The organism is Paenibacillus sp. HGF5 (assembly GCF_000204455.1).
In the GTDB taxonomy this organism is placed as follows: Bacteria; Bacillota; Bacilli; order Paenibacillales; family Paenibacillaceae; genus Paenibacillus_AQ; species Paenibacillus_AQ lautus_A.
In genome coordinates this window covers 1-50,250 of the sequence record NZ_AEXS01000036.1, presented here as the reverse complement: position 1 = coordinate 50,250, position 50,250 = coordinate 1, and the positions used below count along the sequence as shown (strand labels likewise).

39 protein-coding genes are annotated in these 50,250 nt (G+C 49.5%); 34 read left to right on the top strand and 5 right to left on the bottom strand.

What is annotated here, in order from left to right; genetic code table 11:
- The 7 genes from HMPREF9412_RS06560 to cntE all read left to right on the top strand — a co-directional run.
- Positions 1 to 825: opine metallophore biosynthesis dehydrogenase (locus HMPREF9412_RS06560; protein ID WP_009590592.1), on the top strand; the 825-nt coding region annotated here is incomplete at its 5' end.
- Between the two features lie 37 nt (positions 826 to 862).
- On the top strand, positions 863 to 2,467 hold the full coding sequence (cntA, locus tag HMPREF9412_RS06555; protein ID WP_009590606.1) for a staphylopine-dependent metal ABC transporter substrate-binding lipoprotein: 1,605 nt from the start codon (positions 863 to 865) through the stop codon (positions 2,465 to 2,467).
- 32 nt (positions 2,468 to 2,499) lie between these two features.
- Positions 2,500 to 3,432 carry a nickel/cobalt ABC transporter permease gene (gene opp1B, locus HMPREF9412_RS06550; protein WP_009590595.1) on the top strand — a complete coding sequence of 311 codons (933 nt, stop codon included), beginning with the start codon at positions 2,500 to 2,502 and terminating at the stop codon, positions 3,430 to 3,432.
- The gene (cntC, locus tag HMPREF9412_RS06545; RefSeq protein ID WP_009590604.1) at positions 3,432 to 4,319 is read left to right on the top strand and encodes a staphylopine uptake ABC transporter permease subunit CntC; all 888 of its coding nucleotides are present in this window, start codon (positions 3,432 to 3,434) and stop codon (positions 4,317 to 4,319) included. The genes opp1B and cntC overlap by 1 nt, the downstream gene beginning before the upstream one ends.
- On the top strand, positions 4,297 to 5,106 hold the full coding sequence (cntD, locus tag HMPREF9412_RS06540; RefSeq protein WP_009590607.1) for a staphylopine uptake ABC transporter ATP-binding protein CntD: 810 nt from the start codon (positions 4,297 to 4,299) through the stop codon (positions 5,104 to 5,106). The genes cntC and cntD overlap by 23 nt, the downstream gene beginning before the upstream one ends.
- Position 5,107: 1 nt before the next feature.
- Entirely contained in the window at positions 5,108 to 5,854 is a 747-nt protein-coding gene (locus HMPREF9412_RS06535; protein ID WP_009590589.1) for an ABC transporter ATP-binding protein, read from the top strand.
- A 30-nt stretch (positions 5,855 to 5,884) separates the two neighbouring features.
- The gene (cntE, locus tag HMPREF9412_RS06530) at positions 5,885 to 7,099 is read left to right on the top strand and encodes a staphylopine family metallophore export MFS transporter CntE (protein WP_009590591.1); all 1,215 of its coding nucleotides are present in this window, start codon (positions 5,885 to 5,887) and stop codon (positions 7,097 to 7,099) included.
- Between the two features lie 148 nt (positions 7,100 to 7,247).
- On the opposite strand, the gene HMPREF9412_RS06525 is transcribed toward cntE, so the two are convergent.
- Positions 7,248 to 7,940, bottom strand: coding sequence for a hypothetical protein (locus HMPREF9412_RS06525; protein WP_009590602.1), 693 nt, complete (start codon positions 7,938 to 7,940; stop codon positions 7,248 to 7,250).
- Between the two features lie 172 nt (positions 7,941 to 8,112).
- Between HMPREF9412_RS06525 and HMPREF9412_RS06520 the strand changes: the two genes are divergently transcribed.
- From HMPREF9412_RS06520 to bahA, 3 genes are all read left to right on the top strand, one after another.
- Positions 8,113 to 8,826 carry a response regulator transcription factor gene (locus tag HMPREF9412_RS06520; RefSeq protein WP_009590582.1) on the top strand — a complete coding sequence of 238 codons (714 nt, stop codon included), beginning with the start codon at positions 8,113 to 8,115 and terminating at the stop codon, positions 8,824 to 8,826.
- On the top strand, positions 8,823 to 9,980 hold the full coding sequence (locus HMPREF9412_RS06515; RefSeq protein ID WP_009590603.1) for a sensor histidine kinase: 1,158 nt from the start codon (positions 8,823 to 8,825) through the stop codon (positions 9,978 to 9,980). Before HMPREF9412_RS06520 ends, HMPREF9412_RS06515 begins: the two co-directional genes overlap by 4 nt.
- Positions 9,981 to 10,077: 97 nt before the next feature.
- Positions 10,078 to 12,336, top strand: coding sequence for a bacitracin amidohydrolase BahA (gene bahA / locus HMPREF9412_RS06510; protein WP_009590574.1), 2,259 nt, complete (start codon positions 10,078 to 10,080; stop codon positions 12,334 to 12,336).
- Between the two features lie 131 nt (positions 12,337 to 12,467).
- Here the strand turns inward: bahA and HMPREF9412_RS06505 are convergent, their stop codons facing one another.
- Both HMPREF9412_RS06505 and HMPREF9412_RS06500 read right to left on the bottom strand, forming a co-directional pair.
- On the bottom strand, positions 12,468 to 13,493 hold the full coding sequence (locus HMPREF9412_RS06505) for a sensor histidine kinase (protein WP_009590587.1): 1,026 nt from the start codon (positions 13,491 to 13,493) through the stop codon (positions 12,468 to 12,470).
- Entirely contained in the window at positions 13,490 to 14,161 is a 672-nt protein-coding gene (locus tag HMPREF9412_RS06500; RefSeq protein WP_009590577.1) for a response regulator transcription factor, read from the bottom strand. The genes HMPREF9412_RS06505 and HMPREF9412_RS06500 overlap by 4 nt, the downstream gene beginning before the upstream one ends.
- 240 nt (positions 14,162 to 14,401) lie before the next feature.
- Between HMPREF9412_RS06500 and HMPREF9412_RS06495 the strand changes: the two genes are divergently transcribed.
- The 9 genes from HMPREF9412_RS06495 (at position 14,402) to HMPREF9412_RS06455 (ending at position 29,690) form a co-directional block, all read left to right on the top strand.
- A complete protein-coding gene (locus tag HMPREF9412_RS06495) occupies positions 14,402 to 15,169 on the top strand; it encodes an ABC transporter ATP-binding protein (protein ID WP_009590569.1) in 768 nt (255 codons plus the stop codon).
- A complete protein-coding gene (locus HMPREF9412_RS06490) occupies positions 15,156 to 18,344 on the top strand; it encodes an FtsX-like permease family protein (RefSeq protein WP_009590576.1) in 3,189 nt (1,062 codons plus the stop codon). Before HMPREF9412_RS06495 ends, HMPREF9412_RS06490 begins: the two co-directional genes overlap by 14 nt.
- A 382-nt stretch (positions 18,345 to 18,726) precedes the next feature.
- Positions 18,727 to 19,776 (top strand): ABC transporter substrate-binding protein, encoded by a 1,050-nt coding sequence (locus tag HMPREF9412_RS06485; protein ID WP_009590578.1) that lies wholly within the window; start codon positions 18,727 to 18,729, stop codon positions 19,774 to 19,776.
- The gene (locus tag HMPREF9412_RS06480) at positions 19,766 to 20,755 is read left to right on the top strand and encodes a FecCD family ABC transporter permease (protein WP_009590593.1); all 990 of its coding nucleotides are present in this window, start codon (positions 19,766 to 19,768) and stop codon (positions 20,753 to 20,755) included. The genes HMPREF9412_RS06485 and HMPREF9412_RS06480 overlap by 11 nt, the downstream gene beginning before the upstream one ends.
- Positions 20,752 to 21,537, top strand: coding sequence for an ABC transporter ATP-binding protein (locus HMPREF9412_RS06475; RefSeq protein ID WP_009590612.1), 786 nt, complete (start codon positions 20,752 to 20,754; stop codon positions 21,535 to 21,537). Before HMPREF9412_RS06480 ends, HMPREF9412_RS06475 begins: the two co-directional genes overlap by 4 nt.
- Before the next feature lie 13 nt (positions 21,538 to 21,550).
- Complete coding sequence (locus HMPREF9412_RS06470; protein ID WP_009590598.1) at positions 21,551 to 22,480, top strand: ATP-binding protein; 930 nt, start codon at positions 21,551 to 21,553, stop codon at positions 22,478 to 22,480.
- Positions 22,477 to 24,441, top strand: coding sequence for a VWA domain-containing protein (locus HMPREF9412_RS06465; protein WP_009590600.1), 1,965 nt, complete (start codon positions 22,477 to 22,479; stop codon positions 24,439 to 24,441). The genes HMPREF9412_RS06470 and HMPREF9412_RS06465 overlap by 4 nt, the downstream gene beginning before the upstream one ends.
- Before the next feature lie 34 nt (positions 24,442 to 24,475).
- Positions 24,476 to 28,186 (top strand): cobaltochelatase subunit CobN, encoded by a 3,711-nt coding sequence (locus tag HMPREF9412_RS06460; RefSeq protein ID WP_009590605.1) that lies wholly within the window; start codon positions 24,476 to 24,478, stop codon positions 28,184 to 28,186.
- 211 nt (positions 28,187 to 28,397) lie between these two features.
- Positions 28,398 to 29,690, top strand: a complete 1,293-nt coding sequence (locus HMPREF9412_RS06455; protein ID WP_036671496.1) for a class II aldolase/adducin family protein — start codon at positions 28,398 to 28,400, stop codon at positions 29,688 to 29,690.
- Positions 29,691 to 29,812: 122 nt separating this feature from the next.
- Here the strand turns inward: HMPREF9412_RS06455 and HMPREF9412_RS06450 are convergent, their stop codons facing one another.
- Together HMPREF9412_RS06450 and HMPREF9412_RS06445 are read right to left on the bottom strand one after the other, a co-directional pair.
- The gene (locus HMPREF9412_RS06450; RefSeq protein WP_009590584.1) at positions 29,813 to 31,801 is read right to left on the bottom strand and encodes a DUF4832 domain-containing protein; all 1,989 of its coding nucleotides are present in this window, start codon (positions 31,799 to 31,801) and stop codon (positions 29,813 to 29,815) included.
- Between the two features lie 96 nt (positions 31,802 to 31,897).
- Entirely contained in the window at positions 31,898 to 32,920 is a 1,023-nt protein-coding gene (locus HMPREF9412_RS06445; RefSeq protein ID WP_009590609.1) for a LacI family DNA-binding transcriptional regulator, read from the bottom strand.
- A 351-nt stretch (positions 32,921 to 33,271) separates the two neighbouring features.
- On the opposite strand from HMPREF9412_RS06445, the gene HMPREF9412_RS06440 reads away from it, so the two are divergent.
- The 15 genes from HMPREF9412_RS06440 to HMPREF9412_RS06370 form a co-directional block, all read left to right on the top strand.
- Positions 33,272 to 34,636 carry a DUF4832 domain-containing protein gene (locus tag HMPREF9412_RS06440; protein ID WP_009590568.1) on the top strand — a complete coding sequence of 455 codons (1,365 nt, stop codon included), beginning with the start codon at positions 33,272 to 33,274 and terminating at the stop codon, positions 34,634 to 34,636.
- On the top strand, positions 34,614 to 35,939 hold the full coding sequence (locus tag HMPREF9412_RS06435) for an acyltransferase domain-containing protein (RefSeq protein WP_009590575.1): 1,326 nt from the start codon (positions 34,614 to 34,616) through the stop codon (positions 35,937 to 35,939). Before HMPREF9412_RS06440 ends, HMPREF9412_RS06435 begins: the two co-directional genes overlap by 23 nt.
- Positions 35,920 to 37,011: a DUF4832 domain-containing protein gene (locus HMPREF9412_RS06430; RefSeq protein WP_009590581.1), complete on the top strand. Its 1,092-nt coding sequence runs from the start codon at positions 35,920 to 35,922 to the stop codon at positions 37,009 to 37,011. The genes HMPREF9412_RS06435 and HMPREF9412_RS06430 overlap by 20 nt, the downstream gene beginning before the upstream one ends.
- A gap of 33 nt (positions 37,012 to 37,044) precedes the next feature.
- Positions 37,045 to 38,310, top strand: a complete 1,266-nt coding sequence (locus tag HMPREF9412_RS06425) for a Gfo/Idh/MocA family protein (RefSeq protein ID WP_254664011.1) — start codon at positions 37,045 to 37,047, stop codon at positions 38,308 to 38,310.
- Between the two features lie 30 nt (positions 38,311 to 38,340).
- On the top strand, positions 38,341 to 39,267 hold the full coding sequence (locus HMPREF9412_RS06420) for an ABC transporter permease (protein WP_009590570.1): 927 nt from the start codon (positions 38,341 to 38,343) through the stop codon (positions 39,265 to 39,267).
- A complete protein-coding gene (locus HMPREF9412_RS06415; protein ID WP_009590583.1) occupies positions 39,267 to 40,163 on the top strand; it encodes a carbohydrate ABC transporter permease in 897 nt (298 codons plus the stop codon). The genes HMPREF9412_RS06420 and HMPREF9412_RS06415 overlap by 1 nt, the downstream gene beginning before the upstream one ends.
- Before the next feature lie 69 nt (positions 40,164 to 40,232).
- Positions 40,233 to 41,690: an ABC transporter substrate-binding protein gene (locus tag HMPREF9412_RS06410; RefSeq protein WP_009590580.1), complete on the top strand. Its 1,458-nt coding sequence runs from the start codon at positions 40,233 to 40,235 to the stop codon at positions 41,688 to 41,690.
- Positions 41,691 to 42,023: 333 nt separating this feature from the next.
- Entirely contained in the window at positions 42,024 to 42,506 is a 483-nt protein-coding gene (locus HMPREF9412_RS06405; RefSeq protein ID WP_009590597.1) for a DUF6530 family protein, read from the top strand.
- A 78-nt stretch (positions 42,507 to 42,584) separates the two neighbouring features.
- A complete protein-coding gene (locus tag HMPREF9412_RS06400; RefSeq protein ID WP_009590608.1) occupies positions 42,585 to 44,804 on the top strand; it encodes an AAA family ATPase in 2,220 nt (739 codons plus the stop codon).
- A 261-nt stretch (positions 44,805 to 45,065) separates the two neighbouring features.
- Positions 45,066 to 46,205, top strand: a complete 1,140-nt coding sequence (locus HMPREF9412_RS06395; protein WP_009590611.1) for an AI-2E family transporter — start codon at positions 45,066 to 45,068, stop codon at positions 46,203 to 46,205.
- A gap of 256 nt (positions 46,206 to 46,461) precedes the next feature.
- Entirely contained in the window at positions 46,462 to 46,947 is a 486-nt protein-coding gene (locus tag HMPREF9412_RS06390) for an RrF2 family transcriptional regulator (RefSeq protein WP_036671489.1), read from the top strand.
- A gap of 166 nt (positions 46,948 to 47,113) precedes the next feature.
- Positions 47,114 to 48,025: a DUF1835 domain-containing protein gene (locus HMPREF9412_RS06385; protein ID WP_254664010.1), complete on the top strand. Its 912-nt coding sequence runs from the start codon at positions 47,114 to 47,116 to the stop codon at positions 48,023 to 48,025.
- Positions 48,026 to 48,171: 146 nt separating this feature from the next.
- The gene (locus tag HMPREF9412_RS06380) at positions 48,172 to 48,408 is read left to right on the top strand and encodes a DUF896 domain-containing protein (protein ID WP_009590590.1); all 237 of its coding nucleotides are present in this window, start codon (positions 48,172 to 48,174) and stop codon (positions 48,406 to 48,408) included.
- A gap of 156 nt (positions 48,409 to 48,564) precedes the next feature.
- A complete protein-coding gene (locus HMPREF9412_RS06375; protein ID WP_036671485.1) occupies positions 48,565 to 49,167 on the top strand; it encodes a sigma-70 family RNA polymerase sigma factor in 603 nt (200 codons plus the stop codon).
- Positions 49,094 to 50,250 (top strand): DUF4179 domain-containing protein (locus tag HMPREF9412_RS06370; RefSeq protein ID WP_009590586.1); only part of this gene is annotated, 1,157 nt, incomplete at its 3' end. The genes HMPREF9412_RS06375 and HMPREF9412_RS06370, both read left to right, overlap by 74 nt.

Sequence of the window (50,250 nt, the reverse complement as noted above, 5' to 3'; positions counted from 1 at the left end):
GACCGGGTTTCCAATCATGTCATGACGACGGGGGTCAAGAAAAAAGTCTATATCGGCTCGACGCGGGGCCGCTCAGATTTTGTCGACAGGCTGTGCGGTCTGTACAAGCTATCGGACATTGAAGTGGAATTCATGAGGACGCCCCTGGAGGCAGAAGCGCGAAATATTTCGTTATATGTCCATCCCGCTTTGTTCATGAATGACTTCTCATTACACGCCATTTTTGACGAATCGGGTTCTCGCAAGTATGTCTATAAGCTTTTCCCTGAAGGTCCCATTACGCAGGATCTGATCCGCAATATGTTAGCCCAGTGGAAAGAAATAATGAACATCTTGGATCGATTAGGGATGAGACGCATCAATTTGCTGAAGTTTATGACGGATGATAACTATCCGGTGAGAAATGAGAGTTTATCACGCCGGGATATCGACAGCTTCGAACACTTGGAAAGCATTCATCAAGAGTATTTATTGTATATCCGTTACGCCTCATTGTTAATCGATCCCTTCTCTCAGCCGGATCCCGATGGTAAGTACTTCGATTTCTCGGCGGTGCCGATCCGGCGTTTGTTCATCAATCTGGAAGGCTGCCTGGATATCCCGAGAATGCCCAAGGAGGACTATTATCGGATCAAGATTATACAAGGCATCGCCAGCTTCTTAAAGGTGGATTGTCCAACCATCGATCGGTTCATTTCAGCATATGAAGCCAAAATCTTCAGCGTGGCACTTGCTCATATGGACCGGCCGTTGTCCGGTGCCTTCGCGGTTCAGAGCTTCGGAGAAGATCTGGCCTTGATATGCAAGGACATAACAAATACATGAACGTTAACCTAATCAAGTGGGTAGCAGGAGGAAAACCGTGAAAAGAAAAACCGTAATCATATGGATGATTTTGTGCACGATGGCGCTATTGGCAGCCTGCGGAGAGACGAAACAGGAAAACAAAGCCGCATCGGCTGTCCGGGATGAATTAATCTATGCGACAGCAAAAGATATTCATGATATGAACCCGCATTTGTACACGGGGTCTATGCCGGCTCAGGGCATGGTATACGAGTCGCTGGTGGAGAACACGAAGGAGGGCATCAAGCCGCTGCTTGCGGAATCTTGGGACCTTTCGGAAGACGGCCGGACCTATACCTTTCATTTAAGAAAAGACGTGAAGTTCCATGACGGAGAACCGTTTAATGCCGAAGCCGTCAAATTAAACATCGACGCCGTGCAGCAAAATGCCGAAAAACATGCCTGGATTAAGCTGTCGAGCAAAATCAAAAACGTGAAGGTCGTGGATGAATACACTGTCCAATTGATCTTAAGCGAAGCTTATTACCCAACGCTGGTCGAATTGTCCATGACGCGGCCGTATGTATTCCTATCGCCGAAGGACTTCGTTCAAGGGGAAACGAAGGATGGCGTTAACGGCCATAACGGTACAGGTCCTTACAAGTTCACGGAGCATAAAATCGATGAGTACGCCGTCTTTACCGCCAATGAAGAATACTGGAACGGTGCGCCGAAAATCAAGAAAATTACGGCCAAGGTGCTGCCTGCCGGCGAGACGACGTTTCTGGCCATGCAGAAAGGAGAGGTGAACTTCGTATTCACCGATGATCGGGGGGCAGACAGCATTGACGTGCAAGCGATGAATCAACTGGTTGACGCCGGAACCTATCAGCTTGTACGCAGCGAAGCCATGAATACGAAAATGATTGTCGCCAACAGCAGCAAATCGGACAGCCCGGTAAGCGAAACCGCGGTGCGTGAGGCAATCTGGTATGCAATCGATCGCGAAACGATCAGCAAGGACATATTCGAAGGAACCGAAGCCGAGGCGAACAGGCTGTTCTCGTCCAATGTGAACTATGCGGATGTCGAATTGAAGGAACGCGGCTATGATCCGGGAGCGGCCGAGTTAATCTTGGAACAAGCCGGATGGAAAAAAGGCAGCGGCGCTGAGGCCAGGACGAAGTCCGGACGGCAGCTGGCCATGAACTTATATTATGACAGCAATTCATCGTCGCAAAAAACACAGGCGGAATTCATTCAGCATGCGCTAATGCAGATCGGGATCAAGCTGGATATCATCGGCGAAGAATCGAGTTCGATCGCGAATCGAAGGTCTACGGGCGATTACGAGTTATTGTTTAATCAGACCTGGGGATTGGCGTATGACCCCCAAAGCACCATCGCTGCGTTCACTTCCGAAGCTTCTTATCTGCATACGACCAAAGGGGTCGCCGAAGCGGATCATCTCTATGACCGGATACAGCAGGTTATGGTGTCGACTGACGAGGAAGCCAGAAAGGCGTTGTATGCCGAGATCATGCGGACGGTTCACGATGAAGCTGTGTTTATCCCGATTTCGAGCGGGAGCGTCACGGTTCTCGCACCGAAGGACTTGAAAGGCATTACGTTCAAGCAAACCCAATTTGAGCTGCCTTTTGAACAAATGTATTTCGAATAGGGCGAGTACTCATCAATCGATAAGGAGCCATTATGGGAAGTTATATAGCTAAACGATTATTGCTGTCCGTTCCGATTCTGCTTATGATTTCATTCTTGACCTTTCTATTGATCAACCTGTCGCCCATGGATCCTGCCGAAGTGGTGCTCCGCGCCCAGGAAGTTCCCGAAATCACGGAGGAACTGATCGCTAAGACGCGTGAAGAGCTGGGACTGAATCAACCCTTCCTGAAACAATATGCCGACTGGGTGATGGCCTGTCTTCAATTGGACTTCGGGGAGTCCTACGTCACGGGACAATCCGTGTGGTCCTTGATAAGTCCGGCGTTTCTCAACACGTTAAAGCTAACGCTGGTTTCGTCGATCATCATTATCGTCATGTCCGTCATCTTGGGGGTTATCTGCGCATTAAACGAAGGCAAAATGCTGGATCGAACGGTAAGAGGCGCCTCTTTCTTTCTGACGGCGATGCCTTCTTATTGGCTGGCTTCGATCATGATCTGGTATTTCTCCGTCCGGCTGGACCTGCTGCCGACCAGCGGCATGGACTCCTATCAAAGCTATATTCTTCCCGTAACGGTCATATCGGTGAGTTATGTCGGCAATTACTTCAGAAACGTAAGAAGCTCCATGCTGGGCCACTTGCATGAAGACTATGTGGTTTATGGGAGAGCTTGCGGTTTGCCCGAGAGGAAGATTACGAAACATATTCTCAGAAATTCGCTGCAAGTCGCCGTATCCATCTTTTGCATGGCGATCCCTATTATACTGGGCAGTACCGTAGTCATTGAAAATGTATTTGCATGGCCGGGACTTGGGCGACTGAGCGTGAAATCCATCTTGAGCAGGGACTTTCCGGTCATTCAGGCCTATGTCCTGATCCTGGCTGTAGCCTTTGTCTTATTCAACACCTTGTCGGACATGATCAATGCTGCGTTCAATCCGAAATTAAGGAAGGAAATCTGATGAGAGCACTGAAAAATCTGAGCAGAGACAAGCTGGCCAGCCTGTCACTGCTCCTTATTGCCGCAATCGTAATCTTGGGGCTGTTCGCCCCTGTATTCGCGCCGCACGATCCGAACCATGTCGATATGAAGCTGCGCTATGCCGGCTCGACCTGGGCGTATTGGTTCGGCAACGACCATTTGGGGAGATGTATCCTGTCCCGGCTGATTTATGGCATACGTCCCAGTATTTTATGGGTTCTGGCCGCATTGTTGGCATCGGTAGGCGTAGGTGCGGCCGTTGGATTCCTGGCAGGCTACTTCAAAGGTAAAACGGACGCGATTCTGATGAGAATTTGCGATATTATGCTTTCTTTTCCCGGGTATGTCATGACGCTCGCGGTAGTCGGCATTCTGGGTGCAGGCCTTGAGAACATCCTGATTGCCTTTGTTGCTATGAAATGGGCGTGGTTTGCCCGCGTCATCCGAACGTCGGTCCAGCAGTATGCCGAAATGGATTATGTGAAGTTTTCAAAAGCAGCCGGCATCAGCAATCGTAGAATCATTATGAAGCATATCGTTCCCGTAACATTCTCGGATATTGCCGTCATTGCCAGTGGTTCGATGTGTTCCATGATATTGCAAATCTCCGGATTATCCTTCCTGGGGCTGGGCATCAAGGCCCCTCACGCCGAATGGGGGATGATGCTGAATGAAGCAAGAGAGGTTATGTTTTCACATCCCGAGCTGATGTTGGCGCCCGGCTTGGCGATCGTCATTGCCGTATCGGCATTTAATTTTCTGGCGGATGGGCTTCAGGTCGCGCTGGATCCCAAACGAATGAACTCCGGCAAGCAGTCGCGAGTTGCAGAGGTGGAGAAACCGAATGTTGAATATGCTAGAGGTTAACCATTTGAGGGTATGGGACGCGAATGAGGGCAAAGAGATCATCCGTGACAGCTCTTTTCAGTTAAAGCCCCAAACCTGCCTGGCCATCGTAGGGGAAAGCGGGAGCGGAAAATCCCTTACGTGCAGATCGATCATCCGATTGCATAAGCCCTGGATTCGTCAATCCGGGGAGATTCTGTTCAAAGGCGAGAATTTGAATCAACTTTCGGATAAAGAAATGAGAAGAAGAAGGGGTAAACAGATTGGGATGATCATGCAGAACGGTATGGGAGCGTTTGATCCATCTTCCGTAGTCGGCGTTCATTTCCAAGAGACGTTGAAGGCGCATTTCGGCTGGAGCAAGAGCCAAGTCGAAACCACGATGAAAAAAGCGATGGAGAGCGTCATGCTCAATCATCCGATCGAAACCATGAACAAGTACCCTTACCAACTATCGGGCGGCATGCTGCAGCGCTTGATGATTGCGCTCACGCTGGTTCTTTCGCCCGACATCGTGATCGCCGATGAGCCGACAACGGCACTCGATACCATCTCGCAGTACGAGGTCGTTGAACAATTCATCCAGCTCCGCGAGCGAATGGGAGGCTCCATGATTTTTGTGTCCCACGACTTGGGGGTCGTGAAGAAGATTGCCGATGAAGTAATGGTCATGAGAAACGGCGTTATTGTAGAAAGCGGGAGCGTTGAAGAGGTATTATCGGCACCGCGGCATCCCTATACGCAGTACCTGGTTTCTACCCGTCTTGAGTTGAGCAACCATTTCAACGAGATTATGAGGGGGGAGTAGCGTGCTGAAGGTAGAGAACGTACATAAATCTTACCGGGTAGGCGGCCTGTTCTCGAGGAAAAAGCAGCAAATTCTGCACGAGGTAAGCTTCGAATGCGGAAGCGGCGAGTGCCTTGGCATCATCGGCGAGAGCGGAAGCGGAAAATCTACCCTTGGACGATTGATTTTGGGTATTGAACAACCGGACCAAGGGGCCGTCTTATTCGAAGGAAACGATGTGAGGAATCGTCATGTGCGTTCCGGCAATATGAGTGCGGTTTTTCAGGATTATACGTCTTCGATCAACCCGTTCTATACCGTGAAGGAAGCCGTCATGGAGCCCTTAACGGCGCAGGGTCCGGTACGCTCCGACCAAGACGCCCGAGTCGATCGTTTGCTGCATCAGGTCGGGTTGGACGCTTCCTACAAAACGAAATATGCGCATGAGTTATCCGGCGGAGAGGCGCAGAGAGTCTGCATTGCCAGAGCGATTGCCACGGAGCCCAAGTGCATCGTGCTCGACGAGGCGATCAGTTCTTTGGACGAATCCGTACAGATACAGGTCCTCCGCTTATTGAAGGAGCTTAAAGACATCTATCAGATGAGTTACGTCTTCATCACGCACGACATTCAAGCTGCCGCTTATATTTGCGATAGGGTTCTTATTTTCAGAAGCGGCAAGGTGGAGGAGACGATCGACGTCAAGCAATTAAAGCATGTTCAGTCGGATTATGCCAAAAAATTAATGGAGCATTTGATTACGTTCTAACGTTTACACGCAAGCAGGAGGAGAAATATAGTGAGTGGAGCGATGTCTTGGCCGTTTTTGCGTTTATATATGCTGGCCCTGCTTTATTTCAGCGCCAATGCCTTACTCAACGTCATCATTCCGCTTCAAGGAGCCGCATGGGGAGCCAGCAGCACAACCATCGGTCTCGTCATGGGGGCTTACATGCTGACAACGATGTTCTTTCGGCCCTGGGCCGGGCATTTGATCCAAAAGCATGGGCCCGTTAAGGTGCTGCGCCTGGTTCTGTTGGTAAACGGCACTGCCCTGATTCTGTACACTTGTACCGGGTTAGGGGGATACCTCATGGCTCGAATTTTGCAAGGCATTTGTACGGCTTTTTTTTCGATGGCATTACAGATCGGCATCATGGATGCGCTGCCTGAGAAGGAGCGTTCGCAAGGCATTTCATTTTATTCATTGTTCACTTATATCCCGGGCGTGATCGGTCCGGTTCTCGCATTAGGCCTCTGGCAGACGGGCGGCATGGATTCATTCACGCTTATTTTTGTTGCGATCGCCATTTGTACAGGTTTGTTCGGGTACAGCGTCAAGATGGACGAAGAAAAGGCTCCATCGGAACAAGCGACAAGCCGTTCGGGCGTGTTCCAGTCCTTCGGGCAAATCGTTAAGAATCGGTTCCTGTTCCGATGCAGTGTCTTGATGCTGTCGGCATCCATCGTATTCGGAGCGGTCACCACGTTTATGCCTTTATACGGCGAGCAGCTGAACAGCGGCAGCGCCGGCATTTACTTGATGCTCCAGGCTGCGGTCGTTGTCGCTTCGCGATTTGTCCTGAGAAAACGAATTCCGTCCGATGGCAGATGGCATTCATGGTTTATCATGGGTACCATGCTTCTTGTAACCCTGGCTTCGGCATGCATCAGCCTGTCTTTAGAGTTGGGGAGCATGCTGCTGTACGCAGGCGCCATTCTTATGGGCATGGCCCAGGCGCTGCTGTACCCTACGTTAACGACTTATTTGTCATTTGTATTGCCCTCGTCCAATCGCAACGTGTTAATCGGTTTGTTTATTGCGATGGCCGATTTAGGCGTATCCTTGGGCGGGGTCGCGATGGGACCGATCGCTGATTATTTGTCCTACTCCACCATGTACATGATCTGTGCAATTTTAAGCATGATGATGGTTATTTTCGCGTACGAGCGAAAAGGAGGCTTGGCTGCTTCAAACTCCAGCCATATCAGGGAGAGAGAAGGGGATGTTTAGCAATGTGCTGTACTTTTCTCCCGATTCCCCAATAATCACATTCCGCCTGATAGTTCATGAATCTCTGCTCGCTGGTTGAGCAGAGATTCTTTTTTGATTTACTCAAAAGCTTCTTATATTGGCTACGTGATCGATCCATAGCCATCAACTATGAGCTCTGCCGCTCAAGCGGGAAATATTGTTGAAGCTCATCCCAATGCGGCGTCGCCATATTCGCGCTTTTCTTTAAATCGGCAAAAGCTTGCTGCAGCGCTGTTATCTCGTTGGCCGACACCGCCTTATCACTTAACAGAATTCTGCTGATCGGGATAGACAGCATCATCTTCAATAGAATGTATAAGAGCCTTCTGTTTTTGCGGGCGAACTGCTTTTGAGCGGCAGGCGTAACCGTGACCCCGTTTTTCTCCAATACTTGATGCCCCTCATCCATAGCATGGATGACAAGATGAAGAAGCTTCCTGTCTTTGGCGGCTCTGCGCAAATTCCCGTTATATGTAGAAGCAATGGAATTCAAAGCCAAGATCATGACATAATGACTCTTCAGCCACTCATTCATATTGTTTTGGTAGGTCCATGCATATTTGGTGTTTGCCAAAGCCTGATCGATGAACGGCCGCCAAGACAGATCCTCGCCTAATCCTCCGATATTGATTTTGGTTCTTGTTCCGCGCACGCTAATGACAAGGCTGTTCTCTCTCCAGCCAGCGATCGATTGAAAAGCGAAGGGCACATGTTTCGTTACGGGGCTATGGGCTTGCAAGTAGGTTTGCATATCCTGAGGGCTTGCATTGTTGCCCATGATCACGACATGGCGGCTGTGATTCGCAGCCAGTGCAGGCAATACGGCCTCGAAATCCTTGGTTTTATCGGACGCTAATGAATCAATAACAGAATGACCTCCGCCGAATCCGGTGCGAGGTTATTTCTGTTTAATAATGCTGACAAAGACAACGCAAAAAAGGAAATTAGCCTTCCAAGGAGAACCATATACTACTTGAAGGAGGATGCTTTATATGCCCAGAAACATACTTGTGGTCGATGATGATCCGGATATCGTAGACATGCTGAAACTCTATTTAGACGCAGAAGGATATGCGACTTTGGCAGCCTTCGACGGGCTTGCAGCGCTTGAGCATCTCCGAAGCCAACGCGTCGATCTCGCTCTGTTCGATATCATGATGCCGGTCATCGACGGATTCCAGCTGCTCCGCACGATTAGACAGGATTATAAAATCCCGGTCATTCTCGTATCGGCCAAAAATCAGGAGCTCGATAAAATCACGGGTCTCAAGCTCGGAGCAGACGATTATGTTTCCAAACCGTTTAGCCCGATGGAAGTAATGGCAAGAATTCAGGCCCAGTTAAGACGGTCCTATGAATTCAATGAGCCGTCGGAGCCTGACCCGGTTTCCGTCACCCGCATCGGTGATTTGGTGCTGGATCATCGCGAATACATGCTGTATATCAAAGGAAAGCCCATTTCGCTCAGCGCGATCGAATATAAATTGTTAAACCTGTTTATGGGAGAACCGGGGCGCGTATTTACGAAACGTCAAATGTTTGAGCATGCCTGGGATGAGTTGTACCTGGCCGACGATAACGCCGTAATGGTGCAGATTAGCAGGCTGCGGGACAAAATCGAGAACAATCCGAGAAACCCTGTTTATATCAAAACTATCCGCGGCCTCGGCTACCGGTTTGCCAAGAAAGATGAGTTAGACACATGAAAACGCCTAATCGTTTACAGCGTTCGCTGATCGGACAATACTTGTATTTCTTTGTTATGATTGCCATCATTGCGGCGTTATCGTTGTTTCTATTGAATGCGCAAATCATGAATTATTTTCTCGATTCAACCGGGCAGATAAAGGTGGAGGAGACTCAGAAGGGCCATTCGCCCGCTACGCCAGAGGAGAGCTACAGCGGTCAACAAGAGCGCGTATTTTATAAAATGGCTCTTCAGACCCTGCTTCTGTTTCTCGTTTTGTTTGCGATCACCGTGTATGCGTTCGGAAGAAGGACCGCTTCGAGGCTCACGACTCCGCTCAGCTCCATAGCCGACGGCATTCGAAACATTGCCCAAGGTCAATACCGCAAAAGGTTAAACTTCAAAGCAAGCTATGAGCTCGCGCAGATCCAGGACGATTTCAATGATATGGCAGAGCGTCTCGAGCGGATGGAGCGGGAAAAGCAGGAGCTGGAAGAAAGCAAGCAGCGCATGCTGATCGACATCTCCCATGACTTGAAGACACCGTTGACTACCATACGGGGCTATATCGAAGCGCTGGAGGCGGGACTCGTGGATACGGAAGAGAGAAGACGCCAGGTGTTGCGTTTGATATCCGACAAAGCCAGTCTGATGTCGGAGCTGATTGACGGCATCTTTGAACTGTCCAAGCTGGACAGTGCCGATGTTCCTTTTTCCGTTGAATTCTCCGACATTACGGAATTTACGAGGGAAATCGCGGCCGAATATTATGAGGTTTTCGAAGATAAACAGCTTGTTTTCCGTTACGATATTCCCGATCGGGAAATGAAGGTCCCGTTCAACGCGATCTGGTTATATCGGGCGGTTTCCAATATGCTGTCCAATGCATGGAAATACACCCCTCCCGGCACAACCGTGGAATTGAAATTGGTAATCGCAGAGAACGGGGTTGAGATTCACGTTGCGGATGATGGCGCCGGTATCCCGGAAGCCCTAAAGGATAGGGTGTTCGAAGCTTTCGTTCGCGGAGACAGGGCACGGACAAGCGATGGCGGCACGGGACTCGGTCTGGCGATTGCCAAACAAGTGGCAGAGAAACATGGAGGAAAGATCAGGCTTACCACAACAAACGGGCAAACGACATTCGTTCTGTTTCTGCCGAGCAATATGTAAGATTTCTGAAAGAATTGAGAAAGTGCACAGAAAGAGTGATCCGGTATCCTCAGATGTAGAACGATCTACTAAATAGAGTGCAGGAGGACTGGGAAGAGTGGAAATACAAAAAGAGAAAGAGAACGAGAAGGGCATTGCCATTATACAAAGAATCGTTGCAAACCGGAAACGTATGCAGCCTTTAACTCCTGGATGGAAGGGAGCGTCGCTTGGACTAGGAGGCACCGCCTTCATTCTAATCCTGATCCAGGCCGATTATTTATTGACGGGGCACGGTTTCATAAAATATATCGCGGGCACGTTTTTGTTTGTCTTAGCGATTGCAATGATAAGCGGCTTGACGGCGTTGCTGCTGCACGGGGTCAAGAAACTGCCAAGCCGTTATATTTGGACGTTGACAGGCTCACTGACCTTGCTTGTATTCTGCTTCATCGTGCCGCCGAAAGTATCGGCCGTGTTCATTGCATGTTTGGCCTTAGTTTTTTCTTTATTTGGGGCATTGCTTTATAAAATTGCAGCCGGAAGCTACAGGCAAGTCTCAAAAGCAAGGAGAATCGGCGCCATGGTCTGCTTGTCCTTGATCGCCATCGTGATCGGAGCGGGCAGCTTCTGGCTGATTCGGGAGGGAGATGAAGCCGCTCCGAGCGTCACGTTACAACAGCTGAAAACCTCAAGCCGGTATGAAGACTCGACGATGAACAATCCGGCAGAACAAGGCACCTATCCCGTCCAAAGCCTGTTATACGGCAGTCCTGACAACTACCGGAAAGAGTTTAATCAAAGCGGTTCGCTGACGACCAAAACGGTGGATGCGACCGAGTTTGTCGATAAATGGTCCTCAGGGCGAACGAAGTCGCTTGGATTCGGACCGGATGCCCTGCCGTTAAACGGAAAAGTATGGTATCCCGAAGGGGAGGGCATATTTCCGCTGGTCCTGATTGTGCATGGAAACCACTTAATGAACGATTATTCCGATCCCGGTTACGAATACCTCGGCAAATTGCTCGCGAGCAAAGGGTATATTTTCGTCTCCGTGGATGAAAATTTCCTGAATGCCGCTCCATACGAGGACCTTTTTCTGGTTAGCGCCCTCCAACGTGAAAATCCGGCAAGAGGTCTGCTGCTGCTGGAGCATTTGAAGACCTGGAAGGGCTGGAACAGCGCTCCGGACAACCCGTTTTATCAAAAGGTCGATATGGAACGAATCGCCCTCATCGGTCATTCCAGGGGAGGCGAAGCCGTCGCGATTGCGGCTGCCTTCAACAAACTCGGCAATCACCCGGATCACGGCCATATCAAGTTTGACTATAACTTCTCGATCCGCTCTCTCATTTCCATTGCGGGAACGGACGGGCAATATCAGCCGCAAGGCAAACCGCTGCCGCTGCAGGACGTGAATTATCTCTCTTTGCATGGAGCTCATGATATGGACGTCAACAGCCTGGACGCTGCCAAACAATATCATCGGATTCGTTATACCGAAGGCAAAGATTACATGAAGTCGATGATTTATGTCTATGGGGCCAACCATGGCCAGTTCAACGGAGGCTGGAACAGAGGGGATGGGGCAGGTCTTGCGAATCGTCTCTTTAACCTTCGTCAAATCATGCCGCGGGAAGAGCAGGAAACGATTGCCAAGGTGTTTATTTCCGGTTTTCTCGATGCAACGCTTAAGGACCAACGTCAATATCGGGAGATGTTCACGGATTTGGGTTACGCCAAGGAATGGATTCCCGACAACCTGTACGTGGGCAATGTTTACGATTCGGGGACGACCATGATTGCCGAATTTCAAGAAGACATCGATCTGCAGAGCACGACGCTGCCTGGCGGCAGCCTGATGGGCGAACATCTCCGGGTATGGAAGGAGGAGAAGGTAAGGACCAAGCATGGCTTGGCCGATTACAGCGCGGTTCGCTTAGGCTGGGACACGAGAGGAGAATCCGAACCTGCATCCTTCACGGTCACGCTGCCGGAACGCGGCATGGAAACGGGAACGGAAAGCTCTGTCGTATTTTCGATGGCGGACGCCCGTGGAAAAGACACGAGCGGCGACCCGAATGAACTGATCAATGCAACGGTTTCCGTTGAAGACAAGAAAGGCAATCAGGCAAGTCTTCCCCTCAGCCACATATCCAAACTGCCGCCTGTTATAGAAGGTAAACTTCTCAAATGGCCGTTTTCGAATTCCGGGAACATTTCGGAGCCCGTATTTCAAAGCTATGACTTCCCGTTAAGCGATTTTGAACAATTGAATCCGGACTTCAACCCGCAGCAGCTAAGCAAGGTCCGTATTCAATTCAACCTGACCAAGCGGGGAACCGTGCTGTTGAGTGACATAGGGATCCGATCCTAACATGTTTGATATGGTCTGATAGGATGGCAATGATGACTGCCAGCAGCCAAGAACTCTATACGCTAAAGAGGCCGCCATTTTGGCGGCTTCTTTAGCTTTAGATTGAGCAGCGGGCTCCAGCCCGTTATCGATTATAAGCGGTAGTACGTATCCGTTTTCGGAAAATGAATCGTGACTATTGTATGCCTTCCAGCCTCCGATCGGATAGACAAATGATGTCCCAGCTTATGCGCCAATTGTTTTGCAAGATAAAGTCCCATGCCGGTCGATTTGGGATGGCTTCTTCCGATAGATCCGGTAAATCCTTTCTCAAATACTCGATGAAGGTCCTCCGGCTGGATCCCGATCCCCGAATCTACAATATTCAACCGCTTTTCTTTACGGTCTTCTTCCACCGTAAATGCAATGTTCCCGCCTTCGTCCGTATATTTCAACGCATTTCCAACGATTTGATCAAGGATAAATCCAAGCCATTTGCGGTCGGTATGGATGGTTTGCCGAATGTCCTCCATATGTAACCGAATCTGTTTATTGATAAACGTCTTGGCGAATTTTTTCGCACAGGTTTTAATGATCGCTTCCAACGGTTCTTCCGTGATGAAATAATCCTTGGAAAAAGAATCGATTCGAGAGTAGTACAGTGCCTGCTCCACGTAATTTTCTATTTTATCCAGTTCATCCTCAAGTTTATCGGCCAGGGAATCTGCCGTTTCCCCCATGCTGTTGTCCATGAGCAGACGACTTGCTGCAATCGGAAGCTTTACCTCATGAATCCAGGACATGATAAATTCCTGGTGATCTATTTTTTCTTCATTAAGTTTCCGGAGTTCTCCTTCATGATGCCGGTGCAATTTGGCAAAAAGCTCGAGATACAGCCGCTGCTGCGAATTTTGTGGTTCAGGGGCAGCGACAGGCCAATCTTCCCGGTCAAGATCGATCAGCTCCTGCAGCTTGCGGTAATAGGATCCGCGATAAACATAGCCAATCAGTAAGTAGGCTGCGGTGAAGGCAAAACAAACGATTTGAATATAAAGAATGCTGTCTAAGGCGTGACCTCGGCTGACGGATAGGGCAATGATCATCGAAATGAAGCCCATCATCCCCGCGTACAGCAACAAAAAATAACGTTTGTCCTTTATGTATTGTAAAAAACTCATGGGATCATATAACCTTGCCCTTTCTTGGTTACAATCCAGTTTTCCTTGCCGACGCCGGCCAGTTTTTTGCGCAAGCGGACGATGTTGACGGTTAACGTGTTTTCGTCCACGAAGCTTTCATCCTGCCAAAGATGACGCATGATTTTCTTGCGGTCTACAACGGTTCCCTTCTGCTGCATCAGGATCTTCAATATACTGACTTCGGTTTTGGTAAGCTCCGCTTGTTCGGTTTCATAAGTGATCGTCCCTTTGTCCGGAAGGAACACGACCCCCTCATGCTCGAACACGTTGGATTGCATGTCCGAATAGGAATACGTTCGGCGCAGCAGCGCATTGACTTTAGCGGTCAAAACATCCATATGGAACGGCTTCTGAATATAATCGTCCCCGCCCATATTCACCGACATGACAACATCCATGGGCGAATCGCGGGAAGAAAGAAAGAGCACCGGCACATTGGAGATTTCCCTAATCTTTTGACACCAGTAAAATCCATCATACGACGGCAAGTTGATATCCATGATCACAAGATGAGGCTGTTCATGAATAAAGCATTGCGCGACCTGGTCAAAGTTATCGACGCTGACCGATTCCAGGCTCCATTTGGTTAAAGCTAACTGGATCATCCCGCGAATGGTCGGGTCATCCTCTACGATCATGATTTTCATAAACGATCCTCCCGGGCGTTACTAGCGGCAAATTAAACACATTGTATACGATCTTCCCGCGGCAGACAAGCAAGTTTCCGGGGCTGCTACCTTTGTCTAATGTGACAGGAATGTAAGGTTGAGGGGGAAGTTGTAAGCCAAAGTAAAGGTGACCTGTATTAAGATCAGGATAAGAAATACATGATTTCGAAATCGTGCTGACATTGTTTCTATATTGATAACCAGGAAGGAAAGATCAACATGAAAATGGTAGTGAACGCGGCTCAGGTTCGAAAGGTTTATGGCGTAAAAGGAAATGTCTATACCGCCTTGGATGATATCGATTTGTCCGTGCAGGAGGGAGAGTTCGTAGGGATCATGGGGCCGTCGGGCGCAGGCAAATCGACGTTGCTCCATGTGCTGGCGACGATCGATCAGCCTACCTCCGGAGACGTTGTGATTGACGGGATGGACGTGCTGAAGATGGATGAGGAACAGCTATCCGCTTTTCGCCGGGATAAACTGGGATTCATTTTTCAAGATTACAATTTGCTGGACACGTTAACCGTGAAGGAGAACATCCTGCTGCCCTTGGCGCTGGCCAAGATGAATGTCAAAGAACTGGAGTTTAGAGTGGGGGAGATCGCGGACAAATTCGGCATCACCCCGATTCTGGACAAATACCCGTATCAGATTTCCGGAGGGCAAAAACAGCGGACTGCGGCTTCACGCGCCATGATTTCCGGCCCCAGCCTGCTGCTGGCCGATGAGCCGACCGGCGCTCTGGATTCGAAATCGGCGACCGACCTGCTGGAGAGCCTGAAGGACTTGAATGAATATGATCAGGCAACGATTCTGATGGTCACCCATGACACGTTTGCGGCAAGTTACTGCAAGCGGGTGCTGTTTATTAAGGACGGTCGCATTTTCACGGAACTGACGAAAGGCGAGGCATCCCGCAAACACTTTTTCAAAAAAATACTGGATGTATTGACCGTACTGGGGGGAAATGCAAGTGACCTTGTTTGACATCGTGAAAAAGAACATGAAAGGGAACTTCAAAAACTACGCCATCTATTTCATTTCCATCCTGTTCAGCGTCATCATCTATTATACGTTTCTTTCTTTGCAGTACAGCCAAGAAATTACGAGTTCAATCGAATCGTCACAGAGCATGCAATCCGTTTTTATGATGGCGTCCATCCTATTGATTGTGTTTGTTGCCGTCTTTATCATGTACTCCAACCGTTTTTTTTCGAGACAGCGTAAAAAGGAAGCAGGCTTATACGCGCTGCTTGGTTTGCCCAAAAAAAAGATCGGGAAAATGCTGTTTTATGAAAACCTGATCATTGGGGTGACGGTTTTAATCATAGGAATCATGATCGGCACATTGTTGTCCAAGCTGTTCGCCATGATATTAATCAAGCTGCTGGGGACGACGGTACAGGTAGGCATGGCTTTCTCCCTTCGCGCGCTGGTTCATACGCTTATCGTGTTCATGGTGATTATTTTGGCGACGTCGATCCAAGGCTATCGATTGATCTACAGCTTTAAACTCATTGAATTGTTTCGCGCGGAGCAGAAAGGGGAGCAGGAACCGAAAGCGTCGTTTCTATCGGCGGTGGGTGCAGTTCTCTGCCTGGCTGCTGGATATGGATTCGCCTTCCGCGATTTTTCCGTCAACGAAGAAATTCTTGTCAATCTGAGCGTGATGACCGTCGGTATTATCGCCGGAACGCTTCTGCTCTTTTCCTCCTTGGTCATTGTCTTGTTGAGAACGGCCAAGGAGAGAAAGCGAAGTTACTATAAAGGCATGAATCTGGTCATCACCTCTAATTTGGTGTACCGGATTAAAGGAAACGCTCGTTTGTTAAGCGTCATTTCCCTGTTATCCGCAGCAGCTCTGTGCGCTTTCAGTGTCGGATTAGGTGCGTATTTCACTTTTGACAAAACATCGAAGCTCACGGCTCCGTTTAGCTACATGTATGTTGCTCAGGACCATGCGTTTAATCAGAAGGTAGACGATATCATACGCGGGGATGAAGCGCATCCGATTATAGCGCAAATGACGATTCCGGTGCTGGAGACTAAAGGGGAGGCTTCCGATCCGGAGATCCTTCCGGAGAGAATGATCGAAGCAGACAAAACCCCGCTAAAAGTGGTTTCGATCGATCAATACAACCAAGTGGCAAAGGCGTTGCGATTCCCTGCTCTTGATCCGATCGAACAGGATGAAGCCGTTGCGATCCGGCCTATGTATACGGACTATGAATGGTCCGATTACGAAGGCGAAACGGTCGGCATCGAATTGCCTGATCAACGGCTAACCCTTGCTTTTGCAGGGATGACCGTAGAACGAATCATCAATTGGAGTTATCCGGATGTAATGATTGTTGTAAGTAACGGCACCTATGACAATATCGAGGCGCAAGTTTCGCCGACCCGCTATGTCGGGTATGCCGTGCAGGAACAGAAGACGACGAAGCACACGGCCGATGCGCTGGCGGCGCTGAAGACGCCGGAATCGAACTTGTCTTCGTTTTATTCTGAATACCGGCTTGGAATCGAAGAAGCGGCCTTTAATGTGTTTATATTAGGATTTCTTGGACTTGTTTTCGTCATGGCGACAGGAAGCATGATCTATTTCAAACAATTGACAGAAGCGGCAACAGACAAACCTCGGTTCGATATTCTTAAAAAAATCGGCGTAAGCGGAAAAGAAATCAGTATGGCCATCATCAAGCAGAACGCCTTCATTTTTGCTTTGCCGCTCGCGATTGGGCTTGCCCACTACATGGTCATCCTGCAATTGTTGAAAAGGTTATTCAGCAATATGGCAGGCGCCAGTCTCTTGCTGCCCATCCTGATCTGCGTCGCTGTGTTTATCCTGATCTATACGGTTTATTATGTGCTCACGGTCAACTCCATCAGCAGGATCGTCCATGGAAAGGCTGCCCCCGTGGCAAGAATTGCAGCTATAGCCATTACTTTCTGTCTTCTTGTACTGATTGGCATATTCTTCGGCACGGAAACCCCAGCAACGCAGGATGAAAGGGGCCCGGCAGAGAAAATCCAGTTACAGCTTCCAAAGCCTACTGGAAAATACGCTGTGGGTACGATGGAAATGCACTTCAAGGATGACAACCGGGTGGACCCATGGAAACAGGACAGAGACAGGGAGCTGATGGTCAGCATATGGTACCCGGCCACGGGGAAAAGCGAGCAGAAGGCTTTGTACATGCAGCCCGAAGCAGCAAAGTATTACGATGAAAACACGATCTCCACGATCGGGTTGGATCCCGGCAGAGTCGATCTATCCGGTATCGGCACACACTCTTGGGTGAATGCACCTCCAGTGAGCAACGCCGATAGGTGGCCGATCCTCATCTACACACCCGGCGGGTCTGTTCCAAGAAACTTCGGGACGGCTGTAGTCGAAGACTTGGCCAGCAGAGGTTATGTGGTGGTTGCAGTCGATCATACGTATGAAGCCTCTGCGGTCCAGTTTCCCGATGGACGTGTGGCCACGGAGTCATTACCGTCTTTCAGTGCAGAAACGGTTCTGAAAATGCTAAAGGTAAGAGTGGATGATATCCAATATGTATTGGATCAACTCGAACTCATAAAGGAAGGCCGTCATCCAGGCGATCAGCCTTTACCCGCGGGACTTCAAGAAACATGGGACCTGTCAAAGATCGGAATATTCGGACATTCCGCAGGCGGGGCTACCGCTGCTCAGGTGATGTATGAGGATGACCGGGTTGACGCCGGCATCGATATGGATGGAACGATGGGGCATATGCCCGATAACCCGCTCCCGGTGGCGCAGCACGGTTTGGATCGTCCTTTCATGCTCATGAATTCAGGCTACAATAAGGAGGGCGAGGTTGATTCCCATCTAACCGCGATGGACCGTCAATCGTTCTGGCAGCATTCGACCGGCTGGAAGCTCGATTTAAGCATACCTGAGGGAGCACATTATACATTTACAGATTATCAGTCGCTCCTTCCACAGCTTCAAGAGAAGCTGAGCCTTTCGCCGCGAGTTGTCCAGCAATTTATCGGGACAGCTGAACCCGAACGGACGAACGCCGCCCATAGAGAGTATGTCGCTGCCTTTTTCGATTATCATCTAAAGGGTGCATCACAGCCGCTGCTGAACTCCCCATCTGCAGACTATCCTATGGTTGATTTTATTAAATAATGTCGAGCCTGAAGCGCCGTGGCGCTGCTGGCCGCACAAATTAAACACACTTGCGAAGTCGCCATTTTGGCGGCTTTTTTTATGAGATAAGAAAGTATAACTTCGGGGGTGTAACCATCCTTAACTCGCAAGAAAAGCTTCAGCTAAACGCGGTCTGTCTACTTAGAATGTACGTCGATAGACGTTTTTCTTCTCGATATCAGTTCATGACCTAAACTAATAAGAATGATTACGATTTTCTGAAAATGATTGACATCAACGTATAATCGGGATAGAGTATATTTTGTTAATCGTAATAATTACGAATAATATTACCTCTGAAGACCAAACGCAAGATTGGTAGCTTAGAGACAAACTTATCATCGGGAGGGGAAGTAAATCCATGTACTTCAGATTCAACCAACGCAAGAAAACAGCTTATGTCGTAGCTGTCAGTTCATTTCTCTTATTCTTCACATTCATCATGTCAGCTTGTGGGGGGAATGAGACTTCCGGCAGTCCGGAAACCAAGCCGAGTGACAATGCATCGCTACCGGTACAGTCCGATACTGATACTTCCGCAGGTCAGGAAGATTACATAACATTCCAGGATGCGACGGATCGCACTATTACGCTTCAGCAGCAGCCCGAGCGCATCGTCGTGCTATCTCCTGAATTCCTTGATCTATTATACGAAGTCGGCGGAGAGGCAGTAGGACGGATGGAAGCGGCCGGCGTTTCCATTCCCGAACAGGCTGAAGCGATATCGTCTGTCGGCAGCGTCAGCCAGATCAACCTGGAACAGGTTGTAGCGCTCAGACCCGATCTGGTTATCGGGCAGGCGCGGTTTCATAAAGAGCTTGTGCAATCGCTGGAGAGCAGCGGGATTCCTGTTGCCTTGATGAGTCTGTCAAGCTACGAGGATATGAAAACCAAAGCCGGATGGATGGCGAAGATAGCGGGTACGGAAGCGCAGCTCCCGGAAAAGCTTGAAGCTCTGGAGGTTCGAGTAAACGAAATCGTGGAAAAATTACCGGATGAGGAACGTACCTTTATCAACATGAACGTCACGCCGGGCGGAATCTCGATACAAAAGAACGGCACATCGGGTCTAGAAATAGCGAAGATGTTGGGTCTGACCAACGCTGCCGAGAATCTGGAATCGTCGCCTAACAGTCCAACCACGACGCCGTACAGCATGGAGACGCTTGTGAAACAGGATCCGGATTACATCTTTTTGATTATCCACGGACAAAAGACCGTTGGCGAGAAGAAGATTAAAGAGGAGCTTGAGAACAATCCGGCATGGGCCTCCATCGGGGCCGTCAAGGAACACCACGTCATTGTCGTACCATCCGATCTGTTTCTTACCAACCCGGGGCTTCACTATGATGAATCCCTGGCGTATTTAGCCAAGCTGGTGTATCCGGAGATCTATGGTGATGTTGAATAGGTCGGTCCGTCATGCATCCCTGATCATTATTTTCACGATCGCCGCAGCTTCGGCGTGCTTGATCAGTATAGCTACCGGTGCCGTCATGATTCCGCTTCGGGACATTGTCACGGGTATCCTGCATCATGAGCTGCCTGGGATGAACCGGGATATTATCTGGAATATCCGGCTTCCGCGGACGCTTGTCGCGATGCTTGTAGGCGCGAACCTCGCGGTTTCCGGTGCGCTTTTGCAAGGCGTCATGCGCAATCCGCTCGCTGACCCCCACATTATCGGAGTCTCCAGCGGCGCCGGACTATTCGGGATTTTCCTGCTGGTGGTTGTACCGCAATATGATTACTTACTGACGCCCGCAGCATTTCTCGGAGCGACTCTCGCCGCGTTCATTATCTATCTTTTGTCTTGGAAGGATGGCGTTAGCCCTCTGCGGATCGTTCTGTCCGGCGTCGCTGTCTCCGCATTCTTGGGGTCCGGGATATCGGCGATGCTTACCTTTTACAGCGACCGCGTGCATGGCGCTTTAATCTTCATGGTCGGCGGGCTTGCAGCGAAAAGCTGGCCGGATCTCTCGACCATACTGCCTTACTCGCTTATCGGTCTTCTTCTGGCGATGATCTACTCCAAGCAGATGAATATTATGATGCTGGGTGACGTCAATGCACGGAATTTGGGGACGCGGGTTGAGCTGTCCCGTTTAATGATAACCGCAATCGCCACGCTGCTCGCAGCCAGCGCCGTCAGCATCGCGGGTTTGCTGGGGTTCGTCGGTCTGATCGTTCCCCACATCGCCAAGCTGCTTGTTGGCGGAGATTACCGGATTCTCATTCCGTCCTCTGCATTGCTGGGCGCTGCCGTTCTGACGTTCTGCGACACGCTGGCTAGAATGATGTTTACACCGATTGAGCTTCCGGTCGGAATCATCATGGGGGTATTGGGAGCACCCTTTTTCCTTTATCTGTTAAGGAGGAGGAAAGCATGACACGTTTGGAGACTCGCGATCTTTCGCTGAAATACCAGGATAAGTTTGTGATTCAACATCTGGGTATCTCCTTCGAGAAAGGATCCGTGTACAGCATTATCGGTCCGAACGGCTGCGGGAAGAGCACGTTGCTTAAAGCGCTTGCGCGCCAGTTAAAGCCCGCAGGAGGACAGGTTCTGCTTGACAGCAAGCCGTTATCCGATTTAAACGGGAAGGACGTGGCCCGGCAGCTGTCCTATATGGCCCAATCGCAAGAGTCCATAGAAATCACGGTGAAGGAATTGGTCGGATATGGAAGAACGCCTCATCAGCCTTACTGGAATCATGTCAGCGTCAAGGACCGCGAGATCACGGAATGGGCATTAGAGGCAACCGCTCTTACGCCTTATGAGGATAGACTTCTGCATACGCTGTCTGGCGGGGAAAGACAGAGAGCGTGGATTGCTATGGCTCTGGCTCAGCAGCCCGGCGTGCTGCTCCTGGACGAACCGACCACATACCTGGACATTGCCCATCAGCTGGAGGTTTTGGAGCTGGTTCGGGGATTGAATCAACAATTAAATATGACCGTTATCATGGTTCTGCATGATATTAACCACGCTTCAATCTATTCCGACTATATCCTGGCGATGAAATCAGGGAAGGTGGAAGGCTATGGCTCACCATCCGAGGTTTTGACGCCGGATCTGCTGGGCAGGGTGTTTGGTGTTGAAGCTTCCGTGGAAACCGATCCGGTTCGCGACAAGCCGATTTGCCGGATTACCGGTTTAATCAAGAAATAAGGAGTCGAACGCATTGGAACATATAGATCATCAATATCCTTTTACAGCCATTGTCGGTCAATCCCGAATGAAGTTGGCTCTCATTCTGAATGTCGTGAATCCGAAGCTCGGGGGCGTTCTGATACGAGGGGAAAAAGGAACGGCGAAATCAACGACAGTTCGTGCCTTATCGGGGCTTGTGCCTGATCTGAACGTTGTTAATTTGCCGGTTAGTGCGACGGAAGACCGGGTTGTCGGTGCTTTAGACATCGAGCATGCAATCAAGAAAGGAGAAAAGAAATTCGAACCCGGATTGCTGGCTGCGGCTCACGGCCATATCTTATACGTCGATGAGATTAATCTGTTAGATGATCATATCGTGGATGTGCTTCTGGATGCGGCTGCGATGGGGGTTAATACCGTTGAGAGAGAAGGCATTTCCTATTCCCATCCGTCACGGTTCCTTTTGGTAGGGACGATGAACCCCGAAGAAGGGGACCTGCGACCGCAGCTATTGGACCGGTTTGCGCTGTCGGTGGAGATCGGCGGGGAAAGGGACGTTCAAGAGCGCACGCTTGTCATCCGCAGACGATTGGAATATGAACGGGACCCTGCTTCATTTGCTGCGCGATATGAGACGGAGCAGAAGAAAGTATTGAACCAGATTCTGCAGGCGCGAGACCGTCTGGGCCATATCCCCATCTCGGACGATATGCTTGAGCTGGCAGCGAAAATCGGCATTGCACTGGAGGTGGAGGGACACCGTTCCGATATCACCCTCATCAAAACGGCGGTTGCCCTGGCTGCCTGGCAAGGGAAGGAAACTGTAAGCCTAGATCATATGCAAGAAGCGGCGCACTTGGTTTTGCCTCATCGCATGAGACGGCAGCCGTTTGAAGATACCGGCGGCATTGAGCAGCGATTACAGACGATACTGACTTCAGTAGAATGGGTACCGTCATGATAACGGAAGAAAGGAAGAGCGCTGCCCCGGTGTATCCATTCAGTGCCATTCTGGGCCAAGAGAAGGCCAAACGAGCGGTGCTGCTCTATCTTGTCAATCCAGCGATCGGAGGCATACTTGTTAACGGCCATCCCGGGTCAGGTAAAAGCGTCCTGCTGCATGCGGCCTCTTCTTTGGTCAAGCCGCGCCGAATCCTATCCGTTCCCGTCAACGTTACGGCTGACCGGCTGCTCGGCGCTTTGGATTTGGCAGCCGCCATGAAAAGCGGTAAGCTAGCGCTTGCTCCGGGATTGCTGGAAGAAGCCGATGGACAGCTCCTGCTTGTAGACCATATGAATCTACTGTCTGAAGCGATCTTGAAGGAGATCGTCAGCACGCTGTCTACGGGCTCGATCTCTGTGCAAAGAGAGGGAATATCCATGGTTCGGAGTAGCCGTTTTATGCTGCTTGCAGCAATGGATCCCAATGAAGGCCGGGTATCGCCTCCCCTTCTGGACCATTTTGGTTACTGCGTTACGTTGGACGATATTCACGATTCCATAGCAAGAGCAGAAATTATTCAGCGCAATCTGCAGTTTGAGCATGATCCGTTCGCATTCCGGAACCGATATCGGCCACAGGACGAAACGCTGCGTCTTCGCGTCGAAGCCTCCGCACAAGCACTTCCCCAAGTTCAGGTGAGCGCGGACATGATTCAATTGTCAGCCTCCATCGCCAGAGAAGCGGGAATCAGCAGCTCCAGGGGCGATCTCAGTCTGATTGAAGGGGCCAAAGCTGCCGCGGCTTGGGATGGGCGTTCCGCGGTTACCGCCGCCGACATCCGGGAGATAGCTGAATTTGTGCTTCCCCACAGAATGACACATGTAATGGAGAAGCCCCGTGCTTATAGCAGCGGCTCACCTGAACAGAATAACAGTAAACAGCCGGAACATTCGCTTGAGGATCATGCCCGCTCCTCTCCAATGCCTCCACAGAAAAGTCACGAACCGAAACGGAATCCCCATCATCCGGGCAACGCTTCTTCTGATAAACAAGATGTGGCCAGCCGTACGGTAGAGCAGCATGCGGATGATCGACAGCACGTATCAGAAGGTTTGGAGGAACGGGTGCTGCTGCCAGACGAAACGTTTACAATGAAGCCGTTGCAGCTCGAGGGGAAGCGCAAGATTGAACACGAGGGATCGGGAAAACGAAATAAATCTCGGGCCAACCAGAAGAAAGGGAGAGCTATGGGGTATATGTACCCGGGCAGGAACCTGCGAACCGACGTGGCTTTGGATGCCACGATCCGCGCAGCGGCTCCCTATCAAGCAATCAGAACAAAAAAAGACGAGGTGGCATTTGCCATTGAGTTGGATGATTTGCGTCAAAAGAAAAGAGAGAACCGGGTAGGGGCAACCTTGCTGTTCGTCGTTGACGCCAGCGGGTCTATGGCGGCTCGAAAGCGAATGACCGCCGTCAAAGGCGCTATTCTGTCACTGCTGCAGGATGCTTATGAGAAAAGAGACCGAATCGGTATGATCGCCTTCAGAAACAACGAAGCCGAGCTGATCCTTCCGGTGACGCGCAGCATCGAAGCCGCGTCTAAGCAGCTTCGGAGCATTCCCACAGGGGGAAAGACGCCTCTGGCAGACGGGCTTGCCCAAGCGTACAAGGTGCTTCATTCGGAGAAACGCAGAAATAACGATACGCTCCCGGTCATGATCATCGTAACGGATGGCCGTGCCAATGAAAGCTCCATCGGATTAACCGTGTATGCTGACATTTGGAACGAATGTCTGGAAGCGGCTAAGCTGATCCGCGCTGCCGGGATTCGTTCCCTGGTGTTAGATACGGAGCAGGGATTTGTCAAATTGGGACGTTCGAGGGAACTGGCTGACGCTTTAGGCGCTGAGTACAGATTACTTGACCGCGTAGATGTCGAAGGTATTGCGCGGGCTGTCCGCACCACCATGAAATGACCAATCACATGATTATAGAGGGGAGGCGACAAGAGTGAAAATCGCCGTTCTGACGACATCGCATGCAGCGATGAGGGATTTGTCGCAGCTATACAAGAAATGGGACGCATCTTTTCGCAGTCGTCTAGCGTTATCCGTGTTTAATCTAGAAGGAACTTTGTCGGATGAAGAATGGAAGCGGCTGAAAGCAAAGGTAAAGGAAGCGGAGTTTATTATTCATGATCCGCACGGTACGCCGGCTCAAACCCTTTCCCGCATTCATGATCTTTGTGAAGGTCTTGAGGCGCAGCAGGTGATTTTAGGAGGGAATGCGGATGGGATTCAAGATTTGTTCCGATTGGGCTCGCTGCGTTATGAAGATATTGCCGGCAGCGGTCAACGGGGGGATCCGTCGGCTTCTTCCGCTCGGATTGATATAAATCAAGATCTAGAGCATTATCGAACCTTACTTGATTACTGGAGACATTCAAGTATCGACAATTTGGAGCATATGCTGGGCTATATCGCTACAACATTTGGCCAAATAACGGATTGGCCGCCGGTGGAACCGCCTTCTGTTCTAGAGACGTTGGGTATATACGACCCGTTATTGAAGCGACCGTATGAATCTTTAAAGGCTTATCAGAGCTTGACGCCCGTTCGGACCCATTTGCCGACGGTAGCCGTGCTATTTATGGGGTACAGCTATCCGCTTCATACCGGTGAAATCGTAGGCGGTATCATTCAAGACCTTCGGAAATTTGCGAATGTCCTACCCATCGCACTCACTTCCTTGGTACGCGTCGATCCACAAAGGCTGCGAAGTTTGCTGATGCAAGGAGGCTCCCAGGGCGGGAAGATCGATCTGATCGTAAATTTTGTTCCGTTCCGGCTCGGCGCGGGGCCAACCGGAGGGAAAAGCGATGAGATCCTATCCTTATTAAAGGAAGTTGAAGCGCCGATGTTCCATCCGTTCTTCTTAACGCGAAGGGAACGGGAAGAATGGGAAGGATCGTTGCAAGGTTTATCGCCGTCCGAATTTTTGGTCCAAATGATGCTGCCCGAACTCGACGGGAGCATCGACATGCTTCCGATTGCCGCCTTATCCGGACGTGAATACGATGAGGAAATGCAGCTTCATACGAAGGAACTGCGGATCATTGAGGAGCGGGCGCAGCGATTGATCAGCAGGGTTCGGCGGTATTTGGACCTTCGAACCAAGCTGCCGTCGGAAAAGCGTATCGCCATCATCGGCTATAACTATCCTCCCGGAGAGGGGCATTTATTTCAGGCATCGTTTCTGGATACGTTCGAATCCATATCCCGAATCGCGACAGCGATGAAAGATCACGGCTACACGACAGAGGTTTTTACCGGAGCTGAATTAAGGGAACGCTTCCTTCGGGAAGGATTGGTCAATTCCGGAGTCTGGACGGACGAGCGTTGGTCCGTTGAGCTTCCAACGTACGACAATAAGGCTTATGAGCAAAAAAATAAAGTGTTTGCCAATCGCAAGGATGAGCTTATTCAGGAGTGGGGAGAGGCGCCTGGCGATATCATGACGACGGAGGAGGGAGCATTCAAAATCCCCGGCTTGCTCAATGATAACCTGTTTATCGGGGTCCAGCCCAGCCGGGGCGTTCACGAGCATCCCGAGGCTGCTTACCATGACAAGAGCCTTCTTCCGCACCATCAATATCTGGCATTCTATCAATACATTCGGGACGAATTTAAGGCGGATGCCATCCTGCATGTAGGAACCCACGGAACCCTTGAGTTTCTGGAGGGGAAAGAGAGCGGAATGTCCGGTGATTGTTTGCCGGATGCCCTGATCCAAGATCTTCCGCATTTCTATATGTATTACGTTGGAAATCCGTCCGAGGCAATGATCGCGAAGCGAAGGTCGCATGCTGCCTTGATCGGTTACCAATCCCCGCCCTTCGCGACAAGCGGATTATATGGTGAATATGCCGGGCTTGAAGCGATGCTGCACGAGTACCGGGAAACGGAACGGCTGAATCCAACGCGTGTTCCCGACATAAAGAAGAGGATATGGGACCAGGCGGCATCGCTTTCTATGGAAACGGACGATTTGGAAGAGCTCGAAATCGAGCTGTATCGGATTCGAAGATCCGTGATCCCGAACGGTTTGCATGTCGTCGGCGAGGGCTACAACCATGAAGAAGCGGCAGGGCATATGAAAATGATTTTGAGCCATGAGCAGGGCATGCTTGGATCGCTGCAAAGAGTATTTGCAACATCCATGGCTTGGGATTATGACAGCCTGCTGGAAAACCGGGACATTGAAAGACTGCAACTGCTGGATGAGTGTGTAGGAAATGCCGTGTTATCCTTCATTCATAATGAAACCATCCCTGAGCCTCCACAGTTGCCGGATGAAATGAAGGCACGCTGGAACGACATCTGGAATCACGGGTTAACGGCATATCACTCCACCAAAGCGGATATGGAGCTTAAGAACCTGCTGCGGGCGCTGGATGGGGCGTATTTGCCGGTTAGCCTAGCCGGGGACAGCGTTCGTAATCCGGAGGTTTTGCCGTCCGGAAATAACCTGGTTCAGTTCGATCCGCGATCCATTCCAAGCCGGACGGCAGCTGCGACCGGGTTGAAAATTGCCGAGAATACCTTGAAGCTGTACTACGAGGCCTATCAAAAATATCCTGAAACGACGGCACTCGTGATGTGGGGGCTGGAAACTTCGCGAACCCAGGGAGAGACGTTAGGCCAGATTCTGGCTTATCTGGGCGTCAGGATCAAAGAACGGGGACATTCCATGCATATGGGATATGAAATCATTCCACTTTCCGAACTGAACCGACCGCGAATCAATGTCGTCGTGCATATCTGCGGATTTTTCCGCGATATGTTTCCGGAACAGCTATTCATGCTTCATCGCATTTTTAAAGAAGTATCCGAGCTGGATGAGCCGATGGATCAAAATGGGTTCAAACAGCACTCGGAGCTGCTGTACCGACAGCTGCGCAATGCCGGCGCCGGGCACGACGAGGCTTGGGATTTGGCGTGCGCCCGCATTTACGGTCCTGCCGAAGGAGAATATGGAACGTCCATAACCAAGCTGATCGAGACCAAACAGTGGGAAGAGGAAAGCCAAATAGGCGCATCATTTATGAGCAGCCTGAAGCATGTATATAGCTCCAACTACAGAGGCAAGGAAATGCTTGAGCTGTATAAGGCCAACTTGGCGGCCGTGGATATCGTTTCGCAAATTCGGAGCAATCATGAGCACGAAATTACGGATTTGGACCATTATTACGAATTTTTCGGAGGGTTGGCGAAATCGGTAGAAATCGTTAAGGGCAGTCGGGCGGAAATGTATATCACCGATACCACGCGCGAGCAGGCATTAACGGAAGAAGTACGCAAATCGATTCAGCGAGGCGTTCGAACCCGCTTGCTTAATCCCAAGTGGATGGACGGATTGCTGAAGCATGACTATCACGGTGCACAGAACATAGCCGACCGAACGGAAAATTTGCTTGGTCTGGCAGCGACAACGAACCAGGTGGATTCCTGGATCTTCTCTTCGGTTCACAAGGAATATGTTGCGGACGAACAGCGCAGCAAGCAAATGCGGGACAATAACCGTTCTGCATATCACAGTATGCTGGAAACTCTGCTGGAGAGTCATCAACGGAATTATTGGAACGCGTCGGAGGATGAATTGGGAATGTTGCGTGATCGCTATTTGGAGCTTGAAGGGGATCTGGAAGGCCGTAATACCTAGGTCTTAAAGTGAAGATCCACTATGCCAAAACGGGATAACAGGGATGATATCATCCCTGTTTTTTTACGTTCCGGTTCAGGATCATCATCAATATTATTTAAGGCTATTGTTATTGTTTTTGCCACATTTCTCCTCGAAAATCGACAGAAAAAACAGTATAATAAAAACAAACAAAACTAAACAAAAACATTCGGATAGGGCGGTGGCAGGAATGAATCAGGAATTTGTGCATCCGGCAGATCAGCTTCTTCTCTTTATCAATCGCATTTACAACCATGGGATGACAACCACGTCGGGAGGCAATTTGTCGATCAGGGACCATAACGGGGATATATGGATTACGCCAGCGGGAGTGGACAAAGGGTCGCTTAACCGATCGGATATGGTATGCGTGAAGGAGGACGGCAGGGTAGAGGGAATTCACAAGCCTTCCAGCGAATTTCCCTTTCACCGGCTCATCTATCAAGCCCGCCCGGATTTGAAGTCGATCATTCATGCCCATCCGCCTGCACTGGTATCGTTCAGCATTGTAAGGCGCATTCCGGATACAAGGCTGCTTCCGAACGAAAGGCAAATCTGCGGCGAGATCGGAATCGCGCCTTATGCGCTTCCCGGAAGCGAGCAGCTCGGGGAGAACATTGCAGCCGTCTTCAAGCAAGGGATCGACACCGTTATGCTGGAGAATCACGGGGTCGTGGTCGGGGGAGAGGATCTTTTTCAAGCGTTTCGTCGGTTCGAAACCCTCGACTTCTGTGCACGCCTAGAGATTGAGGCGCGTCGAATCGGTAAACCGGTCCTGCTTACCGATGAGGATTACGAAACCGTGCGCAACAAAAGCACGCTGCAGATGGATACGTTCATCCGCGATTCCTGCACGTCGGAAGAAAAAGAGCTGCGCCGCGATTTGTGCGGATTGATGAAACGCGCGTATAAACAGGGATTGTTCACGAGCACGCAGGGCACCTTCTCCCATCGATTGCAAGGAAACGATTTTGTCATCACGCCATATGGCAAAGACCGCAATCATCTGGAACCGGAGGACCTCGTCCGCATCGAGAACGGCAAGTCGGAAGCGGGCAAACAGCCGAGCAAATCCGTTTTCCTCCATGAAGCGATCTATAACACGCAGCCGCATGTCCATTCGGTCATCATCGCGCATCCTCCCAACATTATGGCATTTGCGGTCACCGACACGGCCTTCGATTCGAGGACGATTCCGGAAAGCTATATATTGCTTCGCGGAACGCCGAAGCTCCCCTTTCATGCGGTGTATAATGAGCCTGAGCGTACCGCTTCGCTGTTTAAAGCCAATACGCCGATTGCCATTGTGAACAATAACTGCGTAATCGTTGCCGGTCAAAGCCTGCTCAACGCTTTTGACCGATTGGAAGTTGCGGAGTACAGCGCGAAGTCCATTTTGTCGGCAAGAACGTTAGGCGATGTTATCCACATCGATGATGAACGGATCCGCGAGCTTGAAGCAGCATTTCATCTGGAATCATGAGTAAGAACCTGGCGTTCATGATCTATAGCCTTTAAATGAAGTAAGAGCAGCAGAGTTGCCGTGAATGATACGCGGCCATCTGCTGCTCTTTTTATTATGATAGTTGAAATCCGGTTATCATGCTATTTGGTCCATGAACCGATCTTATATGCTCCGTCTGAAAGCCGGTTTGTGTTAGCGAAATCAACGGCCGGCTGGTTCGTCGATGGATCGAGAATCGCTATGGCTAATTCATAAGTACCGCTCGGCAGTGTATTCGTAGGAAGAGAGCCTGTGACCGTGTGCTGCCCTGTTCTCCAGGTCGTTAAGTCCGCCGATGTGGTTTGGCGTGCCACGATCTGGCCGCCGCTGCGCAGCTGGATTTCAAGAGGCCAATTGAACGGGAAGTGTTGAACCCCCTTATTCTCCACCGTGACGGATACCTCGAGCGTGCTTCCGCTATTTTCTTGCGGGTATCCAGCCTTGTTCACGACAAAGTGATAACCCATTCGTTTCTTGAGCGTATCGATGTTGCCTTGCAATGGATTCCCCACCGCCAGGGAAGCCGGAGAATTCGGTCCCAGCCAGCTTGGCTTGCTGAGCTCGGTTTGCCGAAGGGTCTCATTGAAGCCGCTGCCTGACGTAAGCGCAGCATTCATGCCATAAGCACCGCCATAGAATTCGCCGCCGGAGACGCGCGTATCCCAAAAGTTTGCATGTGCGGGTTGCTGCTGGCCGATGTCATCCCAATATCCGTTCTGGGTGCCTGTATACCAGCCCCAATCGGAATCGAAGCTCGGCTGATCGCCGAAGACGTCATTGTACATTCCCAGAATCAAACCCTTGTTGTTATTCTTGGCCAGCTCTACGCTGCGTCTAATCAATAGCTGCGTGTAATCCTCCTGATCGGCAAAGGCATCGATATAATGCTGGATATATTGGTTGGATATGCTGTTCGGAGGGAATGCCCCCGTATAGTTGCTTTCCCCGTTCGGTCCGACATAAGGCCAGGTATGGAATTCCGCCCAATGTCCGAGCGAACCGATTTGCACAAAAGCGATCGGGCTATCCGGGGAGTCGTAATGGTCCGCAATCGCCTCGATTGCAAGTTTGTGCCTGGCGATCAGATAGTCGGAACTGTAATTAGGAGAGAAGCCCGTGTTGTTGCCGGCTCCCATGCCTCCAGTATCGTCGCGATAGGCCTTGCCCGGCGATTGTCCCAGGCTTGCCATGTCGTTGTACAGCCAATCCGGGATATCCCGGTGAGCCACGCCGGAAGGACTGTCCAGAATAAAGCGAAGGATTACCTTGACGCCGCGGCTTTTCCAATAGTCGAAATGATTGGAGGCTTCAATCGCGCTGAAATCATAATTGCCCTTCGTCGGCTCAAACTCCTTCCAAGTCACGCCGGCATATACCAGTCGGTGAGGTTGAGGGTAATTGGTAGATTTTGCGGATGGAGCCCAGCCTTTAAACGGGTTATTCAGCGGATCATTCAGCTCGGTTGGATAGAATTCGATCATTTGGCCTCCCGGATCATGTGCTTGTAAGGTATAGACCGGAAGCGGCTGGTTCTGTGCCGGCAGGCGGTGCATATCCGAATTGTTATCCAGATAGCCGATGCTCACGCTGCTGCCTGCGCCAAGTCCAAGCGTAGAAAGAGGGATCGCTGCTTCAATCACAGATGAGGAACGTACGTATTGAGAAGAAGTCAGAGACGATGAGAAATTCCAGCTCCAACTGCTTCCATTGCCTGAGTAGCGGTATAAGGATTGGTTCTCGAGAAGCCACTCAACGCCTGTCGTGCCCCAGCCAAAAGCTTGATATCCGGTAGAAGCATTCCCGTCCGTATTCAACCAGAAGCTTCCCATCGTAGTGCTAATGCCGGAGCCTTGAACAAGCAGATAGAGATTCTTGTCGTCATGGGAAGCCTTTAAGATTTGAGCCGTTCCCGTATTCGTGGATAGGGCCGGAATGCCCTCCCAGTCGCTCGGATCGCCGTCAACAACGATAGAGGCAGAGGCAGCTTCTGCAGACCAAGTAAGGCGGGGAAAAGGGAATAAGGCAAGTAGAATGGCCGTCATGGTAATTAGGGCAAACGGCTGCTTCCAATGGATACCCCGTGCTTTCATGTCAAACCTCCTCACAGAATTGTTCTTTTACTCTCAAAAAATCGAATCCTTCACCTCCTTTCCGAGCAGGCAATTAACAATTCGTGATTAAGCCGTTTAAGTTGAGCTGCGTGCCACCAAGCGGGTAGGCAAAATCACCTTTTTGGGCAGCAGCTTGTTTCCGTTGATTCGGTCGATTAAGTTATCGACAGCTACCATGCCGATTTCTTTCATCGGCACATCGATCGTAGACAGCGGCGGATTGGAATACTTGGATACCTCAATGTTGGATAGCCCAATAACCGCTACTTCGTCAGGAACGGAAATACCGTTGTTATACAGGCCGTTGAGGGCGGCCATAGCCATTAAATCGCTGCCGGCAAAGAAGGCAGTCGGGAAATTTCGGGTTGTACATAGATGATTGATTTTTTCGATGCAGACCGCCTCATCCCACATGCAATCAATCACCCAATCGGGATTGACCGACAATCCGGCAGCATGCATGGTTGCGTAGTAGCCCCGATAACGGCGGCTGTCTTTGAGATTGCTCGATAATCCGCTTCCCCCGATATATCCGATTCGGGTATGGCCTTTTTCAATGAGATGGCTGACGGCCATCGAAGCGACATTGTAATGATCGTAGCCGACATTGTCGATATCCCCGCGTTCCGTATCGATACCTACGATGTACGGGACCTGCTTGCGAATATATTCGTAGGTCTCATGATCGAGCGATTCCATGAGAATGAGGCCGGTAATCGGTTCGCTAAATGTATTAAACAGGATCTTGCTGTCGTTCAATTCAATTCCCGTCCGGATAAAGGACATGTTGTAACCGGCACCAAGCAAGCGTTCTTCCACGCCGGATAAGATCGACATGAAGTAGGGATCGTTGTATTTATCCTTGGTGACGCTTAAGACGCATCCGATTTTGATATGCGATTTGCTTTCGGCCGGATCCTGAGCAGAAACCTTGCGCTTGGGCCCTGATGCGATTTTATAGTTGAGCTGCGTAACGGCTTGCCAAACCCTTTCCCGGGTTTCGTCCGTGATTTTATACTTCGTATCATTGTTTAACACTCTGGACACGGTGGCTGTGGATACATTTGCAAGTTTAGCAACATCCCGAATCGTACTCATGTATAAACACATTCTCCTTTTAAGTTACTAATAATCGCCATTTTAGAGTTTATAGGAATGTTACATTGTAAACAATGATTTGCTTTTATTATAGACTTCGTTACGTTGTTTGTTGCGTAATATCGTTACGTTACTTCATTTTACATTCCTCCTTAATCAAAATCAAGAGTGACATGTATATTCCACGCGTTGTCACTAGAAATTTCGTAGTATTTCAAAATTGATATTGCCAGATAACATGCGAATGATATAACATGAAATCACTAAACAAATTGTGTAATGAAACAGAAATAACGTAACAAATAACGTAACAAACAGAGGGTTCTGTTTAGTGCATGGGGGAGTTGGGATATGAACAAGAGAGTAACGGTTTACCCAATGATATCGGATGAAATGTTGACCAATCCGGGCATCGGCTTTACCACGGCGCCGGGCTTGATGGGAGATCCGGAACGGATTGTTGATAACCGGGGGGAAGCGCAGCGCAAGTATAAGTTTGCGGAAGACAGCAGGACGTACAATCATCCGGACAGCAAAGTATTTTTCTGCAGCGTTCGTTGGCGTGACATCGAAACGGATAAAGGGAGTTACGACTGGAGCGTACTGGAGGAAAAGCTGGATTACGCCAAATCATTAGGCTGTACTGCCGTGGTGCGCTGTTCGCCGTACGCATTAAGCGAAGAGGATGATATCCCGTCTTGGTTCCGGGCCGAATATCCGGAGGAGCCCGAGTTTCCGTTCTGGAGAGTAGACCCTCTGACTACACCCTATGCCGAGCATTGGTCTGATTTCATCAAGGCGTTTGCCGCCCGCTTTGACGGCCATCCGCTTATCAGCTCGGTCGATTTGACCATAGTCGGAGCCTGGGGGGAAGGCGGCGGAACCGAATTTCTGACGACTGACGCGATTAAGCAGATAACGGATGCTTACTTGGACGGTTTTAAAATAACGCCTCTCCAGGCACTGCTGCATGATCCGCTGTCGATCCGGATCATAAATGAACGCAAAGCCAAAGTCGGATTTCGCGTGGATTGTTTGGGGGATATGGGCGGCTTTCATGGCGATCAATGGTCGCATATGACCGATTTCTATCCGCAAAATATTCAAAATTTTGAGATGGGCGATGCCTGGGAGAAAGCGCCGATCCTGTTCGAAGCATGCTGGCATATGAATGACTGGTATCTGCAGGGCTGGGATATCGACTATATCATACAGGAAACGCTCAAGTGGCATATTTCATCCTTTAACAACAAAGGGACGGTAGTGCCGGAACCCTGGAGAGAGAAGGTCAAGGCTTGGATTAACAAGATGGGCTACCGCTTCGAATTAAGGAAATTCGCGTACGATTCGATAGCGGACGTTGGCGGAGAGCTAAACATCGAAGCGTTGTGGGCTAATGTCGGCGTCGCTCCGATTTATCATCGTTATCCGCTGGCGGTGAGGTTAACCGGCCAATGTCGATCGTATACGCTTCATAGCAGTGAAGACATCAGGGAATGGCTCCCGGATGAGGATATTGCTTGGATAGAAAGGTTTTCGCTTCCTAACGATATGCCGGCGGGCGAGTATATGCTGGAAATTGGCATCGAAACCGGCGTGAAGGAAATCGGGAATATCCAGCTGGCAATCACGGGATATCAAGACGGCTTTTACCCGATGGGTAAGCTATTCGTCGAAAGGGGGAGGCAGGCTAATGGAAAGGCCGATGAATTATAAAGAAGTAACAGCGATCTGTGATTTTGATTATCTGCCTGATGGATTGGAAGCTAAATATGATCGCTATCTACCGGATGGCGAGCCCTATCTCATACCAAGGGGCTTCTTGAATGGAATCTTTGAGCGATATCAGACTCCCGAGGAGACTCGGCAATGGATTGAACAGGGGATTTTAGCGATAGAGGAAGACGCCGTATTGTTTCATTTCACCAAATTTTTGGTGGAGGATCTGTGCTCGGCGCGCAATCGCTGTGATGAAGCCCATTATACCAATATGACACCCGCATGCATGAAGAAGTACGGCGAATTATATTCGTTTTTGTTGCTGCTCGCCTGCGTGGTGCCCTCCATGAAGATGCTGGAGAAGCGTTCCGTACCCCTAACCTATTATGAGGACATTCCGCATCAACCGCTGAAGCTGCAAATGGAAAAATTGGCACTGCAGGGCGATGCCAAGGTTCATGATTTCCCGTGGGTGATGAATTTCTATACCTGCTCCATCTTTCTGTTGGACCGCTTCTATTTTATTCCGTACCGATTCGAGGATTCCTTCACCATGTTCCGCCATAGGAATACGCAGGAAGTGCTTGCCCTTCGCCATCCCGGAGAGGATTTCCGCAGCGATGGACAGCAGAACGGAATCAACGATGTTTATGATTCGCAAGGCCGCTTCACATCGGAATGGCAGGAGAATGCCGAATTCATTATAGCGAATCGGATCAATCCCATGGGATTCGTCGAAAGAGAAACGACACCGATCTTAAAGAAGGACTGGGATACCGTGCTTCAAAAAGGGGATACCCTGTTGGCGCTTCACATTCCTTCCGGGCCCGGGTACACGCCGGACAGGCTGAGGAATTCCATGGCGATGGCCATCGAGTTCTATGATCGATATTTTCCGGAATTGCCCATCAGAGGCTTCTGGAGTTCAAGCTGGCTTTATGATACCAGGCTCTCGCTCGTTTTGGACAATGAAAAAAGCAATATCGTCCACGTTCAACGGCAGTTTTATAATTATCCCACCGATGAAGGGGACGGCATGCTGCGCTATGAAGTCTTTGGAGACCGGAATGCTGATCCGGCGTTGAACACAGGCGAATATCCGACCTCGCTGCAAAGAGCGGCAGCTGAGTATATGCGGACCGGGGCCAGATTCAATACGTTAAGCATGATCGCGCTGACGGAAGATATCAGCCGGATTGGCAGCATGCCTTATATAACCGACGCAGATATAGAGTTGTTCCGCGGAACCGTTGACAGCCATTTACAAAGGAGCGAAGAGGATGGGGAAATATTCGCTTGAGAGCTACGAGAAATACAAAACCGTCAAAATCAGGCCGAAGCCCTTGTCGGTCAAGGAGTACGATACAAGCCACGGTCGATTCGAATACGCGGCTTTTTCATGGAAGGAACTAGAACCTGCGCGAGGAGAGTATAAGCTCGGAGGGATCGACAAGGTGTTGAAAGCGATTACGAATCCTGTTCTTCTCCTGACGCCGGACCTGCCAGAATGGGCGAAGGATAACCACGAAGCATGTTATGCGGCATTGATTCGAAAAGTCGGCAGTATGATGGATTCGGATCAACGCCTTGCGGCCGTTTTGATCTCGACCTTGGCAAACAGCAAGGAAGAATGGAACGCCTATATCGATTCCTTTGGATCCCAGGTACTGCTTGCAGATTTGCAGAATGAACCGCTGATTCAATATTTAAAGGAGCGCGGCCGCGGCTTTGGCTTGCTGGTGAAGTGCAGCGAGGAGAATTGGATCGAATGCTGCGAAGCCTTTGCCAAACATCATTTGCAGCGGGTATGGAAGAGTTACCCGGTGTTCCTCCATGTGACCGATGAAGCTGGCGGTTCCCATATCAGACGGGAGGCCTTTCGCTGGCATGCCGGGATGTCCAACGTAAGCCTAGGGCTTGGTTACAACCTTGCTTTACGTCGGCTAACCTACCCGGAAACGGTGTCCGGCAGCGGGAGCCTGCCGCTGCGATTCTGGTTCGTAAACTCGGGAAGCTCAAGAATCTATCGGGAATTTCAGCTGCGGCTGCAGCTAAAGCAGGAAGACGTGTCCTATGAATTTCCGCTGCACGCGGCCACGCATTCCTGGTTAACCGGCGACCTTGTCCATAACGAGATCGTACACTTGCAGGACATCGCGGCGGGAACCTATTCGCTTGGCATAGCGCTCTGCTTCGAAGACCGTTCTTCACTGACGCTGAATATACAGAACCGGCAACTGGATGGTTTTTATGAGATGGGTACGATACAAGTCGAAGCCGCCCGCGAGGATTCGCTCAAGAATATATGGGACACCTATTATCCGGAAGGATATTATCCCCTGGAAGATCCCCAGATGCCGGGACAAGAATAATCGATCTAGACAAATACGAGCTCGCTGGAGGTTATGGAGTTGAAACTAGCATTAATTGGTGCAGGACAAAGAGGCATGATCTATTCAAGGCACGCTTGCCAAAGCGAGGAAATTGTGGCGGTCATCGAGCCGGATGCCGGCAGAAGAAAGGCAGCGGCGGATGAGTTTCAGATTCCGCTGGAGAAACAATTTGCATCCGTGGATGCGTTTTATGCAATGGGGAAAATTTGCGATGCCGTCATCATCTCTTCCATGGACAAGGACCATTACGAGCAAACGATGATGGCGCTTGATCTTGGCTATGATATTTTGCTTGAGAAGCCCATTTCACCAAGTCCGGTAGAATGCATGAGAATTCAGGAGAAAGCTAATGAAAAAGGCCGTAAGGTGATTGTATGCCATGTGCTCAGATATACGAACTTCTTTGCGGAAATTAAGAAAATCATCGATAGCAATGAACTCGGGAAAATCGTGACCATACAGCACAACGAGAACATCGGCAATTTCCATATGGCACATTCCTTCGTAAGAGGCAATTGGAGAAGAAGCGATCTGGCGAGCCCGATCATCATGCAGAAATCCTGTCATGACATGGATATTCTATCCTGGCTTGTGGACAGCGGGGCGAAACGTATCTCATCGTATGGGAGCCTTACGTATTTCAAAGAGGAGAATGCACCGGCAGGCAGTGCGGAACGATGCCTCGATTGTAAGGCAGCCGCGAACTGCCGATTCGACGCAAGAAAAGCCTATTTGCCGATCAGGGGCCAATGGCCCGCTACCGTCATTTCGGCGGATCAGAGCGAAGAGGGACTGCTCCAAGCGCTAGCAACGAGTCCTTACGGAAGCTGCGTATATCGGCTTGACAATGATGTATGCGACCATCAAGTCACCCTGATCGAGTTCAAAAACGGGGTAACGGCAACGTTTAATTTAAGCGGATTCACCAACAAGATGTACCGTACGCTCAAAATCATGTGCGAGCATGGGGAAATCCGAGGCGACGATAACTTGAACATTATCGAAGTCACCCGCTTTAACTCCAATATGGCAGAACCCGTACACCAAACCGTCATTCGGCCGGCAACGGTGAGCGGCGGACATAACGGCGGCGATACCGGTCTGATGAATGATTTCTTGGAGAATCTGGGGAATGCCGACTTCAGCAGCAGATCCTCCATCGACATGTCCGTTGAAAGCCATATGATGGCCTATGCCGCGGAAGAGGCGAGAATTACCGGTACCGTGATCGATCTGGATGAACTAAAGATGAAGCTGCAGCAAGGCATTACAGCATAGTCGTTTAATCACATGTAAAGGGGTGATGGAATGAGTTCGGCTGTCAAGGGATTTCTCTATGAAATAAAAAAACACAGGATCCTGTATCTCATGTGCGTACCCGCGCTGATCGTGCTGATCATGTTCTCCTATATCCCGTTTGCCGGGATATGGATGGCGTTTACCGACTTCAATGTGGTCGACGGCATCTTCGGCAGCAAATTTGTGGGTCTGGACAACTTCAAATACTTTTTTTCGGAAAACAGCATGGGATGGAAGGTTACCTATAACACGCTGTACATCAACTTTTTTGGTCTCATCTTAGGCATTATCATTCCTGTTAGCATTGCCATTCTGATCAATGAAATCCGGCATAAAGCCTACAAAAAGATCGCGCAAAGCATGATGTTTTTTCCCTATTTCATATCTTGGGTTGTCGTCGGTGCGATTCTGTACGGAATCTTCTCCACGGATGTGGGCGTGGCGAATCATATTTTGAAGTTCTTCGGTGCAGAGCCGATCTCCTGGTACTCGGAGCCAAAGTATTGGAAGTGGATCATCATTCTGTCGAGCGTCTGGAAATGGAGCGGTTACAGTTCCATTGTCTACATGGCGGCGATGTCCAATTTTGACGGGAGCTTATACGAAGCGGCCAAGGTGGATGGCGCTAACAAATTGCAGCAAATTCTTTACTTGACCGTGCCCATGCTGAAGCCAACGATCATCGTTTTGAGCTTGCTGAGTGTCGGACGAATCTTCTACGGGGACTTTGGGATGATTTACGGTATCGTTGGCAACAACCCGGTCCTGGCTGAAGAAGTAACGGTCATCGATACCTACGTTTATCAGTCGATGCGTACGCTGGGCTTTTCTTACTCGACGGCCATCGGGCTATTCCAGTCATTGATGGGCTTGATCCTGATTACGGCTGCTAACAAATCCGCTAAGAAAATAAACGACGGAGAGGGTCTATTTTGATGATGGAAAAGAATAGATTGCTTGGCGATAAATTGGTGATAGGCTTTGCCTATGCATTCATTGGCTTATTCGCACTCGTTTGTCTGTATCCTCTTGTATTAACGTTAAGCGTGTCCTTTTCTTCGGAACAGGCCGTTGCGAGAAACGGATATTCGATCATCCCTCTGAGCCCCAGCTTGGATACATATAAATATATCTTTGTTAATAGTGGAATGAAACTGCTCAAATCCTACGGCGTTACCCTGTTTGTAACCACTGTGGGGACGTTCGGGGCTCTGTTGATTACCAGCATGATTGCATTTTCCCTATCTATCAAAAAGCTGAAATACCGCAACGTGCTCGCTTTCATTAGCAACTTTACGATCATCTTCTCGGCCGGCTTGATACCGTGGTACATGGTCAGCGTCAATTATTACGGGTTGAAGAACAGCATTCTGGCTTTGATCCTGCCGTCCATATTCAGCGTATGGAACATGTTTCTGATGCGAACGTACTTTGCAAGCATTTCTCCATCTTTATATGAAGCGGCCGAGATGGACGGCGCCAATTATTTTACGATCTATGTGAAAATAGCCCTTCCGTTAAGCAAAACCGCACTGCTGACGGTAGGTTTAATGTATGCGCTTCAATATTGGAATGATTGGTGGCATGCGCTGATCTTCATTAACGAACGCGATTTGTTTCCGCTGCAGTATTTCCTCTACAACATTCTGTCGAACGTCAATGCGATAAGTTCCGGACGAATTCCGTCAGGGGCATCAGGCAACATCACATTGCCTGCCGAAACCGTGAAGATGGCCATTACGGTCATCACGATCGGTCCGATCATTTTCCTGTATCCTTACATTCAAAAATACTTCGTGCACGGGATTATGGCCGGAGCGGTAAAAGAATAGACACCTGCGTGGTTATTGGCCGATTCAGGCTTTTAACATAGATTAACCATTTCATAGGGAGGGTCTTTCATGAAAGCAAAAAAAATGCTGATCTTGTTGGTTTTATTGATCGCATCCGTTTCGGTAATGGCAGGATGCAGCGGCAAAAAAGAGGGGGCAGCCGCGCTCGAAACCGTCACGATTTTGTATCCGGGGGAACGAAGCGATCGCATGAACGAATTTTTAAACAATGAATTCGCAGAGAAAATGGCTGCCGATCTCGGTCTAAAGGTCGAAGTCATATATGTGCCGTGGGCCCAGTATTGGGAACAGAAAGATATCATGCTGGCCGCAAACGAACCGATCGATTTATATTGGGATGGTCTTCCGGATCTTTCCACGATCGTCAACAAGAAACAAGCCATGGTTCTGGATGATTTAATCCAGGAATATGGTCAGGATATGTTGAAAGTTTTGCCGATGGAACAGCTTCAAGGCGCAACCATCGATGGGAAAATTCACGGCATTCCGTCGGCCTATGCACCGTCCTCGGCCATGTACCAGCTGGTTGCCGTCCGCCAGGATATTCTGGAAGCCGTGGGGATGACCGACGTGAAGACACCCGACGATTTAAAAGAATTCGCGACCAAGGCGAAAGAGAAGTTTCCTGAAATGAAAGGTCCCGCCGACATTATCTTTAAACCGTTGACTCGATACTTTACCGATGAACAATATAACTGGATCGCCGTCGAAGATTTGGTTGTATTCGGGGAAGACAGCAAGAAAGCATACAGCTATTATGAAACGGAAGCATTCCAGGAAGTGGCGAAATTTAACCGGGGAATGTATGAAGCAGGATTATACACAGAGGATTTGACCATCAAGTACAACGAGAGAGACTCCCGCATGCAGACCGGCCTATATTTATGGGTGGAAGGATCTCTGGGCAAGGAAATGGAAATCGTCGATGCCATCAAAGCCAATGCCCCGGATGCCGAGGTTAAGACCTACCTGCTAGCCGAGGATAAGCCGCGTTATGTAACCGCCACAGGCGGGGAAGTTCTGGGCATTCCAGTCAATGCTCCGAATCCGGAAGGAGCCATGAAGTTTGTGAACTGGATTTATAAATCCAAGGAAAATTACCAGTTTGCTCTCTATGGCGTCGAAGGCAAGGACTACGAGATCGTGGACGGAAGAATCAATAAGCTCACTCCGAGCGAATTCTTCTATGAATGGATGTTTAGAAACCAGAATTACCAATTGTTCGGGCCGAACGTGGCCCAGGAATCCATCGATCAATATAAGAGCTGGGATGATCAGGCTGTTCGATCCGAATCCTTGGGATTCCGATTCAATAACGAAAGGGTTAAGTTGATCGAGACATCCTTGAAAGAAGTCGCAGGCAAAGATCTAGCTGCGATCCGTTCCGGATTTGTCGATTTTGAGACAGAGTATCCCAAAGCCATCCAGAAGCTGAAGGCGGCTGGGATTGACGAGTATGTCGCCGAGATACAGCGTCAGCTGGATGAATTCTTGGCAGGCAAATAATAGGGGTATCTCCGCATTCCAGCAACGAAGCAGCTGAAAATTGAGAGCTGTGGTGAAACAGATCATCATTAATTCAAATTAATTCAGAAGAAGTATCTCCTAAACAAGGGGATGCTTCTTTTCTTTTTTGTTGCAATTCACAATTTTACGCTTTGCTGGGCGTTACTAGCCAGGTATTTACAACAAAATGAAATATGTCTATTATATAAATAGATGAATAATAAAAACGTTTATTGTTATATTGATCATTGGTCATTGCTTATATGTTCTTATGGCAAACGATGCACTTGAATTATTTGCGTAAGATCCATTTTTGAGAAAAGAGGAGAAATGATGAACATACACGCTTCTATGAATCATAAGCCTGTCATTGTATCGGCTAATTACGGGGAGGTAGACGGGCGGTTTGCCGGCGCCACAGATGTTAGGGCGTTATCCCTCGGACTGTCTCAAGGTAATGAGGAAGGCCAGGCAAATGTTGCCGCGAGAGTATGGAGAGATGCGGACGGGCATGCAACCGAACAATCGTTAGAGCTTCCGATTCATCGCATTCTGGATTTGTCTATTCTCGTTTGCAGCGCACTGGCGCATTTTAGCGAAGCCTATCGATACGAGCAACTCTATGATCCGCAGAATCCCGTGATCGACCGGATCGGACTGCAGGGAAGCGCCATGACGGTAGCCGTATGCACGGACAATGAACAGATCCATGAGGATATCAGGCTGTTCAACGGGGCTTTGAGCGATAACGGCGAGATGATTGGTGAAAGGCTGCGGACATTAACCAGAGCGTTGAAAGAATTAGGGTACGAATAAAGAGGAGGCATCCCAGATAACGGAGGAATGGAGCGAGAGTGTTCTTCCACGCTGGGAAAAGCTTGGAGGCGAAAGGTTATGCAAGAACAGAATGACAATGAATATTACGTGCTGTCTCCCGGGAGAGCATTGACCGAAGAAGAAAAGAGCCTTATCTGGACAAAATCGTTAACGCATAAAGTAAGTGAGGAAGAACGGCGAATCTCGAATGAAATTAAGCGGAATTGGGATCGGGGCGAGATGAAAATCGCCAATGTTTTGTTAGAGGGCGATGCCGGATCCGGAAAGACGCAGCTCGCCAAAGCATTGTCCGCGAACTTCAGGCTCCCTTACACCAAAGTCACATGTTTTGCCGATATGGATAAATCGGATATTATCGGAGCCATTTTACCGGTCATTACTTCCGATCAAATGGAGCACTTGGAACCTGCCGATCAGGCCGCCTTGAAAGCCTTATACGAAAGTGACGGCTTTCAATGCTCGACGGAGATTCTAATGGAGGCTTTAGGAATTTCGCGGGAGCATGCTTCAGCCAAGATGAAGCATGTATTGAAGCTGGCCGCGAATGCCGCAGAGAATAAGGAGGTAGAATATCGATTTTACGCTTCCGAGATCGTCAGAGCCTTTCAGAAAGGCTATCTGCTGGAAATACAGGAACCGAACGTGATACGTGATGCTGCCGTATTAATGGCGCTGAATTCCGCGCTGGAGCCTGGCGGCACACTGAATCTGCCGATGGGTATCGTGCACAGGCACCCGGATTTCATTGCGGTGATCACGGCCAACCGCAGTTATGCGGGATCCAGGCCGCTAAATGAAGCATTGCGAGACAGGATACAGCATTCGGAGAAAATGGATCTGCCTACCAAGGAGATGATGATGGAGCGCGCAAAGGCCAAAATCGGCTGCGGGGACGATGAAATGCTGGACATCCTCGCAAGGGTCATCATTCTGTTGGACAAAACAGCCCGGGCCAATGCCATTAAGGGGGTTGCCGGCATGCGTTCCTATTTCTATTGGGCGGATGCCGTGGCTCAGGGGGCTTCTGCAGGAGAATCCCTTTATCACAAAGTGATCTACAAGATGACGACCGATCCGGAAGAAATCAAACTGCTGGAAGATGCGCTGGAAGGCCAAGGCCTGTTGGGGCTTCTGGACGAAATTGCGGTTGAACCCCCAAGCAAACGAAGAGGGGATGCCGTGGAGATCTCAACCTGGGACATCGATATGGATGTTGACTCCAATCCGGATCAGCGAACCGGGGAAGAAGGGATCCGATTAAAAAAATCCGCTGAGAGCGAAGGCAGCACATCCGTTTCATCGGATGAATCAGCGGAGATGGAGAGCACGGATTCGGGCGAGGAGGGCACGCCGAATTATCACCAGGCTAATCCTGAGCCCATGTCGGAAGAGGAGAAGCAGAAGGAACGGGATTTCCGCAAAAAGCTGAATCGGATTTCCAGAGAAATCGTGTCCGATTCCCTTCATCGGTCGGTAAAGCTGATCGTTCATCGCCCTGATTATGATCCGAACCTACAGGAGGAATATGGGCGGTTAAGTCAGGGGCTTATGCCGGTTATACGAGAAATCGCCAGAAAAACGCTGCCGCTCTTGGAGCACGAAATCACCGCGGAGTATGCCAAAAACCAATACTATGGATCAAAATTTCAGGCAGACAGCGTAGCCTACCGGGACTTCAGGTTATTTGCCAAGAAACGTCCTCCGACGGAATCCCCTGGTCTTGTGGTCGGACTGAGGGTCGATGAATCCGCATCGATGGCTGCGTTCGGTAGATTGGAGGCAGCCAAGCGTGCGGTCATCGCGGTCTATGAATTTTGTCAGATTTTCCATATTCCTGTTCTGATCTACGGCGATACGGCCGATGTGTCCCGCTTGGAGCAGATGTCGATCTTCGCTTATGCCGACTATGATCATCCGGATATTCGCGATCGCTTCAGGCTGATGGGAATCCGCGCGAGAAGCAACAATCGGGATGGTATGGCGTTAAGGATCATGGCGGAACGGCTGGCAGCTTCACCGAAGCAGACCAAGCTGTTGATCACCATCAGCGACGGGCAGCCTAAGGCGATGGAGGACTATACCGGAAGCCTTGCCATTCAAGACATGCAGCAGACCTTATCCGACTATGAAAGAAAAGGAGTCAAATTTCTGGCGGCCGCCATCGGGCAAGACAAGGATGTCATTAGCCGGATTTATGGAGCCGAGAGGTTTCTGGATATTACCAACCTGAATGAGCTGCCCGCAAAATTAGTGCGCATCATTTCTCGGTATTTATAAAACCGTGGGTGTAGCGTGCTCGTACAGCTTAAGCCTGCGTGTCTTCATGACACGCAGGCTTGTTCCATCATGAGATGACCGTCCATAGATGCGAACCCTCACGCTGGCCCTTGGTTGACTGGACATGTGCCCTGAAGAAACATTATAGTTAAAAGAATGGAGTTAGCGAAGCTGTGCTCGATGATCTCGACGCCATGGGTGGCTTGCATCGATGCAAGTTTTGTGTCTGGAATCGATAAACCTAAATAAGGGAGGACATATATGGAGCAACCTCGCATTTGGCCGGATCGGTTCAAGCGCTTTTTTCTAAACAATAAGTTTGTGCTGCTTTTGCTTGTTCTGTTGCTGGTCGGTTTAAACGTCATGGTATTAAGCAAAATCTCGTTTGTGCTGCATCCGATCGCGGTTCTGATCAAGACGATCGTGCTGCCGATCATTTTATCCGGAATCCTGTATTATTTGCTGAATCCCTTGGTGGATATGATGGAAAAAAGGAAAATCAAGCGCGGATGGTCCATCCTGATATTATATCTGTTGATTGCCGGAATTTTGACGGTTGTGGTGCTGGCGGTCATTCCGGTGCTCCGCACCCAGATTATGAGTCTGATTGACAATTTCCCGACGTACAGCGAGAAGGTCAGGCAGCAGTTTGAAGAGCTGACCGGCAGCCAGTTGTACAGTCAGCTGCAGGAGGCCGTGAACATCAACTCCCAGGAATGGTGGGGCACGATAACGCAGAAAGCAACCGAAATCCTGAACTCGACATGGAGCAAGGTAGGCGGTTTCCTTGGCGCGTTTACGGAGATTGTGTTGTCGATCATTACGGTTCCTTTTGTCCTGTTCTATATGCTGAAAGACGGGAAAAAGCTTCCTCAGAAAATCTTGTCGTTCCTGCCGACCCAGAGTCGTTCGGGGATCCTGCATGTGCTTCAAGATATCAATCATCAGATCAGTTCGTTCATCCGCGGTCAGATTATTGTCAGTGTCTGCATCGGTATTCTGCTGTACATCGGGTACATGATTATCGGCCTGGATTACGCGCTTATTCTTGCCATTATCGCCTCGTTCACCAGCGTTGTCCCTTATTTGGGGCCTGCCATTGCGATCACGCCCGCGTTGATTGTGGCTCTGGTCACTTCTCCGGTGATGCTGCTGAAGATGGTGGCGGTATGGACGATCGTGCAGTTGATCGAGGGCAAATTCATCTCTCCGCAAATTATGGGCAAAACGCTCAAGATTCATCCGATTACGATTATCTTTGTCATACTGACTGCCGGTAATCTGTTCGGCGTGGTTGGCATTCTGTTGGCCGTTCCCGGCTACGCTGTTCTCAAGGTTTGCGTAACCCATATATTCGAATGGTTCAAGAACACATCGGGATTATACGATCCTCGAAAATAATGGCTGCTTGTCCGAATAACAAGACATGCCTATTAGATGGATATGAGGCGCAACCTTGATATACAATACCCGAGATTCATAGAAGCGTATGAGATTGCGCTTGCGAAGCCGCCGTTTTGGCGGCTTTTTCATGTTTGATTCTGGTCACCATGGTTTATTCTGACCCTCGCGGATTCATTGCAAATAAGAAACTGAATCAATATAATGGATATCATGGGTCTATGGTAAATAAATTAATCCAAAGGAGGAAACCGCCATACAGTTTTCCAAAAGCGTTGATTATGCTCTGCACGCCTTAATTCATCTGGCTCAATCGGAGCGTGACCACAACATCGGAATCAAGGAGCTGTCTGCGACACTAGGCGTTTCGGAAAGCTATTTGTCCAAAATCATGTCCAAGCTGAGACAGGACGGCATCGTGCGTGCCGTGCCGGGGGTAAACGGAGGTTATGAGCTGGCAAAGCCGGCCCGGCAGATTACATTTTTAGAAGTGATCCAGGTGATCGAAGGAAGGCAGCAGCTGTTTGAATGCTCTAATCTCAATTCGCAGCAGCATCGATTGCTGACCGAAGAGAAGCCTAGCGACAGGAACGAAGATAAGCCGGGTGCTTGCGTATGTCTGGTCAAACAGGTGATGGACGGTGCGGAACGGCAGTTGAATCAATACTTGGAGGAGCAAACGATCCAATCGGTATTGGATGCTTCTTCCAAACGCGGCAGCTGCTCGACTAACAAGGAGTGACGAAACAGTTGAACTTCGCTTCGGAGGGATCCTTATCGATAAGCTATACGAGAAATTGCAAGGGTTTGGGGAAAGAGAGAATTGGCTTTTACTCCGTCGGTTGCTGAACACAGCGGTCCAGGATGCCACGAACGTCGGACATGAAGAGAAAAGGGATGCTGAGCGATTGTGCAAGCTGATCGAACACCATGCAGAGATCGTTCACCATGAGCGGCTGCAGGAGGAGAATCTCCAAACGCATGTCCATATCATTTTCAGTCTCTCGAATGCCGGTTCATTAAAAGTGGCGCTTAGTCAAGTGGGGAAACGAGAGAAATCCCGCGTATTAGCATTTAATGACTGCTTTTCCACCGGCCCTATCAGGGATTTAAGCACAGCGGAAGGGCAGCAGCGAAGGGAAATCTGGTTGATGGAACATGACAGAGATTCCTACTTCTACAACATCATAAACAAAGACCACCAAATCGAACGCATGATTAAGATGTTAAAAACCATATCGGAGAGCAAGACCGTGGTCATATGGTGCGCGGATAACGCTCATGATCAAACCGGGCTTCGCTTTGCATTATACTTGCTGAGGGAGCGGGAACGCCCGATTCATGTGGTGAACGTGACGCAAATTCTCAAAGAATCGAGTTTGCAGCAGAATAAGGGCGAGACTCCAGTCTATCAATCAAGGATCGAGCGAGGGACCTACATCGATATTGTCAAGAACTACGGTGATGGAATCCCGCTTTCTTCGGATACAAGGAAACGGTACGAATCCGAATGGCTGGAGCTGGAAGGACAGGATCATGTTCTTCGATTCTGGGAAGAGGACAGGGTCATCGGCTGCGAAGAGGATCGAATGGATGCGCTTATCTTACAATCGGTCGCTGAACTGCAAGAGCAGCACCATTCTGGTGATCTGGTTAAAGCAGGGGACGTCGTCTTCAGCATATTGGAAATGTCACGTCAATTCGTAAGTTATTCTTATATCGTGTACAGAATCTGGTTTTTAGTCAGTGAGGGTGTTCTCATGTTCAAGGGGTTACCGGGCTTTCCCCATCAATTTTCGATAGGTTTGCCTAAAGCTTAAGGAGCCGCCAAATGGGCGGCTTTTTTGATTTGAATGGAAAATCCATTCGCATCTTGGCATGGTTTTCCTTGGATTTGTTGCAACCGCAGGTTATTTACAGTAAACTGACTGTTACAACTTGTTATACGGAAGGATGAAAGATAACCATGACCATACCTTCATTGCATAGAATTAATGAACTGAGCCGCAAGCAGAAGACCGAAGGTCTGAGCCAAGAAGAATACACTGAACAGCAGCAGCTTCGTCAGGAATATTTGCAAGCCATCCGAGGGCAGGTTCTCTCGACCATGTCTACGCTGAAAGTTGTGGACCCGAATGGCGAGGACGTTACCCCGGAGAAACTGAAAATAACGCAAAAACAGAATACGTCAAAGCTCCATTAAGCTTCGAGCTTGGTTAGTTTCTGCTTTGGATTCATTGGTCTCCGCACCCGCACAGGGGTAGGCAAACGTTTACCCTGTGTATGGTGTGGAGTTTTTTTGTGTGGAATGAACTTTTATCATTGCTTCTAGCTCTTATTCATGAGAGAGGGGGAGAATATGCGAGTAAGCCGTCTTGTGAAACAAGCCAAAAGAGGAAATAAGGAAGCTCTATTACAGCTGATCATAGCCGACCAGGACGCTTATTATCGTCTAGCCTACAGCTACATGGGAAATGAGCATGACGCGATGGATGCCATGGAAGACATGATCGTTACGCTGTATGAAAAGCTGGATCAATTGCAAAAGAGCGAAGCCTTTTATAGCTGGAGCAAAACGATTCTAGTCAACCGCTGCAAAACACTACTCCGAAAAAATAAACGATTTCTTCCGCTGGGAGACGATCAGGAAACTGCTCTTATTACTTTAACCGATGATAATCCCTATCGCTATGCGGAGTCTGAGATGGATATGCAAGTGCTGCTATCTCATCTGAATCCAAGGCAGCGAGAAGCGATTGAGCTCCGCTACGTGCATGATTTGCCGTATCAGACCATAGCCGATATGACCGGAGCACCGATCGGCACGATCAAATCAAGAATTTCGCAAGGCATACTGAAACTGAAAGTCATGATCGGAGGTGATCGCCATGAGAACGATCGAGGAGAAGCTGCAGGAGCATCAGCAGACCCTGATTTCCGTACAGGCCCCGCCAGAACTTGAAGGGCGACTGCGGCATGCGCTTGAGCTAGTTCCCGCCAAGAAAAAGGACCGGAATCGAGCTTTTGCATGGGCTGCATCCATAGCTGCGGCACTGCTCCTGATTGTCGGTACCTATCAATATCCTGCGTTTGCTTACTATGGCGTCAAGCTGCTGGATAAAATCGAGCTGAACTCACTTAGCTTTTCTGAAGTTACGGAGCAAGGGTATGGACAAACGGTCGGCAAAAGCAAAACGCTGGATGACGGTACGGTCATAACCATTAATGGAGTCATCGCGGACGATAACGCCTTTCTCATGTATTACAGTATCGATCGACCCGCCGGCAGCGTGCTTTCCGACAACGGTTCTTTTCGTTACAACGTTGGTGGAATACAAGGCTTCATGACGGATTCCCGTCCGAGAGAAGGAAGCGGCAATTATAGCAAAGACGAGACTCGGTACGAAGGCGTGTATAAATTCGAGCCGGTCAGCCCATTTTCCAGAACATTAACCGTTACCTTCAGTGAGTGGCTGGATAACGGGGAGAGGGCAGCTTATCCGGTCTCCTTCAAGTTTGAAGCGAACCAAGCGATGAAAAGTATGATTAAGGAGGATATTTCAAAATCCGTTTCGGTTGATCAGGGAACTGTCCACTATGACTCGATTACGGCTTCACCAACTTCTACCATCGTGAAGGGTCATTACGAATTTGGGGACGAGGGATTTCCCAGATTTCCTGGCAAAACCAAGCTTTATGTCAATGGCACGGAAGTGAAATTTTGGGGAATGCGGTCGGATCGATACGCCGAAAAGGGTATCCCAGGATTTGAACTGGAATACGACGTCCTTCCTACAGATCAAATAGAGACGATTGAAATCGTTCTTAAAACCTTCGATGGATATCAGAAAGTAGCAGAACCCATCTCCCTTGCGTCACCGTCTGATCAATCGATCCAGGTTGGCAATGAAAAGTTATGGATACGAAGCGTCACGAAAACCGATGCCGGTTATGATATCGTGATAGCCAGAAAACAATTTACCATCTTGGAAACGGATCAATTATCCGTACAAACGGGCGGGAAGAAGGTTCCTGTATCGTCCAT

Excerpts from the sequence above, each read along its gene's own strand:
- HMPREF9412_RS06505 (WP_009590587.1), bottom strand. The coding sequence starts at position 13,493 with ATGAGTTTTTTACAATACATAAAGGACAAACGTTATTTTTTGTTGCTG.
- HMPREF9412_RS06495 (WP_009590569.1), top strand. The coding sequence starts at position 14,402 with ATGAAAATGGTAGTGAACGCGGCTCAGGTTCGAAAGGTTTATGGCGTA.
- HMPREF9412_RS06485 (WP_009590578.1), top strand. The coding sequence starts at position 18,727 with ATGTACTTCAGATTCAACCAACGCAAGAAAACAGCTTATGTCGTAGCT.
- cntC (WP_009590604.1), top strand. The coding sequence starts at position 3,432 with ATGAGAGCACTGAAAAATCTGAGCAGAGACAAGCTGGCCAGCCTGTCA.
- HMPREF9412_RS06450 (WP_009590584.1), bottom strand. The coding sequence starts at position 31,801 with ATGAAAGCACGGGGTATCCATTGGAAGCAGCCGTTTGCCCTAATTACC.
- HMPREF9412_RS06480 (WP_009590593.1), top strand. The coding sequence starts at position 19,766 with ATGTTGAATAGGTCGGTCCGTCATGCATCCCTGATCATTATTTTCACG.
- HMPREF9412_RS06475 (WP_009590612.1), top strand. The coding sequence starts at position 20,752 with ATGACACGTTTGGAGACTCGCGATCTTTCGCTGAAATACCAGGATAAG.
- opp1B (WP_009590595.1), top strand. The coding sequence starts at position 2,500 with ATGGGAAGTTATATAGCTAAACGATTATTGCTGTCCGTTCCGATTCTG.
- HMPREF9412_RS06420 (WP_009590570.1), top strand. The coding sequence starts at position 38,341 with ATGAGTTCGGCTGTCAAGGGATTTCTCTATGAAATAAAAAAACACAGG.
- HMPREF9412_RS06410 (WP_009590580.1), top strand. The coding sequence starts at position 40,233 with ATGAAAGCAAAAAAAATGCTGATCTTGTTGGTTTTATTGATCGCATCC.
- HMPREF9412_RS06405 (WP_009590597.1), top strand. The coding sequence starts at position 42,024 with ATGAACATACACGCTTCTATGAATCATAAGCCTGTCATTGTATCGGCT.
- HMPREF9412_RS06395 (WP_009590611.1), top strand. The coding sequence starts at position 45,066 with ATGGAGCAACCTCGCATTTGGCCGGATCGGTTCAAGCGCTTTTTTCTA.
- HMPREF9412_RS06440 (WP_009590568.1), top strand. The coding sequence starts at position 33,272 with ATGAACAAGAGAGTAACGGTTTACCCAATGATATCGGATGAAATGTTG.
- HMPREF9412_RS06515 (WP_009590603.1), top strand. The coding sequence starts at position 8,823 with ATGAAAACGCCTAATCGTTTACAGCGTTCGCTGATCGGACAATACTTG.
- HMPREF9412_RS06375 (WP_036671485.1), top strand. The coding sequence starts at position 48,565 with ATGCGAGTAAGCCGTCTTGTGAAACAAGCCAAAAGAGGAAATAAGGAA.
- HMPREF9412_RS06445 (WP_009590609.1), bottom strand. The coding sequence starts at position 32,920 with ATGAGTACGATTCGGGATGTTGCTAAACTTGCAAATGTATCCACAGCC.
- HMPREF9412_RS06380 (WP_009590590.1), top strand. The coding sequence starts at position 48,172 with ATGACCATACCTTCATTGCATAGAATTAATGAACTGAGCCGCAAGCAG.
- HMPREF9412_RS06520 (WP_009590582.1), top strand. The coding sequence starts at position 8,113 with ATGCCCAGAAACATACTTGTGGTCGATGATGATCCGGATATCGTAGAC.
- HMPREF9412_RS06465 (WP_009590600.1), top strand. The coding sequence starts at position 22,477 with ATGATAACGGAAGAAAGGAAGAGCGCTGCCCCGGTGTATCCATTCAGT.
- HMPREF9412_RS06415 (WP_009590583.1), top strand. The coding sequence starts at position 39,267 with ATGATGGAAAAGAATAGATTGCTTGGCGATAAATTGGTGATAGGCTTT.
- HMPREF9412_RS06500 (WP_009590577.1), bottom strand. The coding sequence starts at position 14,161 with ATGAAAATCATGATCGTAGAGGATGACCCGACCATTCGCGGGATGATC.
- HMPREF9412_RS06400 (WP_009590608.1), top strand. The coding sequence starts at position 42,585 with ATGCAAGAACAGAATGACAATGAATATTACGTGCTGTCTCCCGGGAGA.
- cntD (WP_009590607.1), top strand. The coding sequence starts at position 4,297 with ATGTTGAATATGCTAGAGGTTAACCATTTGAGGGTATGGGACGCGAAT.
- HMPREF9412_RS06430 (WP_009590581.1), top strand. The coding sequence starts at position 35,920 with ATGGGGAAATATTCGCTTGAGAGCTACGAGAAATACAAAACCGTCAAA.
- HMPREF9412_RS06425 (WP_254664011.1), top strand. The coding sequence starts at position 37,045 with ATGGAGTTGAAACTAGCATTAATTGGTGCAGGACAAAGAGGCATGATC.
- HMPREF9412_RS06455 (WP_036671496.1), top strand. The coding sequence starts at position 28,398 with ATGAATCAGGAATTTGTGCATCCGGCAGATCAGCTTCTTCTCTTTATC.
- HMPREF9412_RS06435 (WP_009590575.1), top strand. The coding sequence starts at position 34,614 with ATGGAAAGGCCGATGAATTATAAAGAAGTAACAGCGATCTGTGATTTT.